The organism is Nonomuraea sp. NPDC004354, from assembly GCF_053602555.1.
Window position 1 is genome coordinate 1 of sequence record NZ_JBSGDV010000029.1, and the last position, 56,580, is coordinate 56,580.

General features: G+C 72.1%; 48 protein-coding genes (1 of these 48 only partly in view). 26 read left to right on the forward strand and 22 right to left on the reverse strand.

The features are described 5' to 3' along the window. Window positions 1-308 precede the first annotated feature (308 nt). The gene (locus ACWENQ_RS42440; RefSeq protein WP_452419350.1) at window positions 309-2,342 is read right to left on the reverse strand and encodes a spermidine synthase; all 2,034 of its coding nucleotides are present in this window, start codon (window positions 2,340-2,342) and stop codon (window positions 309-311) included. A 175-nt stretch (window positions 2,343-2,517) separates the two neighbouring features. Between ACWENQ_RS42440 and ACWENQ_RS42445 the strand changes: the two genes are divergently transcribed. Together ACWENQ_RS42445 and ACWENQ_RS42450 are read left to right on the forward strand one after the other, a co-directional pair. Further along, window positions 2,518-3,876 carry a S8 family peptidase gene (locus ACWENQ_RS42445; protein ID WP_449930833.1) on the forward strand — a complete coding sequence of 453 codons (1,359 nt, stop codon included), beginning with the start codon at window positions 2,518-2,520 and terminating at the stop codon, window positions 3,874-3,876. 4 nt (window positions 3,877-3,880) lie between these two features. Then, the gene (locus ACWENQ_RS42450) at window positions 3,881-4,135 is read left to right on the forward strand and encodes a hypothetical protein (RefSeq protein WP_449930835.1); all 255 of its coding nucleotides are present in this window, start codon (window positions 3,881-3,883) and stop codon (window positions 4,133-4,135) included. A 97-nt stretch (window positions 4,136-4,232) separates the two neighbouring features. On the opposite strand, the gene ACWENQ_RS42455 is transcribed toward ACWENQ_RS42450, so the two are convergent. Together ACWENQ_RS42455 and ACWENQ_RS42460 are read right to left on the reverse strand one after the other, a co-directional pair. After that, window positions 4,233-4,955: an ABC transporter permease gene (locus ACWENQ_RS42455; protein WP_449930837.1), complete on the reverse strand. Its 723-nt coding sequence runs from the start codon at window positions 4,953-4,955 to the stop codon at window positions 4,233-4,235. Beyond that, the gene (locus ACWENQ_RS42460; RefSeq protein ID WP_354920571.1) at window positions 4,952-5,650 is read right to left on the reverse strand and encodes an ABC transporter ATP-binding protein; all 699 of its coding nucleotides are present in this window, start codon (window positions 5,648-5,650) and stop codon (window positions 4,952-4,954) included. Before ACWENQ_RS42460 ends, ACWENQ_RS42455 begins: the two co-directional genes overlap by 4 nt. A 53-nt stretch (window positions 5,651-5,703) precedes the next feature. Here ACWENQ_RS42460 and ACWENQ_RS42465 point away from each other — a divergent pair, with 53 nt between their 5' ends. The 3 genes from ACWENQ_RS42465 to ACWENQ_RS42475 are packed head-to-tail and all read left to right on the forward strand — an operon-like array spanning window position 5,704 to window position 7,669. Beyond that, the gene (locus tag ACWENQ_RS42465) at window positions 5,704-6,339 is read left to right on the forward strand and encodes a TetR/AcrR family transcriptional regulator (protein WP_449930839.1); all 636 of its coding nucleotides are present in this window, start codon (window positions 5,704-5,706) and stop codon (window positions 6,337-6,339) included. Further along, complete coding sequence (locus ACWENQ_RS42470) at window positions 6,336-6,815, forward strand: nitroreductase family deazaflavin-dependent oxidoreductase (protein WP_354920577.1); 480 nt, start codon at window positions 6,336-6,338, stop codon at window positions 6,813-6,815. Before ACWENQ_RS42465 ends, ACWENQ_RS42470 begins: the two co-directional genes overlap by 4 nt. Window positions 6,816-6,856: 41 nt before the next feature. Then, on the forward strand, window positions 6,857-7,669 hold the full coding sequence (locus ACWENQ_RS42475) for an ion transporter (RefSeq protein WP_449930843.1): 813 nt from the start codon (window positions 6,857-6,859) through the stop codon (window positions 7,667-7,669). On the opposite strand, the gene rpsD is transcribed toward ACWENQ_RS42475, so the two are convergent. Next, window positions 7,666-8,280 (reverse strand): 30S ribosomal protein S4, encoded by a 615-nt coding sequence (rpsD, locus tag ACWENQ_RS42480; protein ID WP_354920757.1) that lies wholly within the window; start codon window positions 8,278-8,280, stop codon window positions 7,666-7,668. The genes ACWENQ_RS42475 and rpsD overlap by 4 nt on opposite strands. A 48-nt stretch (window positions 8,281-8,328) precedes the next feature. Between rpsD and ACWENQ_RS42485 the strand changes: the two genes are divergently transcribed. Beyond that, a complete protein-coding gene (locus ACWENQ_RS42485; RefSeq protein WP_452419351.1) occupies window positions 8,329-9,081 on the forward strand; it encodes a DUF2470 domain-containing protein in 753 nt (250 codons plus the stop codon). 59 nt (window positions 9,082-9,140) lie between these two features. Continuing rightward, window positions 9,141-9,668 carry a hypothetical protein gene (locus ACWENQ_RS42490; RefSeq protein ID WP_449930847.1) on the forward strand — a complete coding sequence of 176 codons (528 nt, stop codon included), beginning with the start codon at window positions 9,141-9,143 and terminating at the stop codon, window positions 9,666-9,668. A gap of 33 nt (window positions 9,669-9,701) precedes the next feature. Here ACWENQ_RS42490 and ACWENQ_RS42495 read toward each other — a convergent pair whose 3' ends face one another. Continuing rightward, window positions 9,702-10,889, reverse strand: coding sequence for an ROK family transcriptional regulator (locus ACWENQ_RS42495; protein ID WP_354920588.1), 1,188 nt, complete (start codon window positions 10,887-10,889; stop codon window positions 9,702-9,704). 120 nt (window positions 10,890-11,009) lie between these two features. Here ACWENQ_RS42495 and zwf point away from each other — a divergent pair, with 120 nt between their 5' ends. The 5 genes from zwf to lepB all read left to right on the forward strand — a co-directional run bounded on the left by zwf (window position 11,010) and on the right by lepB (window position 17,142). Then, entirely contained in the window at window positions 11,010-12,491 is a 1,482-nt protein-coding gene (zwf, locus tag ACWENQ_RS42500; RefSeq protein ID WP_449930850.1) for a glucose-6-phosphate dehydrogenase, read from the forward strand. Window positions 12,492-12,493: 2 nt separating this feature from the next. Continuing rightward, a complete protein-coding gene (edd, locus tag ACWENQ_RS42505; protein ID WP_449930852.1) occupies window positions 12,494-14,395 on the forward strand; it encodes a phosphogluconate dehydratase in 1,902 nt (633 codons plus the stop codon). Between the two features lie 79 nt (window positions 14,396-14,474). After that, a complete protein-coding gene (glk, locus tag ACWENQ_RS42510) occupies window positions 14,475-15,440 on the forward strand; it encodes a glucokinase (RefSeq protein WP_354920597.1) in 966 nt (321 codons plus the stop codon). Continuing rightward, window positions 15,437-16,048 carry a bifunctional 4-hydroxy-2-oxoglutarate aldolase/2-dehydro-3-deoxy-phosphogluconate aldolase gene (gene eda / locus ACWENQ_RS42515; RefSeq protein ID WP_452419352.1) on the forward strand — a complete coding sequence of 204 codons (612 nt, stop codon included), beginning with the start codon at window positions 15,437-15,439 and terminating at the stop codon, window positions 16,046-16,048. The genes glk and eda overlap by 4 nt, the downstream gene beginning before the upstream one ends. A 380-nt stretch (window positions 16,049-16,428) precedes the next feature. Further along, window positions 16,429-17,142, forward strand: a complete 714-nt coding sequence (gene lepB / locus ACWENQ_RS42520; RefSeq protein ID WP_452419353.1) for a signal peptidase I — start codon at window positions 16,429-16,431, stop codon at window positions 17,140-17,142. A gap of 4 nt (window positions 17,143-17,146) precedes the next feature. On the opposite strand, the gene ACWENQ_RS42525 is transcribed toward lepB, so the two are convergent. After that, window positions 17,147-17,815, reverse strand: a complete 669-nt coding sequence (locus tag ACWENQ_RS42525; RefSeq protein ID WP_354920606.1) for a response regulator transcription factor — start codon at window positions 17,813-17,815, stop codon at window positions 17,147-17,149. Beyond that, window positions 17,808-19,532 carry an ATP-binding protein gene (locus tag ACWENQ_RS42530; protein WP_449930858.1) on the reverse strand — a complete coding sequence of 575 codons (1,725 nt, stop codon included), beginning with the start codon at window positions 19,530-19,532 and terminating at the stop codon, window positions 17,808-17,810. The genes ACWENQ_RS42525 and ACWENQ_RS42530 overlap by 8 nt, the downstream gene beginning before the upstream one ends. Window positions 19,533-19,643: 111 nt before the next feature. Here ACWENQ_RS42530 and ACWENQ_RS42535 point away from each other — a divergent pair, with 111 nt between their 5' ends. Beyond that, window positions 19,644-20,972, forward strand: a complete 1,329-nt coding sequence (locus tag ACWENQ_RS42535) for a serine hydrolase (RefSeq protein ID WP_452419354.1) — start codon at window positions 19,644-19,646, stop codon at window positions 20,970-20,972. 85 nt (window positions 20,973-21,057) lie between these two features. Here ACWENQ_RS42535 and ACWENQ_RS42540 read toward each other — a convergent pair whose 3' ends face one another. Further along, window positions 21,058-22,080 (reverse strand): hypothetical protein, encoded by a 1,023-nt coding sequence (locus ACWENQ_RS42540; protein WP_452419355.1) that lies wholly within the window; start codon window positions 22,078-22,080, stop codon window positions 21,058-21,060. Between the two features lie 115 nt (window positions 22,081-22,195). On the opposite strand from ACWENQ_RS42540, the gene ACWENQ_RS42545 reads away from it, so the two are divergent. Beyond that, window positions 22,196-22,699 (forward strand): winged helix-turn-helix transcriptional regulator, encoded by a 504-nt coding sequence (locus ACWENQ_RS42545; protein WP_449930864.1) that lies wholly within the window; start codon window positions 22,196-22,198, stop codon window positions 22,697-22,699. Between the two features lie 78 nt (window positions 22,700-22,777). Further along, complete coding sequence (locus ACWENQ_RS42550) at window positions 22,778-24,697, forward strand: protein kinase domain-containing protein (protein ID WP_452419356.1); 1,920 nt, start codon at window positions 22,778-22,780, stop codon at window positions 24,695-24,697. Window positions 24,698-24,824: 127 nt separating this feature from the next. Here ACWENQ_RS42550 and ACWENQ_RS42555 read toward each other — a convergent pair whose 3' ends face one another. From ACWENQ_RS42555 to ACWENQ_RS42565, 3 genes are read right to left on the reverse strand one after another with little or no spacing between them, the layout of a single operon-like run. Next, complete coding sequence (locus ACWENQ_RS42555) at window positions 24,825-27,113, reverse strand: bifunctional polysaccharide deacetylase/glycosyltransferase family 2 protein (RefSeq protein WP_452419357.1); 2,289 nt, start codon at window positions 27,111-27,113, stop codon at window positions 24,825-24,827. Then, window positions 27,110-27,649, reverse strand: coding sequence for a hypothetical protein (locus ACWENQ_RS42560; RefSeq protein WP_452419358.1), 540 nt, complete (start codon window positions 27,647-27,649; stop codon window positions 27,110-27,112). Before ACWENQ_RS42560 ends, ACWENQ_RS42555 begins: the two co-directional genes overlap by 4 nt. Window positions 27,650-27,698: 49 nt before the next feature. Then, entirely contained in the window at window positions 27,699-28,151 is a 453-nt protein-coding gene (locus ACWENQ_RS42565) for a MarR family winged helix-turn-helix transcriptional regulator (RefSeq protein ID WP_452419359.1), read from the reverse strand. A 54-nt stretch (window positions 28,152-28,205) separates the two neighbouring features. Between ACWENQ_RS42565 and ACWENQ_RS42570 the strand changes: the two genes are divergently transcribed. After that, window positions 28,206-28,595, forward strand: coding sequence for a PPOX class F420-dependent oxidoreductase (locus ACWENQ_RS42570; protein ID WP_449930874.1), 390 nt, complete (start codon window positions 28,206-28,208; stop codon window positions 28,593-28,595). Here the strand turns inward: ACWENQ_RS42570 and ACWENQ_RS42575 are convergent. From ACWENQ_RS42575 to ACWENQ_RS42585, 3 genes are read right to left on the reverse strand one after another with little or no spacing between them, the layout of a single operon-like run. Next, window positions 28,585-29,460, reverse strand: a complete 876-nt coding sequence (locus ACWENQ_RS42575) for a carbohydrate kinase family protein (RefSeq protein ID WP_452419360.1) — start codon at window positions 29,458-29,460, stop codon at window positions 28,585-28,587. The genes ACWENQ_RS42570 and ACWENQ_RS42575 overlap by 11 nt on opposite strands. A gap of 56 nt (window positions 29,461-29,516) precedes the next feature. Next, a complete protein-coding gene (locus ACWENQ_RS42580) occupies window positions 29,517-30,542 on the reverse strand; it encodes a LacI family DNA-binding transcriptional regulator (RefSeq protein ID WP_354920639.1) in 1,026 nt (341 codons plus the stop codon). A 10-nt stretch (window positions 30,543-30,552) separates the two neighbouring features. Next, window positions 30,553-32,058, reverse strand: a complete 1,506-nt coding sequence (locus ACWENQ_RS42585) for a glycoside hydrolase family 13 protein (protein WP_452419361.1) — start codon at window positions 32,056-32,058, stop codon at window positions 30,553-30,555. Window positions 32,059-32,443: 385 nt separating this feature from the next. Here ACWENQ_RS42585 and ACWENQ_RS42590 point away from each other — a divergent pair, with 385 nt between their 5' ends. Then, window positions 32,444-33,727 (forward strand): ABC transporter ATP-binding protein, encoded by a 1,284-nt coding sequence (locus ACWENQ_RS42590; RefSeq protein WP_452419362.1) that lies wholly within the window; start codon window positions 32,444-32,446, stop codon window positions 33,725-33,727. A 225-nt stretch (window positions 33,728-33,952) separates the two neighbouring features. Here the strand turns inward: ACWENQ_RS42590 and ACWENQ_RS42595 are convergent, their stop codons facing one another. Continuing rightward, on the reverse strand, window positions 33,953-34,570 hold the full coding sequence (locus ACWENQ_RS42595) for an ACT domain-containing protein (RefSeq protein WP_354920648.1): 618 nt from the start codon (window positions 34,568-34,570) through the stop codon (window positions 33,953-33,955). A gap of 188 nt (window positions 34,571-34,758) precedes the next feature. Between ACWENQ_RS42595 and ACWENQ_RS42600 the strand changes: the two genes are divergently transcribed. Then, entirely contained in the window at window positions 34,759-35,919 is a 1,161-nt protein-coding gene (locus tag ACWENQ_RS42600) for a thiolase family protein (protein WP_452419363.1), read from the forward strand. Window positions 35,920-36,019: 100 nt separating this feature from the next. Here ACWENQ_RS42600 and ACWENQ_RS42605 read toward each other — a convergent pair whose 3' ends face one another. Genes ACWENQ_RS42605 through ACWENQ_RS42625 form a run of 5 tightly spaced genes read right to left on the reverse strand, consistent with a single transcriptional unit; the run spans window position 36,020 to window position 42,813 of the window. Then, complete coding sequence (locus ACWENQ_RS42605) at window positions 36,020-37,261, reverse strand: hypothetical protein (protein ID WP_449930882.1); 1,242 nt, start codon at window positions 37,259-37,261, stop codon at window positions 36,020-36,022. A 56-nt stretch (window positions 37,262-37,317) separates the two neighbouring features. Further along, on the reverse strand, window positions 37,318-39,105 hold the full coding sequence (locus tag ACWENQ_RS42610; protein ID WP_452419364.1) for a glycoside hydrolase family 13 protein: 1,788 nt from the start codon (window positions 39,103-39,105) through the stop codon (window positions 37,318-37,320). A gap of 16 nt (window positions 39,106-39,121) precedes the next feature. Further along, a complete protein-coding gene (locus tag ACWENQ_RS42615) occupies window positions 39,122-39,961 on the reverse strand; it encodes a sugar ABC transporter permease (RefSeq protein WP_449930886.1) in 840 nt (279 codons plus the stop codon). Beyond that, a complete protein-coding gene (locus ACWENQ_RS42620) occupies window positions 39,958-41,526 on the reverse strand; it encodes an ABC transporter permease subunit (RefSeq protein ID WP_449930888.1) in 1,569 nt (522 codons plus the stop codon). The genes ACWENQ_RS42615 and ACWENQ_RS42620 overlap by 4 nt, the downstream gene beginning before the upstream one ends. 3 nt (window positions 41,527-41,529) lie before the next feature. Next, window positions 41,530-42,813 (reverse strand): sugar ABC transporter substrate-binding protein, encoded by a 1,284-nt coding sequence (locus tag ACWENQ_RS42625; RefSeq protein WP_452419365.1) that lies wholly within the window; start codon window positions 42,811-42,813, stop codon window positions 41,530-41,532. Between the two features lie 277 nt (window positions 42,814-43,090). Between ACWENQ_RS42625 and ACWENQ_RS42630 the strand changes: the two genes are divergently transcribed. The 3 genes from ACWENQ_RS42630 to ACWENQ_RS42640 all read left to right on the forward strand — a co-directional run bounded on the left by ACWENQ_RS42630 (window position 43,091) and on the right by ACWENQ_RS42640 (window position 47,256). Continuing rightward, the gene (locus ACWENQ_RS42630) at window positions 43,091-44,587 is read left to right on the forward strand and encodes a glycoside hydrolase family 13 protein (RefSeq protein ID WP_452419366.1); all 1,497 of its coding nucleotides are present in this window, start codon (window positions 43,091-43,093) and stop codon (window positions 44,585-44,587) included. Between the two features lie 84 nt (window positions 44,588-44,671). Further along, window positions 44,672-45,808, forward strand: coding sequence for an FAD-dependent oxidoreductase (locus ACWENQ_RS42635; RefSeq protein ID WP_452419367.1), 1,137 nt, complete (start codon window positions 44,672-44,674; stop codon window positions 45,806-45,808). 119 nt (window positions 45,809-45,927) lie between these two features. Then, complete coding sequence (locus tag ACWENQ_RS42640) at window positions 45,928-47,256, forward strand: sensor histidine kinase (protein ID WP_449930952.1); 1,329 nt, start codon at window positions 45,928-45,930, stop codon at window positions 47,254-47,256. A gap of 16 nt (window positions 47,257-47,272) precedes the next feature. Here ACWENQ_RS42640 and ACWENQ_RS42645 read toward each other — a convergent pair whose 3' ends face one another. Beyond that, window positions 47,273-48,607, reverse strand: coding sequence for a cation:dicarboxylate symporter family transporter (locus ACWENQ_RS42645; RefSeq protein ID WP_452419368.1), 1,335 nt, complete (start codon window positions 48,605-48,607; stop codon window positions 47,273-47,275). A gap of 105 nt (window positions 48,608-48,712) precedes the next feature. Here ACWENQ_RS42645 and ACWENQ_RS42650 point away from each other — a divergent pair, with 105 nt between their 5' ends. The 5 genes from ACWENQ_RS42650 (at window position 48,713) to ACWENQ_RS42670 (ending at window position 55,365) form a co-directional block, all read left to right on the forward strand. After that, window positions 48,713-50,323: an ATP-binding protein gene (locus tag ACWENQ_RS42650; RefSeq protein ID WP_452419369.1), complete on the forward strand. Its 1,611-nt coding sequence runs from the start codon at window positions 48,713-48,715 to the stop codon at window positions 50,321-50,323. Then, the gene (locus ACWENQ_RS42655; protein ID WP_452419370.1) at window positions 50,320-50,985 is read left to right on the forward strand and encodes a response regulator; all 666 of its coding nucleotides are present in this window, start codon (window positions 50,320-50,322) and stop codon (window positions 50,983-50,985) included. The genes ACWENQ_RS42650 and ACWENQ_RS42655 overlap by 4 nt, the downstream gene beginning before the upstream one ends. Before the next feature lie 82 nt (window positions 50,986-51,067). Next, on the forward strand, window positions 51,068-53,131 hold the full coding sequence (locus ACWENQ_RS42660) for an N-acetylneuraminate synthase family protein (protein ID WP_449930901.1): 2,064 nt from the start codon (window positions 51,068-51,070) through the stop codon (window positions 53,129-53,131). A 6-nt stretch (window positions 53,132-53,137) separates the two neighbouring features. Further along, entirely contained in the window at window positions 53,138-54,100 is a 963-nt protein-coding gene (locus ACWENQ_RS42665; protein WP_354920686.1) for a glycosyltransferase family 2 protein, read from the forward strand. After that, complete coding sequence (locus ACWENQ_RS42670; RefSeq protein ID WP_452419371.1) at window positions 54,097-55,365, forward strand: alpha-2,8-polysialyltransferase family protein; 1,269 nt, start codon at window positions 54,097-54,099, stop codon at window positions 55,363-55,365. The genes ACWENQ_RS42665 and ACWENQ_RS42670 overlap by 4 nt, the downstream gene beginning before the upstream one ends. 82 nt (window positions 55,366-55,447) lie before the next feature. Here the strand turns inward: ACWENQ_RS42670 and ACWENQ_RS42675 are convergent, their stop codons facing one another. Next, window positions 55,448-56,580, reverse strand: the 3' portion of a protein-coding gene (locus ACWENQ_RS42675) for a DUF6716 putative glycosyltransferase (RefSeq protein ID WP_354920692.1). The gene runs 37 nt beyond the window's last position; only the last 1,133 of its 1,170 coding nucleotides appear in the window; the start codon falls outside the window, past its right edge; its stop codon occupies window positions 55,448-55,450.

Here is a 56,580-nt window from a genome sequence, read left to right on the forward strand (position 1 = left end):
TCGAGGGGCTCCTGGATGCGCGAAAAGGAAACGCGACGGGGACCGGCGGGTACGGCGGAGGCGTTGCGCGAGGCTGCCAACAGATGTCCTTCCGAAGGCGGACTGACCAGAGGCACGCCGGACGACCTCGCCACGTGAAGGTCGTCAGAAAGGCAGCGTGGAAGCACGAGCGTACTCGCCCTGCCTGAATTTGTCCACGCTAACGCAGACCCATGTTCCCGGTCGCATCTTCAGAATGCCGTACGCGAGGCCGCTTGTCAACCCCCAATCCGGTGTGTCACGGGTTCCGCGCTCTCCAGGTCATCCCGTCATGCCGCGGCCCGGCGGGGCAGCAGGGCGAAGGCGCCCAGGTACAGGACGGCGGCCACCAGCAGCAGCCCCTTGTAGCCGGTGACCAGGGCGAGGTACTCCAGGCAGCCGCCCACCATCGCCCCGAGCAGGTTCGCGCCGAAGGAGGTGGTCGCGTCGGCGGTGTCGGCGAAGCGCTTGGCGAAGACGACGTTCGCCGCGAAGATCGGCAGGAACGCCACCGTCACCGCGGCCACCGCGCGCAGCGGCACCGGCAGGCTCAGCAGCCACGAGTTCGGCACCAGCCAGGACAGCGCGAGCCCCGCGAACAGCACGCCGTACATGACGGGAAGCGGAGGGGTGCGGAAGCGGCGGGTGACCTCGACGGCGGCGAGCACGGCCACCAGCACCCCGGCGAACACGATGGCGTTGACCACCCAGGTGGTGCCGAACAGCAGGGCGAAGCCGGTGACGCTCTTGGTCTCCAGCAGCATGAAGCCCACGCCCAGCAGGAACAGGTCGGCGTAGGGGCGCATCCTGGCGAAGGGGCCCGCCACCACCCGCACCGCCAGCAAGGAGACGATGAGGATGAGGCTGAGCGTGATGACGTACAGCGACGGGATCGTGGAGTCCTTCAGGTACAGGAAGGGCCGGTCGTCGCCGGTCGGCGGGGGCGTGCCGGCCGCCGCGCCCGCCCACTGGCCGCCGCAGCGCTGGTCGGCGAGGGTGAGCCCCGCGGTGATGACGGCCTGCTGGCCCGCCTGGCTGACCACGTCGACGCACGGCTTGTGGCCGAAGGCCTCACCCATGGTGGCCGCCAGCCGGTCGACCAGCCAGCTCTCGCGGTAGTAGTTGTACATCGAGAACGCCCCGCCGGGCTTGAGGTGGTCGCGGGCGGCCCGCATGGCCTCCTCGGTGAACAGGTAGCTCTCCAGGCGCAGCGACGAGGCCCCCGACACCAGCGTCAGCGAGTCGGGCAGGGCGAACAGGATGAGGTCGTACTTCTTGTCGGTCTGCTCCAGGTAGGCGCGGCCGTCGGTGATGGTGGTGGTGACGCGCGGGTCGCTGTAGGGATGGTCGGGGTGGTAGGTGCCGCCCAGCTCGCGCAGCTTGGGGTCGATCTCGACCGCGTCGACCCGCTGGGCCCCCTTGGACAGGGCGATGGCGACGTCGGTGCCGCTGCCCGCGCCGACGATCAGCACGTCCTTGGGGGTGCTCACCGCCCTCTCGTACGGCAGGCCGTACTGCGCCTCCCACTGCAGGCGGGCGGCTGCGGGCACGGCCTCCTGGTGCGGGATACCGTTGACCTGGATGTTCATCACCTTCTCGCCCGCCCGTTCGAGCTGCCGGTAGGTGACCTTGTAGTAGGGCGACCACAGCGCGCCCGCGGTGAGCGTCTCGGCCAGCAGCAGCCCGACGACCACGAGGGAGGGCGTCACGACCAGCAGCAGATACGGCACCGGCGGCCGCGGCACCAGCAGCAGCGCGTAGGCGACGGCCACCAGCACGCCCCAGAAGACCGGCGGGGCGCTCAGGAACGACAGCGCCGTGAACAGCGCGATCCCGCTGAGCGAGCCGATGAGGTCGTAGCGGTAGGCCTCCAGGCGCGGCAGCTCGGGAAAGCAGCGCCCGACGAGCTCGGCGGGGCCCATGAGCACGGTCGCGGCCGCCGCGAAGACGATCGGCAGGATCACCCAGGCGGGCGGTCCCGTGGTCTCCAGGCTCGTCCAGTACAGGACGCCGTCGGCCTGCTGGTCGACGGTCACCGGGAACATCAGCACGACCAGCACCAGCGCGGCCAGCACGATGGGCGAGTAGTACGGCTGCCGCCGGCTCCGGCCGACCCGCAGGAACCCGAGACCGATCCCGAGGAAGGAGCCGAGCAGGACGAAGTTGGTGAAGTAGCTCAGGTGCACGATGTTCGAGCCGGTCCAGCGGATCAGCGCGAGCTCCAGGAAGAGCATGAATCCGCTCGCCAGGATCAGCCGGGGCCGCACGGCCATCCAGTGATCACTTTCACGGTCTGGAGAGGTGGCCTGCACCTGTGCGGTCATGCCGTCACACGCTAGTGAACCGGCGGTCGGCAGGGAAGCCCCCACCCAGCGTCCCGGTACGGGCGATTTGCCGTGTTATTGCAGGTCACAACCCTCAAGAGTCGCTGGACGCGGCGGTGATGTTGAAGGAATGTGGGGGTGGTCCATTCCCTCCGGCAGAATCGGTGATGCCCCCATGCGAGTCCTGATCCAGCTTCGCCCCTCCCCTGACCTCGTCGCGGCGGTCGCCGACCCCGGACGGCAGGCCACCACCGCCGACGTGGCCGACGGCCTGCCGGGCGTGGCGCTGGACCCGTCGTTCGTTCCCGTCGCCGTTCCGCGTCCGGTGCCCGGGCCCGGCGGCGACCCGCTCTCGCTCGACCAGCCGCTCGACTTCTCGCTGGCCGCCGACGACGCCACGGTGCTCGTGCGCGGGGAGATCGCCGACGACGAGCTGGCCGCCAGGGTGGCGCTGCTGCCCACGCTGCGCTCCGACGTGGTCGGGGTCTACGCCGACCCGGTCATCGAGTCGAGCCTGACCTGCGGCGGCGACGCGCCGGTCGGCGACTGGCACGACGTCGAGCGGCTGCTGAGCACCGCGGCGCTGCACGCCGAGGGGCTCGACGGCACGGGGGTGGCGCTGGCCGTCCTCGACACCGGCATCAACGCCGCCCACGTGGCCAGGCATCTGGGCCGGGGCGTCAACCTCGACGCCGAGCGCAGCTGGAACCCCGCCGGCGTGTCCGGCCGTCCCGGCGAGTTCGAGGTGGACCACGGGACGATGTGCGCGTTCGACACGCTCATCGGCGCGCCGCAGGCGTCGCTGATCGACATCCCCGTGCTGCTGTCCACCCGTCCTGGCGGGTCGGCGCTGGACGGGCTGCTGTCGGACGCGGTGGCCGCCTTCGCGCACCTGCGGACGGTCCTGGAGGCGCAGCCCGCCGAGACCAGGGCGCTGGTGATCAGCAACTCGTGGGGCTCGTTCTCCCCGCGGTGGGACTTCCCGCCGGGCCATCCGGGCAACTACTCCGACAACGCCGCCCACCCGTTCAACCTGATCGTCGCCTCCCTCGAGCGGGCGGGGGCGGACGTGCTGTTCGCGGCGGGCAACTGCGGGCGCGAGTGCAAGGACGGCAGGTGCGCCTACCCCGACCGGCCGATCGTGGGCGCCAACTCCCATCCGAAGGTGCTGTCGATCGGCGGCGTCGACGTCAGCGGCGAGCGCGTCGGCTACTCCTCCCAGGGCCCCGGCCGGCTGACCGCGCGCAAGCCCGACCTGTGCGCCTACACCCACTTCTCCGGGTCGAAGGCGTTCGGCGACGAAGAGCCGGACTCGGGCACCTCGGCGGCCTGCCCGGTGGCGGCCGGCCTGGTGGCGGCGATCCGCACCCACTGGCCGGCCGCGCGCCTGTCTCCGAGCCAGCTGCGCTCGCTGCTGCGCCGTACCGCCGAGGACCGCAGCGAGGTCGGCTACGACTTCGACTACGGCTACGGCGTCGTGGACGCCGCGGGCATCCTGGCCGCGCTGCGCCGCAGGGCCAAGCGCGTAGCCTGACCCCATGGAGGAGCGTGGATCCGCCGGCCAGGGCCGCCGCCTCGTGCTGGTGACGGTACGGCTGCCGCGAGGCGCGACGCTCGCCGACGCGACGGCGCGGCTCGGCCTGTCGGAGGAGGACGTGGACACCGCCTACGGCCTGGTCCTCATCGACCCCGACGAGGGGTTGTACGGGCTGCGGGTGACGGAGGAGGCGGGCCGCAGGGCCGGTCCGCCCTTCGCCGACCCCCGGATCGAGCCCTACGGCCCACCGACGTAGGAGGGTGGGGAGGGCCGATCCGCCCTCCGCCTCGCCCGGGCGGGCAGGGCCGATCCGCCCTCCGCCGCGCCCGGGCGGGCCGGTGGAGCCGGTCCGTCTAGGCGTTCGCGCGGCTGAAGACCCGGTTGCCGATCGTCAGGCTGATCGCCGCGAAGAGCGCCACGACCAGCACGCCGATCCCGACCGTGCCGGTCGCGTAATGTCCGGCGAACAGCTCGCGCATCGCCTCGAGCACGTAGCGGAACGGGCTGGCGTACGACAGCGTGTTGAGCCAGGCCGGCGCCATCGACATCGGCAGGAAGGTGCCGGACAGCAGCATCAGCGGCCACACCGCGGTCATCATGACGGGCGCGAACAGGTGCTCGTTCAGCCGCATCGCCGCCGCGTAGGACAGCGCGGCCAGGCTGACGCCGAGCACGATCACCAGGAGCAGCCCGGCGACCACCCCGGCGACGGGGGCGCGCAGGCCGATGGCGTAGGCGACGGCGACCAGCAGCACGGTCTGGATCACCAGGGTGAACGCGTTGGTGAGCACCCGTCCGAGCAGCAGCGACAGCCGGCCCGCGGGGGTGACCCTGAGGCGTTCGAGCACGCCCGAGCGCCAGTCGAAGACGACGCCGAACCCGGCCAGGCCCGCGCTGAGCAGCCCGAGCTGGATGATCAGGCCGGGGACCAGGGTCTCCCACGTGCCGATGGTCGCGAAGATCGGGCCGAACAGCACCAGGAAGAACAGCGGCTGGGCGGCCGAGATGAGGATGCCGAACTTGTGGCGCAGCATGATGCGCGCGTCGTGCCGGAAGATCAGCCAGGTGTCCCTCATGACGCGATCTCCATGAACGCCTCCGTCAGCGTGCGCTCGCCCTTGATCTCGGCGGGCGTGCCCTGGGCGGCGATCCGGCCGCTGTCGATGACCAGCAGCCGGTCGCAGAGCGCCTCGGCCTCCTCCAGGTAGTGGGTGGACAGGAACACCGTCAGGCCGAGGGAGCGGATGTGCTCCCACAGCTCCGCCCTGCTCTGCGGGTCGAGACCGGTGGTCGGCTCGTCGAGGAAGAGCACCGGAGGGCGGTGCAGCAGGCTGAAGGCGATGTCGAAGCGGCGCCGTTGCCCGCCGGACAGCGCGCCGCCGGGCAGGTTCTCCATGCCGGTCAGCCGCAGCGTCTCCAGCGTCTCGGTGATGCGCGCGCGGGCCTCGCGGCGGCGCATTCCGTACAGCATGGCCTGCAGTTCGAGTTCGTCGCCGAGGGGGTTGACCGGGTTGATCCCGCCGCTCTGCGAGACGTAGCCGATGCTGCGCCGTACGCCGCGGGGGTCGGACAGCAGGTCGTGCCCGGCGATGGCGGCCGTGCCCGAGGTCGGGGTGAGCAGGGTGGTCAGCATGCGCATGGTGGTGGTCTTGCCGGCGCCGTTGGCGCCGAGGAAGCCGACGATCTCGCCGGGCGCGACGGAGAAGTCAACGCCGTTCACGGCGTGCACGCCGTTGCCGAAGGTCTTGGTCAGACCGTGTACATCGATCACATTTTTAGAGTAGCCACAATTTTGGAGTGACTGCAAGCTTGTAGCATGTCCACATGGAAGAGGGGCTGCGGGAGCGCAAGAAGCGGGAGACCAGGACGCGGATCGCCGACATGGCGATGGGCCTGTTCATGGCGCGCGGGTTCGAGCAGGTGACGGTCGCCGACGTGGCACGGGCGGCCGACGTGTCCGTCAACACCGTCTTCAACTACTTCGGCACCAAGGAGGACCTGTTCCTCGACCGCCGCGAGGAGGTCGAGGACCTGCAGAGCAGGGTGGTCAGGGAGCGGCGACCGGGCGAGAGCGTCGTGGCCGCCTTCCGCCGCGACTTCCTCGACGCGATCGAGACGCGCGACTGGCGCTACGGCCTCAACGACGGCGCCGACCTGTTCGAGGCCATCGTGGTCGCGAGCCCCTCGCTGACGGCGCGTTTCAGGGAGCTGGAATACGAGCAGATCCAGCACCTGGCCGCCACCCTGGCGGAGGAGACGGACGCCGACCCCGACGACCTGACGCCCCGCATGGTGGCGGCGCAGATCCTCGAGACCACCAGGTTGCTGTCGCGGCACGCGGTCGCGCGCAAGCTCGCGGGCGAGAGCTGGGCGGAGATCCTGCCTCAGCTCCAGAGGCAGACCGAACAGGCCTTCGATCTTCTGGAAAGCGGGATCTCGGGATACTGTGTGCGAATGTGACGATCATCGAGCGCTTAAAGCCGTTCTTCCAGTGGCTGGCGGGCACTGACGCGTTCATGAAGGTCGGCCCGAAGATCGTTCCCGCGATGGACCGTCTCGTCCACAAGGTCACCGGAGGGCGGCCGATCAGCGACAAGATGATCCCCACGCTGGTGCTCACCACGACCGGGGCCAAGACCGGGCAGGCACGGGAGACGCCGCTGGCCTGCCTGCCGGAGCCGGACGGCGCCTTCCTGATCGTGGGCAGCAACTTCGGAAGGGACCACCACCCTGCCTGGAGCGGCAACCTGCTCAAGACCCCCGAGGCCGCGGTCAGCTTCCGGGGCAGGCGGATCGCCGTCGTCGCCAGGCTGCTGGAGGGCGAGGAGCGCGAGCGAGCCTGGCCCGGCCTGGTAGCGCAGTGGCCCGTCTACGACCGCTACACCGTCAAGTCAGGCAGGCACCTGCGCGTCTTCCGACTGACACCCGTCGGCTGACCGTCCACGGGATCTTGTACCACCCCGCAAGGAGTTCCTCTGTGCGCGAGCGCGCTCGTCTGATCATCGAGAGCCCCCGCTTCCAGCGATTCGTCGTCGCCGTCATCCTGATCAACGCCGCCACCCTGGGCCTGGAGACCTTCCCGTGGGTGATGGAACGCGCCGGGCCGGTCCTGAACCTGGTGGACCACGTGGCGCTGTACATCTTCGTCGCCGAACTGCTCGCCAAGGTCTACGTCCACCGCTCGGGCTTCGTCCGCGACCCGTGGAACATCTTCGACACCCTCATCGTCGCCGTCGCCGTCCTGCCGGCCACCGGAGGGCTGTCGGTCCTGAGGGCGCTGCGCATCCTGCGGGTGCTGCGGCTGGTGTCGGTCGTGCCGAGCCTGCGCCGGGTGGTCAACGCGCTCCTGGCCGCGATGCCGGGGATGAGCTCGATCGTGGTGCTGCTCACGCTGGTGCTGTACGTCGGCGGCGTGATGGCGACCAAGCTCTACGGGGGCACCGCGCCGGAGCACTTCGGGTCGCTGCCGGTCTCGCTGTTCACGCTGTTCCAGACCATGACGGGCGAGGCGTGGCCGGACATCGCCCGCGAGGTCATGGTCACGCACCCCTCGGCGTGGATCTTCTTCGTCGTCTTCATCCTCCTCTGCAGCTTCGTGGTGCTGAACCTGTTCATGGCGGTCGTGGTGAGCGCCATGGACGACGAGAAGCACGCCGAGGAGGAGACGCTGGCCGAGGTCGTGGAGACGACCTCGGCCCAGGCGACCGGCGCGATCATGGCCGAGCTCGCCGCCCTGCGGGCGGAGGTCAGGCAGCTGCGCGAGGAGATGAGCGTCGGCTCGCCCCGCTAGCGCGAGTAGAACTCGACCACGAGCTGCTCGTCGACGGGCACCACGATCTGCTCGCGCTCGGGCCTGGCGGTGAGCGTGAAGGTCAGGCCGGCGTGGTCGACGCTCAGGTAGCCCGCGGTCCGCTCGTCGGCGTACAGGCCCTCGGCCGCCGCCACGAACGGCTGCATCTTCCGCGACCGCTCGCGGACCGCGACGACCTGCCCCGGCTTGACCAGGTAGCTGGGGATGTCGACCTTGCGGCCGTCGACGGTGATGTGGCCGTGGGCGACGTACTGCCTGGCGGCGTAGATGGACGGGGCCAGGCCGGCCCGCAGCACGAGGGAGGCCAGGCGGCTCTCCAGCAGCACGACCAGCTCGGCGCCCGAGGCGCCGGACCTGCGCACGGCCAGGTCCCAGTAGCGGCGCAGCTGGCGCTCGGACACGTCGTAGTACCAGCGCAGCTTCTGCTTCTCCATCAACCGCAGCCCGTAGTCGCCGGTGGTACGGCGGTTGGTCTTGCGGCCGTGCTCGCCCGGCGGGTAGGGGCGCTGCTCGAAGTAGCGGACGGCTTTCCTGGTCAGCGGGACGCCCGCGCGTCGGGACAGTCGCACCTTGGGGCCGGTGTAGCGCACGTTCACCTCAATGTGATTAGGTAATCCTTACTAAGGGAAGCCTAACCTATGTTCGTTGTCGACCTCAAGGAGACGCCAATGCCCCTGGCCGCCCCTCCGCTGCCCGAGCTCGTCCGCACCCTGGCCGCCTCATCGCGCGCGGCGCAACTGATCGTCGACGGCACGCGGTGCCCGGTGAGCGGGGCCGTCGACTCGCGCGGCCGTCCCGTCCTGCTCGTCCGCCCGGGTGAGCCGCTGCACGGGCTGCGGGGCGACGCGGTCGTCTCGGTGAACCTGTCGGCGACGCGGCTGCTGGGCGAGGTGGAGCACCCCCGCGGGCTGATCGAGGTGCAGGGCTGGGCCGAGGCCGTGCCCGAGGGCGAGGCCAGGGAGGCGGCGGTGGCGATCTCGGCGCACGCGGCCGACGAGGGGCTGTTCGAGGCGCTGGAGCGGTACGGCGCGCCGGACGCGCCCCGCCTGCTGCGGCTCGACGTCGGCCAGGTGGTCTACCTGACGGGCGAGCAGTCCGGGGTGCTGGACGCCGACGAGTACCTGGACGCGGCGCCCGACCCGCTGGCCGAGGTGGCCGAACGGGTGCTCGCGCACGTCAACGGCTCGCACCGGTCACAGCTGGCCGCGGGCGTCGAGCGCCTGCTCGGGCTGCCCGCCGAGCAGGCCTGGCTGTGGGAGCTCGACAGGTACGGCGCGACGGTCAGGATCGGCGACGACGACCCCGCGTTGGTGCGCTTCCCCTGGCCGGTGCCCGCCGGATCGGGGCTGTGCCTGGAGACGGCGCTCCGGGCCATTCTCTGCACCTGCTGAGCCGGGACCGGCGGGCGTGCTTGATCCATCCGCTCGACGCCTCACCTACCATGCATCAGGTGAGCGATACCGGGCGGCGCGAGCGCGCCATGATGACCATCGCGGCTCTGGCCGGCACGGCGATGCTGGCGTTCTCGGCGATCCTCATCGGCGGGTCCCTGCCGTCGCCGGGGCCGTGGGGAGCCAGGGGGGAGGTCGAGCCGCCCACCCCCGCCGAGCGCACGACGCAGACGCACGCGGCGAGCAGCACCCCGCGCGCGAGCGAACGTCCCTTCGCCCGCCAGGAGGCGCCCGAGCCGATCGCGACCCACCCGAGCCGCTCCTCCGCCTCCGCCGAGCCGACGCCCGTCAGGGCCGAGCCGCGGCGCAGCCCCGGCCTGGTCGCTCCCGACACGCCCAGCGAGGATCCCGAGATGCCGGCGGCGGCCAGGCCGCCCGCGCCGGGGCTGATCGAGGCCACCTCGACCACGCCCGAGCCGCCGCGCCGTACCAGGAAGCCGCCAAAGAAGCCGAAGAAGCGCCTGCAGCAGGGCACGGAGCTCAAGGACGTCGCCGAGCCAGGCGGTGAGCGGAGCGACGGTTCCTGAGCCCCTGAGCCCCTGCGCCTCCCGTGCGCCCGGTCAGCGCTGGTGGCGCTGGGTCAGGGTCTCGTCCACGGCGTCGGGTGACAGGACGTGGTCGAGCACCATCACCGCGCACCCGGTGATGCCGGCGGCCGCGCCCATCCGGCTGGTCTCGATCCGCAGCCTGCGGGTGGCCAGCGCGGTCGAACGCCGGTAGACCACCTCGCGGATGCTCGAGACGAGCGGCCCGAACGCCTCGGCCACGTCCCCGCCGAGGACGACCACGGCGGGGTTGAGGATGTTGACCGCCCCGGCGATCACCTCGCCGATCCGGCGGCCCGCCGCGCGCACGATCGCCATCGTCTCGGCGTCGCCCGCGCGCACCAGCGCGGTCACGTCCGCGATGGTCTTCACGTCGCGGCCGGCCGCGCGCAGCTCGCGCAGCAGCGCGGTGCCGCTGGCCACCGAGTCGACGCAGTCGACGTTGCCGCACCTGCACAGCACGCCGCCGCCGTCGCGCACGGGGATGTGCCCGATCTCGCCGGCCGCGCCGAGCGCGCCGCGCAGGATCTCGCCGCCCGCGATCACGCCCGCGCCGATCCTGGTGGAGATCTTCACGAACACCAGGTCACCGGTCTCCTCGGCGTAGGCGCCGCGGTGCTCGCCGATGGCCAGGACGTTGACGTCGTTGTCGACGAAGACCGGGACGGGGAAGCGCTCGTGGATCAACGGCGGGATCACCACGCCCGTCCAACTGGCCATCACCCTGGCCGACTCCGTCCGGCCCGCGGCGAACTCGACGGTCGCGGGCACGCCCATCCCCACGCCCTTGACCCGGTCGCGGGCGGTGCCGTCGAGCAGTTCGTCCCAGGTGTCCATGAGCAGCGGCAGCACCACGTCCGGCCCCTGCTCCACGTCGATGACGAACTCGCGGCCCGCCAGCTCGCGGCCCGCCAGGTCGCACACGGCCACCCTGGTACGGCTCGCGCCGAGCGCGGCGACCAGCACCACACCGCCCGAGGCGTTGAACTCCAGCCGCACCGGAGGGCGTCCGCCCGTCGACGGCGCGTCGGTCCGCTCGACGACCAGGCCGCGTTCCAGCAGCTCGCCGACCCGCAGCGACACCGCCGGCCGGGACAGGCCGGTCACCCGTCCGAGGTCCGCGCGCGTGACGGCCTCACCCGTGCGGATGAGGTCGAGGACCTCCCCGCTGGTGGCGAGCGAGGCTGCGGTACGTCTGGGCATCGGCTAAGTGAATCACAGCCGGTTACGTAATGAAAACTCCAGACTTTCTCATCTCAAATAGCAAAAGCCCGCTTGTGTCCTCCCCGAACTCTGGCTAGTGTCCGTTCTGTCCTTGCTTGGTTGATCACCGGAGTCCCAGCCGTGCTCTCCCCCACCTGTCACATCGCCGATCTGGTCGTCTTCGGCGGCACCGGCGACCTGTCGATGCGCAAGCTGCTGCCCGCGTTGTTCCACTCCGACCTGGAAGGCAGGCTCGCCCCCGAGACGCGCGTCATCGCGATGTCGCGCGGCGGGCTGACGGACGCCGACTTCCGCGGCAAGGTCGACGCCGAGGTGCGCTCGGCCGTACCGGACGACGCGGAGGCGTGGCAGCGTTTCCTCGGCCGCCTGTACCACGTGTCGGTCGACGTGGGCGGTGACGACGGCAGCGGCTGGTCCGACCTGGTGAAGATGCTGGCCGGGCACGAGGACAGGGACCGGGTCTTCTACCTGGCCAGCCCGCCCATGACGTTCGGCCCCTTCTGTCGCGAGCTGCAGCAGGCGGGGCTGGTCACGCCCCGCTCGCGCGTGGTGCTGGAGAAGCCGCTCGGACGCGACCTGGTGAGCGCCCAGCGCATCAACGACGAGGTCGGCGAGATCTTCGACGAGCAGCAGGTCTTCCGCATCGACCACTACCTCGGCAAGGAGACGGTGCAGAACCTGCTGGTCCTGCGCTTCGCCAACGCCTTCCTCGAGCCGATCTGGAACTCCCTCTGGATCGACCACGTGCAGATCACCGCCGCCGAGACCGTCGGCACCCCGGGCCGCCGGGGCTACTACGACCACGCGGGCGCGCTGCGCGACATGGTGCAGAACCACCTGCTGCAGCTGCTCACCCTGGTCGCCATGGAGCCGCCGGCCCGCAACGACCGCGAGGCGATCCGCGACGAGAAGGTCAAGGTGCTGCAGTCGCTGCGGCCCATCGTCGGCACCGAGGTGGACCGTTTCACCGTGCGCGGCCAGTACACCGGCACCGGCGACATGCCGTCCTACCTCGACGAGCCCGCCTCCACGCCGCCGACCGAGGCCTCGCGCAGGGTCGAGACGTTCACCGCGATCCGGGCCGAGGTCAAGAACTGGCGGTGGGCGGGCGTGCCGTTCTACCTGCGCACCGGCAAGCGCATGCCGTACCGGCGCTCGGAGATCGTCATCCAGTTCAAGGACGTGCCGCACTCCATCTTCCCCGGCGGCACGCCCAACCGCCTGGTGCTGCGGCTGCAGCCCGAGGAGGGCATCGAGCTGCACATCATGGCCAAGGAGCCGGGCGCGGGCGAGACCCTGCTGAAGCCGGTGCCGCTGTCGCTCAGCTTCGGCAAGACGTTCACCGCCCGGGTGCCCGAGGCCTACGAGCGGCTGCTGTCCGACGTGCTCGCCGGCAACCCGACGCTGTTCATGCGGCGCGACGAGGTCGAGGCCGCCTGGCGCTGGATCGACCCGATCCTCGCGGCGTGGGAGTCGTCGGCCGAGCTGCCCGAGCCCTACCCCGCGGGGACGACCGGCCCGGCCGGCGCGCACGAACTGCTCGGCCGCAGCGGCCGGGCCTGGCACGAAGAGGAGGCGTAGTAGTGAATCCGATCATCCAGCAGGTGACCGAGCGGGTGGCCGCGCGCTCCCTCGCCAGCCGTACCGTCTATCTGGAGCGCGTCAGGCGCGAGGGCGAGCTGGCCCGCTCGCGCGGTCCGGCCCGCGCCCACCTCGGGTGCGCGAACCTGGCCCACGGCTTCGCCGCCGCGGGTCCGGAGGACAAGCCCCTGCTGAGGGGGACGGCCAAGCCCGGCGTGGCGATCGTGACCAGCTACAACGACATGCTGAGCGCGCACCAGCCGTACGAGACCTACCCCGGTGAGCTGAAGACCGCCGTGCGCAGGGCAGGCGGCGTCGCGCAGGTGGCCGGCGGCGTGCCGGCCATGTGCGACGGCATCACCCAGGGCCGCGCCGGCATGGAGCTGTCCCTCTACAGCCGCGACGTGATCGCGATGGCGACGGCGATCGCGCTGTCGCACGACATGTTCGACGCCTCCCTCATGCTGGGCGTCTGCGACAAGATCGTGCCCGGCCTGCTGATCGGCGCCCTGCACTTCGGCCACCTGCCCGCCGTCTTCGTGCCCGCCGGGCCGATGACCTCGGGGCTGCCGAACAAGGTCAAGGCGCGCACCCGCCAGCTGTTCGCCGAGGGCAAGGTCGGCAGGGACGAGCTGCTGGACGCGGAGTCGAAGTCCTACCACTCCCCCGGCACCTGCACCTTCTACGGCACCGCGAACTCCAACCAGGTGATGGTCGAGGTCATGGGCCTGCACCTGCCTGGCTCGACCTTCGTCAACCCGCACACCCCGCTGCGGCACGCCCTCACCGAGGCGGCCGGCGCGCGGGCGGTCGAGATCACCGCCCACGGCCCCGAGTACACCCCCGTGGGCGAGGTCGTCGACGAGAAGGCGATCGTCAACGCCTGCGTCGCGCTGCTGGCCACCGGCGGCTCGACCAACCACACGCTGCACCTGGTCGCCATCGCGGCCGCCGCGGGCATCGTGCTGACCTGGGACGACCTGGCCGCGCTGTCCAAGGTCGTGCCCTCGCTGACCAAGATGTACCCCAACGGCCAGGCCGACGTGAACCACTTCCGCGACGCGGGCGGCATGCAGGTCCTGATCGGCGACCTGCTGGACAACGGCCTGCTGCACGGTGACGTGCTGACCATCGCGGGCAGGGGCCTGGACCACTACCGGTCGGCTCCCGCCCTCAAGGAGGACGCGCTGGTCTGGGAGGAGGTCACCGCCGGCAGCGCCGACCTCGACGTGCTGCGGCCCGTCTCCGCGCCGTTCTCGGCCGACGGCGGCATCCACATGCTCGACGGCAACCTGGGCTGCGCGGTCAGCAAGGTCTCCTCGGTCAAGCCCGAGCACCTGGTGATCGAGGCGCCCGCGCGCGTCTTCGACGACCAGTTGCAGCTGCTGCGCGCCTTCGAGGCGGGCGAACTGGACGGGCAGGACTTCGTGGCGGTCATCCGCTACCAGGGGCCGAGCGCGAACGGCATGCCCGAGCTGCACAAGCTGACCCCGCCGCTGGCCGTGCTGCTCGACCGCGGGCAGCGGGTGGCGATCGTGACCGACGGCCGGATGTCGGGCGCGTCGGGCAAGGTGCCGGCGGCGATCCACCTGTCGCCCGAGGCGGCCGACGGCGGGCCCATCGCGCTGGTCCGCGACGGTGACCTGATCAGGCTCGACTCGGCGGCCGGGACCCTCGACGTGCTGGCCGACCTGTCGGGGCGCACGCCGGAGGGGCGGGCGCTCAGCGACGCCGAGTGGGTCGGCACGGGGCGCGAGCTGTTCTCGGCGTTCCGCCGGATGACGGGGCACGCCGAGCACGGGGCCGGCCTCTTCGGCGTCAACGGGGCCGAGTCGGCCACGCACGGGCCCGGCATCGGCTTCGCGGCGCCCGCCGGGTTCGCCCACACGGAGGTCGCCCAGTGATCGGCGCCACCGCGCACCGGCCGCCCGGCGCCCGACCGGCGTGCTCGCCGCCGGGCCCGGCCGTGCCCGGGAGCGCCGGGTGAGCACGTTCGAGCTGCCCTGGCTGGTCGCCGACATCGGCGGGACCAACGCCAGGTTCGGCCTGGTCACCGAGCACGGCGGCGCGCCCACCGAGGTCGCCGTGCTGGCCGGGGCCGACCATGCCACGCTTCCCGACGCCGTAGCCGCATACCTCGCCGACCACGCGGGCGGAGTGCGGCCGGGAGCCGCGTGCCTGGCGGTGGCGGGCCCGATCGACGGTGACACCTACCGCCTGACCAACCTGCCATGGGCGGGCTCGGTGCGCGACCTCGGCCTGCCGTACGCCACGCTGCTGAACGACTTCGAGGCGCTGGCGGTGTCGCTGCCGCATCTGGCCGGCGACGACCTGGCCTCGCTGGGCGGCCCGGCGCCGGCGGACGGCGTCAAGGCCGTCCTCGGCCCCGGCACCGGGCTCGGCGTGGCCGGGCTGGTGCCCGCCGATCGCGGCTGGGTGCCGGTCCCCGGCGAGGGCGGCCACGTCACCGTGCCCATCCTCGACGACCGCGAGCTGGAGATCGTCCGCGTGCTGCGCGCGAGCGGCATGGCGCACGTGGTGGCCGAGCACCTGCTGTCGGGCCCCGGCCTGACCCGCCTGCACGGCGCGCTCGCCGTGGTGAACGGCGTGCGGGCCCCCCGCCTGGGCGCCTCCGACATCGTCGCCCGCCTCGACGACTCGCTGTGCGCGGAGACCGTCGAGGTGTTCTGCGGGATGCTGGGCAGCTTCGCCGGCAACGTCGCTCTCACGCTCGGCGCGAGGGGCGGGGTCTACCTCGGCGGCGGCGTGCTCCCCCGTATCGTGGACAGGGTTCGCGCCAGCGACTTCCGCCGCCGGTTCGAGGCCACGCCGCACCTGGTCGACTACCTGTCCGCCATCGCCACCACCCTGATCGTCGCGCCGCAGCCGGCGCTCGTCGGCGCCGCCGCCTGGCTGGCGCAGCAATCGCTGAAGGAGCTCGTCCCATGAGTCTGCTCGACCTGGCCCCCGTGATCCCCGTCGTCGTCGTCGACGACGCGGAGACCGCCGTGCCGATGGCGCGTGCCCTGGTGGCGGGCGGGCTGCCGGTCATCGAGGTGACGCTGCGCACGGCCGCCGCCCTCGAGGCCATCGCGCGCATCGCGGCCGAGGTCCCCGACGCGGTGATCGGCGCCGGCACGGTCAGGACGCCCGCCGACGTCACGGCCTCGGTGGAGGCAGGCGCGAAGTTCCTGGTCTCGCCCGGCACGACGCCGGCGCTGGTGGACGCCCTCGGCGCCGCCGGGATACCCTTCCTGCCGGGCGCGGCGACCGCTTCGGAGGCGATGGCGCTGGCCGAGCGCGGGATCCGGGAGCTCAAGTTCTTCCCCGCCGAGGCCGCGGGCGGCCTGCCGTACCTGAAGTCGCTGGCCGGGCCGCTGCCCGACGTCAGGTTCTGCCCGACGGGCGGGATCAGGCCGCAGACCGCCCGCGACTACCTGGCGCTGCCGAACGTCGGCTGCGTCGGGGGCACCTGGCTCACCCCGGCCGACGCGCTGGCCGCCGGCGACTGGGGGCGCGTGGAGAAGCTCGCCGCCGAGGCGGCGGCGCTGCGCTGAACGGCGCGGCCGAGCGCGGACCCGTCAGCCTCCCAGCCGACGGCCACCGAGCCGACAACCGCAGAGCGGACAACCGCAGACTCGCCGGCGGGACAACCTCCCTCGCCCGCCGCGGCCATGGGTGAGCCGTGACCCGGCGCCGAGCTCATGGAACGGGCCCGTGGGGGCGAACCCGCGCCCACGGGCCTTTCCCATGCCTTTTCCCCGGTCCCTGAGCATTGGCTCATGATTCAGCGGCCTGTATGTCCGCTTGACGCGGGACGCGAGAGGATACGAATTGACTGTTGGGCGAGAGATCAGGAAGCTGAGCTGTCCCATCAGTGAGGATGGAGCCAGCAACCGCGGCGCCGAGGGCGCCTTTCGGGGGGGACGAGGTGGACGTGACGGCCAAAGACGCGCAGCGCCGCGCCGATGACGGCAAGAGCAAGAAGAAGGGCTCCTCATGGAAGGAGTTGCCGATCCTCATCATTGTGGCGCTCGGCCTCGCCTTGCTCATCAAGACCTTCATCGTGCAGCCGTTCTACATCCCCTCGGAGTCGATGGAGAACACCCTGCTGATCAACGACAGAGTGCTGGTGAACAAGCTCGTCTACCACACGCGCGAGATCGAACGCGGAGACGTCATCGTCTTCAACGGCGAGGACTCCTGGGATCCCGAGGTGGTGACCGAGGAGCCGAGCAACCCGGTGACCGGCGCGCTGCACTGGGTGGGCGAGCTGTTCGGGCTGGTGCCGGGCGAGAAGGACTACATCAAGCGCGTCATCGGCGTCGAGGGCGACACGGTCGAGTGCTGCGACTCCAAGGGACGCGTCACGGTCAACGGGGTGCCGCTCGACGAGTCGAGCTACCTGTATCCGGGTGACGCGCCGTCGGAGAAGGAGTTCAAGGTCACGGTGCCGGAGGGCAGGCTCTGGGTCATGGGCGACCACAGGTCCGTCTCCTACGACTCGCGGGGCCACATCGGCGACCCCGGCGGCGGCACGATCTCGGTGGACAACGTGCTGGGCAGAGCCTTCGTGATCATGTGGCCGGTGGCGCGGTGGAGCTCGCTCGACATCCCCGAGACCTTCTCCCAACCGGCGCTGAAGAAGTAGCAGGTCAGGGGCCGAGGTAGGCGAGAACGGCGGCGACACGGCGGTGGACGTCGGCGCTGTTCTCCAGCCCCAGCTTGGTGAAGATGGCGTTGACGTTCTTCTCCACCGACGAGATCGACAGGTGCAGTGCGCGCGCGATGCCGCCGTTCGACCGCCCGCGGGCCATCTCGCGCAGCACGTCGCGCTCGCGCGGCGTCAGCTCCTCCTGCCCCTGCCGCACGTCCCTGCGGGCCAGCAGCCCCTCCACCACCTTGGGGTCGATGACCGAGCCGCCCGCGGCCACGGCCCTGATCGCGCCGAGCAGCTCCTCCAGGTCGCCCACCCGGTCCTTCAGCAGGTAGGCGAACCCCTCGGTGCCGTGCTTGAACAGCTCGAAGGCGAACAGCGCGTCGGAGTACTGCGACAGCACCACCACGCCGAGGCCCGGGTGGTCGGCGTGGACACGGTGGGCGGCGTCGATGCCCTCCAGGCCCTCCCGCCAGTCACCGCCCGGCATCCTGATGTCGGTCACGACCACGTCGGGGCCGAGCCGGCGGACCGCGTCGACCAGCTCGCCGGCGGTGCCGACGGCGCCCACGACGACGACCTCGCCCGACAGCTCCAGCAGCCGCCTGGTGCCCTCCCGCACCAGGTAGTGGTCGTCGGCCACGACCGTCCTGATCGGGTCAGCCATCGACCGGCACCCACGCCGCCATGCGCGTTCCCTTCCCCTTCTCGCTGGTGACCTCGAGCCTGCCGCCGAGGGCGTCGAGCCGGTCCGACAGGGTGGCCAGGCCCCTCCTGGCCGTCGCCTCCGGGTCGAAACCGCCGCCGTCGTCGGCGACGGTGGCGTGCAGGCGGCCGTCCTCGCGGGCCAGCCGCACCTCTATCCTCGTGGCACGGGCGTGCTTGAGCGCGTTGGCCACCGCCTCGCTGACGGTGAAGTACATCGCGCCCTCGACCTCGTCGGGGAAGCGGGCCGCGCGCATGCCCTCACCGGCGCTCACCTTGGTGGGCACGGGCAGCCTGGCGCAGCGCTCCTCGACGGCCTCGACGAGACCGCCCTGGCCGAGCGCGGACGGGTGGATGCCGGCGGCCAGCTCGCGCAGGTCGGCGAGCGTCTGGCGGGCCTGCTCGCGCAGCTCGGCGAGCAGCTGCGGACCGCCGCCGGTGGCCCTGGCCAGCTCCAGGCCCGCGATGAGGGCGACGAGCTGCTGCTGGACACCGTCGTGGATGTTGCGCTCGATGCGCCGCCGTTCGGCCTCCTGGGCGTTGACCAGGCGCGCGGCCAGCCGTTCGCTCTGGATGGCGAGGCCCGCCGGGACGGCGAGCGCCTCGACGAGGCGGCGGTCCTCCGCGGTGAGCCCGCCGTGGTCGCGCGGGCCGCACTCCAGCTGCCCGAGCCCGCCCCTGACGGGGACGACCAGGGCCGCCGGGCCTTCCTCGTTCCCGGCCACGACGCGGGTGCCGTCGGCCAGCCGTACCGCCGCCCAGGTGGTGTTCAGCGCCGTGCGCACGGCCGCGGCCAGCCTGCCGAGCAGCTCCACCGGTTCGGGGCTGTCGTCGAGGGCGGAGCCGAGGCTGGACAGCACCTCGCCGACCGTGGGCCGCATGTCGAAGACCAGGAGCAGCCGGGAGCCGCGGATGCCGATCCTGATGTCGAGAAGCCGGTGCCGGGCGATGGCGACGGCCACCGCCGCGGGCAGCGAGCCGATGCCGACGGCCAGCCCTGCGACGCCCCATCCGATGTGCCCGCCGATCAGGAAGACGGTGAGCGCGACGAAGGCCGCCAGATTGGCCGAGGCACCGGCGACCATCCAGGCGTACTGCCCGCGTTCGGCCTGCCCGCTGCGCCGCCAGCGCACGACCAGCCCCACCAGCACGATCAGGGCGACCAGCCACGCGACCGACTGCCCGAGTGCCGTCATGGCCGCGGCGACAGGGGGCGGCGCGTCCTCCCGCCACGGCAGGGGGCCGAGGAGCGCGAGGCCGCCCGCGTGGACGGCGATCGCGGCGGCCCCCAGCCAGGCGACCGGCCGCCAGCGCCTGGACGGCGGCCGCCCCTCGGGGAACAGCAGCGGAATGAAGATCGAGTTGAGCCCGTAGTAGACGGCGAACAGCATCGCGCCCGGCACGGCGGCCCAGCCCATCGCGGGCGCCAGTCCGAACGCGGCGCCGGCGGCGAGGGCGCCGAGGCCCAGGCACACCGCCGTGGTCAGCAGCAGCCAGCCGTACGGGACGAGGGGCCGCCGGACGGCCAGCAGCCAGCCCAGCGCCGGGAAGGGCAGGGCGATGGCGATGAAGAGCCATTGGGAGAGCGGAACCGGCAACCCCGTCTCCACCAAGCTGCCCGTGATGATCCCCGCGGCCGCGATCGCCGCGAGGAGCCCGGCAGTCAGCCTCGAACGCATAGGCACCCATCGTCACCAGCCGGCCCGGCGGCGTCTATGAGGTTGTCCGCACACCTGATGGTGAGGCGGGCCTGGTGGGTTTCCACCGCCCCGATCGGTTGGCTGGACGGCATGAGAACCGTCGCCGTCGCACTGACCACCTCGTCACTCCTCCTGGCTGCAGGCGCCGCCACCGCCGTGCCGGCCGCCGCCGTCCCCGCTCCGGTGTTCGCTTCCGGGGCTGTGGCCGGGCTCGACGTCCCCATCCCCGACACCCCGGCGGGCAGGCAGCTGCGCTGGCTGCTCGCGGCCGTGCCGGACGCGCCGATCCCGGAAGACCAGCTCACCGAGCACTTCACCGAGGAGATGCTGCGCCTGCTGCCGCCCGCCCAGCTCAACGAGTACTTCGCCACCATCGGGGACCTGCGTCTGGACAGGATTCTCCAGGCCGAGCCGGCCGCGATCCTCGCGGAGGTGACGGCGGGAGGCAGGAAGCAGTGGATGGAGCTGTCGGTCGACGCGTCCGGCAGGATCGCCATGGCGCGCCTGATGAACCCCATCACGCCGAAACCGACCCCGGCGAGCTGGAAGGAGATCGACCGGCGCGCCCGCAAGGCGGCGGCCAGGATGGGGTTCATGGCCGCCGAGATCACCAGGGACGGCTCCTGCCGCCCGGTGCGCGGCCTCGCCCCCCGTACGGCCCGGCCGCTCGGCTCGATGTTCAAGCTGTACGTCCTCCAGGCCGTCGCCAGGAAGATCCCCGACTGGAACAGCACGCTCGTCATCCGGCCCGAGCTGAAGAGCCTGCCGAGCGGCGAGCTGCAGACCCGGCCGGACAACAGCGAGGTCTCGGTGCTGGAGGCGGCCAAGCTGATGATCGCCATCAGCGACAACACCGCCGCCGACCTGCTCATCCACCGGGTGGGCAGGAAGGCGGTCGAGACCACCCGGTCGCGCGACGTCCCCTTCCTCACCACGCGCGAGATGTTCGTGCTGAAGGGCGCCGACTATCCCGCCCATGCCAGGCGGTACCTGTCGCTAGGGACGAAGCAGCGCGAGAAGTACCTGGCCGAGGTGGTCGCCAAGGTGCCGCTCAGCGCCGTCAAGGCCTGGCTCCAGCCGCGCGAGCTGGACACCATCGAGTGGTTCGGCTCGCCGGCCGACGTCTGCGCCGCCCACGCCAGGCTGCGCGGGTTGAAGGACCGGCGGGTCGAGGAGGTCATGACCCAGAACGACGCCGGGCTCGGCCTCGACCCGAAGACGTGGCGGTCGGTGTGGTTCAAGGGTGGATCGGAGTCGGGACTCCTCGACCTCGGCTTCTCGGCCAGGACCAGGGACGGGCGGACGTTCTTCGTCACGGCCATGGCCTCCGACCCCGCCGCGCCGCTCGACGAGGGCAACGTGGGGTCCGAGCTGGTCGCGCTGGCCAGGGGGGCGTTCACGCTCATGGAGAAGGGGTGACGGCCGCGTCGCTCCGGCTCACCTCGGTGAGCGGGAGGCCGTCCCCGGGGCGGCGGCGGTGTCCGGCGGTGTCCGGCGTACCCGATCAGATCTCGGCCGGCACGCAGAACGGGCGTGAGCGGCTCTGGTAGGACAGGGCGGCCACGACGAGGCCGATGCCGAGGCCGGCGAAGGCCAGACCGCCGAACAGCGTCATCCAGGTGATGCCCGCGACGCTGAAGGGCGGGGTGGCCCGCATCCCGGGCACGACGCCGGCCACGGCGAGCGCGGTGTAGGCCAGGAGCAGCACGCCGTACACCGTCAGGGTGCCGGCGGTCAGCCACGCGGGGATCAGCGGCAGCAGGCGCGGCACCCGCCGTCCGGCCAGCGGCAGCGTCCAGCGCGGGAACACCTGGCCCCACCGGTACATCAGGCCGGTCAGCAGCAGGACGCCGAGCAGCGCGGCCACCACGGTGAGGTCGACGCCCACCGACGCCAGAGCCGCCGCCAGGCCCTCGCCCTGCACCGCCATCAGCCGCTGCCAGGCCGCGCCGGACACGCCGAGCGCGTCGCCGCCCAGCAGCCAGATCGTCTTGACCCCCGCCCACGGCAGCAGCCCGCACGTCAGCGCGTAGACCGCCACGCGCGTCCGCGTGGACGCGCGTGTCGGCTCGGGGCGGGTCGGCCGCCCCTCGCCCGCGTGGCGGCCGCCGCACCTCGGGCAGCGCCCGCGCAGCCGCCTCGTGGCCGGCACCGCCGCCCCGAGCAGCAGGACGACGCCCACCGCGTGCAGCGCCACCTGCACCAGGCCGGGCACGCTGTCCACCCCGGCGAACGACATCAACGTGACGAAGATCATCGGCGCGCCCGCCGTGCCCGCCGCGAAGACGGCGACGGCCACCCACAGCGTCGCCGCCACCACCACGCCGCCGCGCCCGGCCACCCCCGCTATCCCGGCCACCCGTGCCACTCGTCCCGCCCAGGCCGCGGCGACGGCCAGACCCGCCGCCGCCAGCTGGAGCGCGGGCGAAGAGCTCAGCGGCCCCACCCACCCCACCGATGTTCCCGTCACGACCCAGCCCACCTGGACGGCCGCGTACACGCAGGCCCACACCATCAACACGTTCATGCGCCCAGGGTGTCGAGGGAGAGGCCCGCCCCGCCTCCCTCCCCAGAGGCGGCGCGCTCCCCCTGCGGAGGGAAAGCCAGGTCGGTCCGGATATCCAACGCAGTAGGCTGAGGTCATGGCCGAAGCCCGCCCCTGCTCGATCGCGGACGCACTCGCCGTCGTGGGCGAGAAGTACTCCCTGCTGGTGCTGCGAGAGGTGTTCTTCGGGGTGCGCCGCTTCGAGGCGATGGTGCGCAACATCGGGGCGCCCCGCGACATCCTGGCGGCCAGGCTGCGCAGGCTGGTCGAGGCCGGCGTGCTGGAGAAGGTCGCCTACAGCCGGCGGCCGCTCAGGCACGAGTACCGGCCCACGGCCGCGGGCCTCGAACTGCAGGGCGTGCTGCACCTGCTGCGCCAGTGGGGCGACAGGCACCTCACCGGCACGCCGCCGGTGGTCTTCGACCACGCGTGCGGCGCGCCGCTCGAGGCGGTGGTGACGTGCGCGTCCTGCGGCCAGGCGGTCGAGCCCGGGTCGCAGACCGCGCACTTCCAGGTGGAGGGCTGGGGGATGGGCGGCCGGCGGCCCGCCGACGAGACGGCTGAGGCGCAGTCGAGCCCCTCGCAGGCCGTTCTCGGTTAGAGTTCCGGGTGAATACGGTCATGCCGGGCGAAGGACGGTCGGTTGGGACGGGAGCACGAAGGCGAGGGGGCAGCGACGGTGGGATCGCCGCTGACCTCTGACGACCCGGTCTCGATCGGGCCCTACCGGCTCGAGAGCCGCCTGGGATCGGGCGGCATGGGCACGGTCTACTTCGCGCAGGCCCCCGACGGGGCCAAGGTCGCGGTCAAGGCGATCAGGCGCGACTTCGCCGCCGACCCCGTCTACCGGGCGCGCTTCCACGAAGAGGTGTCCAACGCCAGGCGCGTGGCCTCCTTCTGCACGGCGCGCGTGCTCGACCACGGCGACGACGACGGGCTGCTCTATCTCGTCACCGAGTACATCGACGGCGTCTCGCTGGAGGACCATCTCATCCAGCACGGGGCGCTGTCGCCGTCGGTGCTGCACTCGGCGGCGGTCGGCGTCGCCGCGGCGCTCACCGCGATCCACGCCGCCGGTCTCGTCCACCGCGATCTCAAGCCCGCCAACGTGATGCTGACGCTCGCCGGTCCCCGGGTGATCGACTTCGGTCTGGCGCGTTCCACCCAGATGGGTTCCCGGCACACCAACGTCGGCCTGGTCATGGGCACACCCGGGTGGATCGCCCCCGAGCAGGTCTTCGAGGGCCGCACCAGCCCGGCGGCCGACGTGTTCGCCTGGGGCTCGCTGATCGCCTACGCGGGTCTGGGCGGGCACCCGTTCGGCTCGGGCGACGCCTACGTGATGGCGGCGCGCGCCCGCACCGCTCCCCCCGACCTGCGGGGGCTGCCCGCGCCGCTCGACCGGCTGGTGGCCGCCGCCATCCACCCCGATCCGGCGCGCCGTCCGCAGGCCAGGGACCTGCTGCTGGAGCTGGTGGGGGCGCCCGACGTGGCGGGGGCGCAACTGGCCGCCACCCGGCACCTGACGAACTCGTGGAACCCGGCCGATGTCGGCGTGCACCAGCCGCCGCCCGGCTGGGCGCCCCCGCCCGGGGCGGGCGCGCCACCGGGCGGCAGGTCTCCGCAAGGCCCGCACGCCCGCGCTCCGCACCCGGCCGGTCCGGAACGGCAGCCGCGGCCGCCCGCGCCGCAGGGCGACGATCCGCGGCTCCGTCCGCCGGGGCCGCCCGTCGACGACCGGCGACCCGGAGCACCGGTGCCGCCCGGTCCGCCTGGTCCGTCCGGGCCACCTCTCGATGACCGCCGGCCCGGGCCGCCCGGGCCACCTGGGCCGCCCGTCGATGACCGCCGGTCCGGGCCACCTGGTCCGCCCGGGCCGCCTGGGCCACCTGTCGATGACCGCCGGTCCGGGCCGCCCGTCGACCATCGGCGAGCCGGGTCGCCGGTGCCGCCGGTGCCGCCGGCGGAGACGACCATCCCGCCGACGCGGCGCGGCCCGATCCCGCACGGCGCCAATCCCGCCGAGACGACCGGGCCCGGCTCCCTGGCGGCCTACCACGGCACGGGACAGGGGCCGCGCCCGCCGTACCACACGACGGGGCAGGGGCCGCTGCCGCGCCCGCAGGCGCGCAGGGGCGGAGTGCTCACCGGTTGCCTGGTGGCGGCGGCCGTCGTCGTGGGGCTGGCGCTGCTGCTGATCGCGCTCATCGCGTGGATCTTCAAGCCGCCCGCCATCGGGGCGGAGGGGCCGGTGCAGGACGGCAAGCTGCGCTTCACCGTGGCCGGCCACACGTGCGTGAAGGCGGCCAGGTCGGCGGCGGTTCGGCGGTGCAAGGTCACGCTGAAGGTGAGCAACATCGGCCAGGAGGGCCGGGTGCTCTACCCCGGCCAGCAGAAGCTGCTCGACGACGACGCCGTCTCGCACGGCGCGACCACGCTGCTGGACAAGGCGGGCGAGCAGATCCAGCCGATCAGGATCGGGCCTGGCGAGTCGTTCACCGGCGGGCTGGTGTTCGAGCTGCCGAAGGCGGCCGACCCGGCCGAGGTCGAGCTGCACGACTCGGGGCTGAGCCGCGGCGTCAGAGTGCCGCTCGACTGACCTGCGGCGTCAAACTGCCGCTCAGCCGAGCCGCGCGACAGCTCAAGGCGGAGCAGGGGCGCCCCCGGTGAGCCGCGCGACGGCTCAAGGCGGGGCCGGGGTGCCGCTCGGCCGGGGCGCCGGTCAGTCAGCCGGCCTGTTGCGGAAGCGTCTCGCCGAAGGTGCCCTGCCGGCGCACCGTGTGCCAGCGCAGCCGTACCCCGAGGATCGCGGTGGCCACCGACTGGATCACCACGAGGTACATCAGCTGCCGGTAGACGAACTGCTGCAGGGGCAGCACCCACAGGGCGGAGGCCCGCTCGCCGTCCAGCCGCAACGCGTACCAGCCGGTGAGCGCCTGCACGACGACGAACGCGGCCCACACCGCGACGACGGGCAGCGGATCGCCGACGGCGGTGTTGTAGAGGGCCATGAGGTCGACGACCGGCGCCAGCAACGGGAGCACCACCTGGAACAGGGTCAGGTAGCCCAGGCAGCGGCGCCCGAACGGGCCTGGTTCGATCACCGCGCGCCGGTGTTTCCACATCGCCTGGAGGGTGCCGTAGCACCACCGGTAGCGCTGCTTCCAGAGCTGGCCCAGCGAGGTCGGCGCCTCGGTCCATGCCAGCGCCTTCTCCTCGTAGACCACCCGCCAGCCCGCCCTGCACAGCGCCATCGTCAGGTCGGTGTCCTCGGCGAGGGTGTCGACGCTGACGCCGCCGAGCGCGACCAGGGCGGACCGGCGGAAGGCCCCGATCGCGCCGGGCACCGTCGCCATGCAGTCGAGCAGCTCGAAGGCGCGTCGGTCGAGGTTGAAGCCGATGACGTACTCGATGTGCTGCCAGCGCCCGATCATGCCCCGCCGGTTGCCGACCTTGGTGTTGCCGCTGACGGCGCCGACCTCGGGATCGGCGAGCTGGCGCACCAGATGGCCGATGGTGTCGGGCTCGAAGACCGTGTCACCGTCGACCATGACCAGCACCTCGTGGGCGGCGTGCGCGATGCCGGTGTTGAGCGCGGCGGGCTTGCCGCCGTTGGACTGGCGCAGCACCCTGACGTTGGGCAGGCCGAGCGACATGGCCAGGTCGGCGGTGGCGTCGGTGGAGCCGTCGTCGACCACGATCACCTCGAGCGGACCCTCGTAGGAGGTGCGGACGAGCGACATGATGGTCGCCCTGATGCCGGCCTCCTCGTTGTAGGCGGGCACGATCACGGTCACCGGCGGCGGCGTGTCCCAGCGCGCCCGGCCTCTGCGGCGCCTGCCGCCCCGGTTGCGGCGCGCGTGCACCCAGGCCAGCACCGCGAAGAGGAGGAGCCTGGCCAGGGTGAGCACGCCCGCCGCGACCAGGACCCACGCCAGCGCGCCGGTGAAGGCGCCGGAGGCGCGCTGCGCCAGGGCGAGCGCCCAGCCGGTGAAGCGCTCGACCGGTCCGGCCGGTTGGTGCGCGGACGGCATGCCGAGGGCGGCGGTCACGGTGACCGCTCGGTATCCCCGGCGGTCGAGCTCCTTCAGCGCCGTCTCCAGGCCCTGGACCGTCCGGCTCCGGTCACCGCCGGAGTCGTGCATCATGACGATCGCGCCGCGTCCTCTGGCGGGCAGCGCGCTCTTGGCGATGCTGTCCGCCGTCACCCGGCTCCAGTCCTTGGTGTCCAGGTCGGTCAGCGCGATCAGGTAGCCCTCGGCGGCGACGGCGCGCAGGCTCCGCCACTGCGGCAGGGTGACTGCGGCGGGGGTCGACGAGTACGGCGGGCGGGCCAGCGTGGTGTGCTGCCCCGTCGCCCCGGCCAGCGCCTTCTGCGTCAGGGACAGTTCGAGCCGCAGCCGCCATTCCGGCACGTTCGTCAGGTCGGCGTGGGCGTAGGTGTGGTTGCCGATCTCGTGTCCCTCGGCGACGATCCGCCGCGCCAGCTCCGGGTACTGGGCGACCTTCGAGCCGACGGTGAAGAAGGTCGCCTTGGCGCCGTGCCGGCGCAGCACGTCGAGCACGAGCGGCGTCCACCGGGGATCGGGTCCGTCGTCGAAGGTCAGCGCCACCTTCCTGGCGGCCGGCGCGGCGCTGGCGACCGTTCCGGCCGTGAGGTTGAGCACGGGTCCGCCCCCGCGCAGCTTGTCGAGCTCCGGGGTGGACTCGTCGGTCGCCGGCGCGGGCGCCTGGGTCTCCCCCGCGACGTTGGTCACGTAGCCGTTCAGCGCCAGCGCGCAGGCGAGCAGCAGCATGCCGACGGCCAGCATGAACCAGTGGCCGCGAGGGTCGGCCGCCTTCGTCCGCGGGAGCGGCGCGGTGATCGGACCGGCAGCGGGCGGTTGCGGCACGGCGGGCGGCCGGTGTCCGTCGAGCGACTGCCAGGCGGCGAGCGGCCGGCGTCCGGCGGGCGGCTGCCCCTGGGCGGACGGGTGGCCGTCGGCGGGCGGGTGCCGGTCGGTGGGAAGCGTCATCCCTTCGGCCCCTTCGGCCTGTCGGGGTCGTGGCCCGGCGGCGTCTTGCCGTCCAGACCCGGCGGCAGCTCGCCGGTCGGCTCGGCGGTGGCGGGAGGGTCGGTGACCGGGTCCGGCTCGGCGCTCGGGGCCCGGGTGGGCGCCTCGGGGGTTTCGGCGCTGTCCGCGGGTGGAATCGCCCGGGCGCTCGGCGTGGCGCGGGGTGCGCGTGACGGCGGGGCCTGCCGCGTGGCGCTGGAGGCGGGTGTGGGCCTGAACACGGGCAGGGTGCGTGACGCGGTCGGCGTTGCCGACGGCGACGCGCTCCTGGACCGCGTGGGCGAAGCCGTGCCCTTCGCCGGTGAGCCGTCACCCGGCCAGCCGCTCACCGACAGCGTCGTGCGCGTGAACATGCCGCCGAGGACGACGGCGAGCAGCACGAACGCCAGCGTGCTCGCGGCGATGGACCCTGCCATGACCAGCCGCCTGCGGCGGCCGCTCTGGTCGACGAACACGGCCTGCGGCGGGGAGTCGGGACGACGGCGCTGAGAGGACACGCCGAGCGATCGTAGCGACCTTGCATCACAGGGAGGAAATCGTGCGACGTCATTGCGGACCTGACGGGGCGTCGGGCCGCGACAGCGCCTGCCCGAAGCGGGCGAGCAGGTCGCGGAGCTGGTCGCGCTCCCGCGGCGTGAAGGCGTCGGCGATCTTCCGCTCGATCGCCACGGCGGCGGCGTCCGCCGTCTCGAGCGCGCGCCTGCCCTCCTCGGTGAGGTGGGTCTCGAGCATCTGCCGGTGCCAGGGGTGCGGGCGGCGCTCGACGAGCCCGCGCTCCATGAGGTTCCTGACCACGACGCTGGAGGCCTGCGGGGTCACCAGGCACTGCCTGGCCAGGGCCGCGTTGGAGATGCCCGGCGCGTCGGCCAGCACGAGCAGGGCCGCGTACTGCGGCACCGTCAGGCCGGCCTGCTTCACGACGGCGTGCTTGGCCGCCATCAGCAGGTGCTCGGCCCGCTTCACGTCGAGACCGAGTCGCTCCTCCGCGGGCATGCGCATGGCCAAACTATACAAGCATGGACATCTATCAAAGCTTTGATAGTGTGCCGGGCCATGAGCGTTATTCCAGGCAGCCATCTCGATCTGCTGACCCGGCCGCTGTTCGCCCACCTGGCGACGTTGATGCCGGACGGGACACCCCAGGTGACGCCGGTGTGGACGATCTGGGACGGGGAGTTCCTCCGCTTCACCACCACCACGGACCGGCGCAAGGGCAGGAACGCGGCCGAGCGCCCCTCTGTCGCCCTGTCGATCAACGACCCCGACGCGCCGTACCGCTACCTGGAGGTGCGCGGCGTGGTGGAGCGCATCGACCCCGATCCGGAAGGGGCGTTCTTCGACGTGCTGGCCAGGCGCTACGGGCTGGACTACGAGGCGCCCGTGGGCGACGCCGAGCGGCGGGTCGTGCTGGTCGTGCGGCCCACCAGATGCACTAGGCAGTAGCCGCGCGGGCCAGCAGCGCGGCCTCGGTGATCGGGTCCTCGTGCGTGCCCTCGGAGACGCACGCGTGGGCGCCCGCGATGGTACCCAGGCGCGCGCACGTGGCCACCGGCTCGCCGCGCAGCAGGCCGTACAGGAAGCCGGAGACGAACGCGTCGCCCGCGCCGTTGGAGTCGGCGATCGGCGCGGGCAGGGGCACGGCAGGGAAGGCCGTCACCTCGCCGTCGCCGCTCAGCACGAGGCAGCCCCGCGCGCCGTCGGTGCAGACGACGGTGTGGGCGCGGCCGTGCCGCCTGATGTGGCGCATGGTCGCGGGCGGGTCGGCGAGCGCGGTGGCCGACAGGAAGACCAGGTCGGAGCGGTAGGCGAAGTCCTTGTGGTAGTCGGAGGCGCCGTCCCAGTCGTGCAGGTCGGTGGAGGTGGGCACGTCGGGGAAGTCGGCGTAGACGTGGCGGGAGAAGTCGGTGATCGAGACGTGCACGTGGCGGGCCGGGTGCAGGTACAGCTCGCGCGGCAGCCGCTCGCCCGGCACCCCGCGCGGATCGAACAGCGAGGTCCTGCGGCCGTCCGGGCCGACGAGCAGGATGCTGCGCCTGGTGCCCGCGGCCGACGGCGCCCACGCGAAGTCGACGCCCCTGGCGGCCAGGTGCTCCCTGATCAGCCTGCCCTGGGGGTCGTCGCCGATCAGGTCGGCGAACCTGGTCCGCAGTCCCAGCGCGGCGCAACCGAGCGCGACGCCCGAGCCGGTGTTGCCGATGCGGTCGACGACCGGCGGCACCGCGTAGGTGTCGGCGTACGGCAGGGGCAGCTCGGGCACGTAGGCGGTGGTGTCGACCCCCGCGCCGCCGATGACCAGCACGTCGTACATCTCGCACCCCTCCAGGGACTGGCCGGCCTCGCCTCAGGGCCGGCCGATGACGAGGATCAGCGGTTGACGAGCGGCCCCGAGCCCGTCGAGCCGCGCACCACCAGCTCGGGCTGGAAGATCAGCTCGAGGTGCCGCCCGGGGGTCCCGTTGACCTCTTCCAGCAGCGTCTGCACCGCCGCCGAGGCCATCGCCCCGATCGGCTTGCGGACGGTGGTCAGCGGCGGGTCGGTGAAGGCGATCAGCGGCGAGTCGTCGAAGCCGACCACGGAGACCTCGCCCGGCACCGACCTGCCCCGCTCCCTGCAGGCCCTGATCGCGCCCAGCGCCATCAGGTCGCTGGCGCACACGATGCCGGTGCAGCCCTTGGCCAGCAGCTGGGCCGCGGCGGCCTGCCCGCCCTCGACCGAGAACAGCGAGTGGGCGATCAGGTCGTCGACGTCGTCGGCGCCCAGCAGCTGCGCCATCGCCTGCCGGTAGCCCTCGATCTTCCTGATCACCGGGACGAACCTGCGCGGCCCCAGCGCCAGGCCGATGCGCTCGTGGCCGAGGTCGACCAGGTGCTGGACGGCCAGGCGCGAGGCCAGCCGGTCGTCGGGTGAGATGAAGGGCGCGTCGATGTTCTCGTTGTAGCCGTCGACCAGCACGATCGGCAGCCCGCGGTCGGTCAGCCTGGTGTAGCGGTCCATGCGGGCGGTGGTGTCGGCGTGCAACCCCGAGACGAAGACGATGCCGCTGACCCCTCTGTCGACCAGCAGCTCGGTGAACTCGTCCTCGGGCGCGCCGCCGGGCAGCTGGGTGCACAGCACGGGCGTGTAGCCGTGGTGGGTGAGCGCCTTCTCGATGGCCTGCGCGAAAGCCGGGAAGATCGGGTTGTCCAGCTCGGGCGTGACCAGCCCGATGAGCCCGTTGCTGCGCTGGCGCAGCCGCGGCGGGCGCTCGTACCCCATGAGGTCGAGCGCGGTCATGACGGCCTGGCGGGTCGCCGAGGAGACGCCTGGCTTGCCGTTGAGCACCCGGCTGACCGTGGCTTCGCTCACCCCTGCCTGGGCGGCGATGTCGGCGAGACGGGCGTGACCGTTCATGATGGACACTTTACGCAACCTTTGCCCGCCACCACGTGGTGGAATCGGGAGCCAGACGTCCCTGCTCGACGGGGCCGCTGGACAGGATCGGCGTGCCGTCGACCGCGTAGCCGATCTCCTGTCCGGTCAGGTTGACCGTGCAGACGAAGCCGTCGTCCCGGCTGAAGACGAGCGTGCCGGCGGGCGAGTCGTGCCAGCGCAGCTCCCCCGCCACGGTACGGCGCAGCCGCAGCGCCTGCCGGTACAGCGACAGCATCGAGCCGGGATCGTCGGCCTGGGCCTCGACCGACATGTGCGCCCAGTCGGCGGGGATCGGCAGCCACGGGTCGCGCCAGCCGAAGCCGTCGGCGGCGGTCCACGGCAGCGGCACCCGGCAGCCGTCGCGGCCGCTGTCGGGGTCGCGCAGCCGCTGGGGGTCCAGGCACACCTCGGGGGGCAGGTCGAGCACCTCGGGCAGGCCGAGCTCCTCGCCGTTGTAGACGTAGGCCGAGCCGGGCAGCGCGAGCATGAGGAGCGCGGCGGCGCGCGCCCTGCCGAGGCCGCCGAAGCGGGTGACGTGCCGCTTGACGTCGTGGTTGGACAGCACCCACGTGGACGGGGCGCCGACGGAGTCGGCGGTCTGCAGCGACTCGGTGATGACCTCGCGCAGCGCGTCGGCGTCCCACCGGGCGTTGAGGTAGTGGAAGTTGAAGGCCTGGTGCAGCTCGTCCTCGCGGACGTAGCGGGCGAGCCTGGCCGGCGTGGGCGCCCACGCCTCGGCCACGCCGATGCGCTCGCCGGGGTAGGAGTCGAGGATCCTGCGCCAGGCGCGGTGGATGTCGTGCACGGCGTCGTTGTCGAAGTACGGCACGACGTCGTTGCCGATGAGGCGGACCTGGTCGGCGTGGCCGATGTCGGGCAGCCCCTCGGGCTTGACCATGCCGTGGGCGACGTCGACGCGGAAGCCGTCGACGCCCAGGTCGAGCCAGAAGCGCAGGATCGACTCGAACTCCGCGCGGACCTCGGGGTGGTCCCAGTTGAGGTCCGGCTGCGAGGAGTCGAACAGGTGCAGGTACCACTGGCCGTCCTCGACCTGGGTCCACGCGGGGCCGCCGAAGATCGACTCCCAGTCGTTGGGCTGGTCGCGGAAGATGTAGCGGTCGCGGTTGACGCCGCGCAGCGCCTCCTGGAACCAGGGGTGGGCGGAGGAGGTGTGGTTGGGCACGATGTCGACGATCACCCTGATGCCCAGGCCGTGCGCCTCGTCGATGAGCGCCTTGGCGTCGGCCAGCGTGCCGAACAGCGGGTCGACGTCGCGGTAGTCGGCCACGTCGTAGCCGAAGTCGGCCATCGGCGACGAGTAGAAGGGCGTCAGCCAGACGGCGTCGACGCCGAGGTCGGCGAGGTAGCCGAGGCGGTCGCGCACGCCCATCAGGTCGCCGACGCCGTCACCGTCGCCGTCGGCGAAGCTGCGCACGTACACCTGGTAGATCACCGCGTCCCGCCACCAGCGGGCCGGTGCCGACGAGTGGGTCATGTGATGTCCCCCGCGAACCGACAACAAGCAGGTCCCGCCAACGCGACGGGACCACTTCATATGAAAGGGCTTGCCGCAAGTTTACGCAAGCCTTTCCAAAGTGGGATTTTTCGCAATAAGTCGAGGCAGAGGATGGTTGCCGGCATACCGAAGCCGACCGGATACGTGGGCGGGAGCGGGGATTCGGGCGCTTCGCGGGCCGCCGTCTTGAATCAGCCACGCACGGTTACAGATTTTTCATGTCAAGTCTGGACACCGGGGTGAACACGCGATGTACTACCTCATCAATCAGCCCCGTCACAGGTGACGTCTCATGCCCGCCAAGCAGCGATGACTCCCTCGCGCTCGGGAGTCTGATGCGCGTCGACGAGGGTGGAGCAGACCCATGAGCACGGTCGTCCTGGACAAGGTAACCAAGGTCTACCCCGGGGGATACCTGGCGGTCGACCGGCTGAGCCTGCGCGCCGCCGACGGGGAGTTCCTCGTCCTGCTCGGACCGTCGGGATGCGGCAAGTCGACGCTGCTGCGGATGATCGCCGGGCTGGAAGAGGTCACCTCCGGCGACCTGTGGCTCGACGGCAAGCTCGCCAACCACGTGGCCCCGCGCGACCGCGACGTCGCGATGGTCTTCCAGAACGGCGCCCTCTACCCGCACCGCACGGTGCGCGGCAACATGGCCTTCCCCCTGGAGATCGCCAAGGCCGACCCCGCCGTGGTCAGGGAACGCGTGACCGAGCTGTCCAAGGCGTTACACATCGACGAGACCCTCGACCGCAGGCCCGGCACCCTGTCGGGCGGCCAGCGCCAGCGCGTGGCCATGGGCCGCGCCATCGTCCGCCAGCCGAAGATCTTCCTGATGGACGAGCCGCTGTCCAACCTCGACGCCGGCATGCGCACCGAGCTGCGCATGGAGATCTCCTCCCTGGTCCGCTCGCTCGGCGTCACCACCGTCTACGTCACCCACGACCAGGTCGAGGCGCTCACGCTGGCCGACCGCATCGCCATCATGAACAGGGGCGTGCTGCAGGACGTCGGAACCCCCGCCCAGATCTACAACGACCCGGCGACCGCCTTCGTGGCGGCCTTCCTGAGCTCCCAGCAGCTCAACCTGCTGGCCGCGACCGTGCGGACGCCGCAGAACCAGTACGTGCTGCTCGACTTCGGCCCCCACCAGCTGGTGATCCCGTGGAGCGACCCCCGGGCGTACGCCATCTCCCAGCACACCGGCGGCCAGATCATCGTGGGGCTGCGCCCCGACGGGCTCGCGCCGGTCCCGGAGTCGTACGAGGGGCCGAGCTTCTACGGCAGGGTCAGGGCGCTGGAGTACCACGGCCACGAGTGGCTGGCCTACGTCGAGTGCGGGGTGCCGGGGGTGGCCGTCCCGGAGCCGCCCGATCCCCGGCGCAACACCAACGGCCGCGACCAGGGGGGCGGCGGGCTGCGCGGGATGATGCGGCGGCTCCTCGGGCCGGTCGAGGAGGACCACGCCGACCAGGAACAGGTCGGCCACACCATGCGCGACGGCAGCCACCGCAGGGCGGACCTGATCGTCCGGCTGGGCGTGCGGCCGGCGTGGCGGACCGGGGACGCCGCCAAGATCGGCGTGGATGTCAGCCGCCTGATGCTGTTTACGATGGACGGCGCGCGGATCGACCCGCCGCGCCGCTGACTCCCCGCGACGGGATGACGGGACGTTCGACGGGGCCACGCTGAGACCGGACAGTCGATAGGGACGCGCGAGACGGGCCACGCTGAGACGGGACGCGCGAGAGGGACGGTCGATGGGGCCCGCGCGAGACGGGCCACGCTGAGACGGGACGCGCGAGACGGGACGGTCGATGGGGCCCGCGCGGGTGGTGGCCGCTGCCCTGGGACCCGCGCGGGCGGCTGACGGTCAGTCGGCGACCGGCTCGAAGCGGGTGGCCATGCGGGAGACGATCTCGACGATGCGGGCCGCGCGCTCCAGCTCGGCCCGGTGGAAGGGCGGGCCCTCGGCGCGGGCGACGATGACGTGCACGGCCGGGCTGGTCACGGGGAGCACCATCAGGCGGTGTTCGCCGGCCTCGTGGGACAGCGCCCTGGGCGGCAGCTCGAGCAGCTGGAAGGTGGGTGGGGCGGCGGGGCTGGCGTGCCGTACGACGCCCTCGCCCAGGGCGAGCGCCCACTCTCCCCCGCACAGCGAGGGCAGCGCGTCGACCAGTGTGGCGAGGCCGCGTGCGGGGTCGGCGGCGACGTGCAGGAGGAGATCGTAGTCGGGCGCGGACCCTGGGACCTCACGGGTGGGCCAGACGCCTTCGACCTTGACGCCCGGGACGGCCGACAGCCTGTCGCGGACCGAGGCGGGAGTGGTGGCGCCCGGCCACGAGATGACGAAGTCGTCCACGGCCCTGCCCGCCTCGCGTTCGAGCACGGTGACCTGCAAGATGTCGGCCCCGAGCACACCCAGCACCCGGGCGACCTGACCCAGACCGCCGGGGCGGTCCGGCAACGAGACCCTGAGTCTCAGCAACATCGCATCTCCCCCTTCCGAAGGCTCCAAACAGTGCCGCAGGGAGATTTCGCGCGCGTTTCCGGGCTATGTCCAGAATGATGCCCGATAGGGCATTTGTCGATGACCCCTACCCCCCACCCGTAGCGCGTTGGAAAACCGGACGTTGTAGCGTGAAGACAGTCCAGTTTTCCAACGAACCAGGAGGCGCGATGCGCGACGCCGTGATCGTGCAGGCCGTACGAACCCCCATCGGCAAGGGCAAGCCCAGCGGCGCGCTGGCCCAGGTCCACCCGGTGGAACTGCTCGCGCACACGCTGCGCGCGCTGATCGAGCGCAGCGGCGTGGACCCCGCGCTCGTGGACGACGTGATCGGCGGCTGCGTCGACCAGGTCGGCGAGCAGGCGATGAACACCACCCGTTACGCGTGGCTGTCGGCGGGCTTCCCCGACGAGGTGCCGGCCGTGACCGTGGACCGGCAGTGCGGCTCCTCCCAGCAGGCGGTGCACTTCGCGGCCCAGGGCGTCATGTCGGGCGCCTACGACCTGGTCGTGGCCTGCGGGGTCGAGTCGATGAGCAGGGTGCCCATGTGGTCGAACGTGCCGCCCGGCGCCGACCCCTTCGGTCCCGGCGTCGCCGCCCGCTTCCCCGAGGGCCTGGTCCCGCAGGGAGTCAGCGCGGAGCTGATCGCCGCCAAGTGGAGCCTGAGCCGTGAGGAGATGGACGCTTTCGCGATGGGCTCGCACCGCAAGGCGGCCGCCGCCGACTTCTCCGCCGAACTCGCCCCGATCGCCGGGCTCGACAGGGACGAGTCCGTACGGCCCGGCACGACGATGGAGGTGCTCGCGGGGCTGAAGCCCGCCTTCGCCGACCCCGGCTACGCCGAGCGCTTCCCGCAGATCGACTGGTCGGTCACGGCGGGCAACGCGAGCCCCACCAACGACGGCGCCGCGGCCGTGCTGATCGCCGGCGCCGACACGGCGGCCAGGCTCGGCCTGCGCCCGCTGGCCAGGCTGCACTCCTTCGCCGTGACGGGCTCCGACCCGCTGCTCATGCTGACGGGCGTCATCCCCGCCACGGAGAAGGTACTGAGGAGGGCGGGGCTGAGCCTGGCCGACATCGACCTGTTCGAGGTCAACGAGGCCTTCGCCAGCGTGGTGCTGGCCTGGCTGCGGGAGACCGGGGCCGACCCGGCGAAGGTCAACGTCAACGGCGGCGCCGTCGCGCTCGGCCATCCGCTCGGCGCCAGCGGTGTCCGCATCATGACCACCCTGGTCAACGCCATGCGGCAGCGGGGTGCCCGCTACGCGCTGCAGACGATGTGCGAGGCGGGCGGCTTGGCCAACGCGACCGTGCTGGAGCGGATCCCGTAAGGCGCCACCGTGCCGGGGCCCAGCTCGTCGGGGCTCAGCTCGTCGGGGCCCAGCTCGTCAGGGCCCCGGTCACCGGCGCCGTGGTCGAGGCCGCTCCCGCTCAGCGCTGGTAGGCCCCGGCGTCGCGCGCGGCGCCGAGGGGCTTACCCGTGAAGTCCTTGGTGACGGCCGAGCCGCCGAACCACACGGGGCTCAGCACGGCGCCGCGCCCCAGCGCCGGCGAGCCGGGCCGCAGGCGCAGGTCGGTCCTGGAGACGAAGCGCGGGTCGGCGATCACCGATCCGGGACCGAGCGTGAAGCGCTTCTTGCGGCCCATGTAGACGCTGCCGGCCTCGTCGGCGCCCTTGCCGTCCTCCCAGCCCATCTCGCCGCCGACCGCGATCACGTTGTTGCGCAGCTTGAGGATGTCGGGAGCGCACCCGTCGTGGCAGGACCAGCCGATGGTCTTGGCGGCGGGCAGGTACACCGAGTTGTGCACGGCGACTGTCCCCTTCACCGGCCCGACGACGTGCCGGGGCCCGCGGGTGACGAGGAACGAGGCGAGCTTGCGGCCGGAGGTCACGACGTTGAAGGCGAAGACGTTGCCGGTCGCCGTCTTGCCCTTCTGCGCGCCCAGTTCGGTGAAGGTGACGTTGTCGTGGGAGCGGTTGTGCGTGATCCTGTTGCGGTCGCCGTTGAAGATCTCGACGGCCGCGCCGTCGAAACCGTAGTCCTTGCTGGTGGCGAAGCTGCCGGTGATCGTGTTGCCGGTGACGAGGTTGTCGTCGCCGTTGAGCAGGACGCCGAAGGCACCGGAGTCGTTGTCGCCGCCGTCGTCGTTGACGCTCATCCGGTTGTTGCCGGTCAGCGTGCTGTTCCTGATGGTGTTGCGGCTGCCGTCGGTGCCGACGTGGACGCCGGCGATGTTGCCGTCGGCCGTCACGCCGGTCAGCTCGTTGCCGTCACCGCTGATCTCGAAGCCCGACCACTGGCAGTTGCTCGCCCTGATGCCCGAGACGCGCCAGTGGTTGCCGGTGATCACGACGCAGGGCTGGTCCTGGCCGCTCAGCTTGGGCGCGGCGCCCGTGCCGTACGGCTGGACCACGATCGGCCTGGCGGCGCTGCCCTTGGCGGCGAGGGTCAGCGTCTCGCTCCAGCTGCTGCCACGCTTGAGGTTGACCGTGTCGCCGGGCCGCAGCGTGGCGGCGTTGACCGTCGCCAGGCTCTTCCACGCGGTGGCGGCGCTGGTGCCGGCCGCCGCGTCGTCGCCCGCCTTGGAGTCGACGTAGTACGTCGTCCCCGCCACGTTGCTCTCCAGATGGCCGGCGGGCAACAGCAGAACGGCCACGACCAGCGACTTCATCGGCGCACCACTCATCTAGTTGAAGAACGAATCGTCAGGTGCATACCGTAGCGTGATCAGCCGCGTGCGGCGAGACGCCAAACCTTGAACGACGGCCCTTCTCCCGGTAGGACCGGCGAGTCAAGATCGTCGGAGTCGTGGACGCCGGTCAGCGTGCCGTCCAGGGGCAGCGCCAGCGGCTCGCCCGGCGCCCTGCGCGCGCACACCAGCAGCGACTCGCTCGCGCTCTCCCGCAGGAACACCAGGCAGTCAGCCGAGGCGTGCACCCAGCGCAGGCCGCCCCTGCGCAGCGCCGGCTCGGCCCTGCGCAGGCCCAGCAGCCGCCGGTAGGCGGCGTGGGTCTCCTCGTCGCGGTCCTCGGGCCGGTTCCACGGCATCGGGGTGCGGGAGTACTCGCCGTTGTCGCCGGTCAGCCCGAACTCGCTGCCGGCGAACACCATCGGCGTGCCGGGCAGCGTGGCCTGCAGGCCGAGCGCGACCAGGTGCCGCTCGCGCGAGCCCGTGACGGTGCGGATGCGCGGCGAGTCGTGGGAGTCGAGCAGCTGCCAGGAGTGGACCAGCGAGCGCCACGACATGTGCGCGGCGAACTCCTTGAAGGTGGCGACCGTGGCCGCGCCGTCGCGGGAGGGCACGCCGCCCGGCACGCCGAGGAAGTGGGCGAGCTCGAGCGACTCGCCGCGCAGCCACGCCCACACGGGCCGGGTGAAGCCGCCGTAGTTCATGGTGCCGTGCCAGCCGCCGGCGTCGAGGTCGGCGGAGGCGTCGTGGTTGTGCTCGGCGATGAAGGCGGCGCCCCGCGGCCTGAGCAGCCTGGCCACCTCGTGGTTGTGGTCGTCGCCGCCGCGCCTGCCGGTCATGTTGGCCACGTCGACGCGCCAGCCGTCCAGCCGGCCGAGCCACCTGGTGATGGCCTCCCCCATCCTGGCGCGGACCAGCGGGCTGCCCCAGTTGAGCTTGGGCAGCGTCTTCACGCCCCACCACGACTCGTAGTCGCCGGTGTCGTCGTCGAAGTAGTACATCTCCCGCTCCGGCGCGTGGACGTCGGAGACGGCGGCGGTGAACCACTCGTGCGAGTCGCCGGTGTGGTTGGTGGTGATGTCGCCGAGCAGCCGCATCCCGCGCGCGTGCACCGCCGCCGACAGCCGCTCCAGCGCCTCGTCACCGCCCAGCAGCGGGTCGACGGCGTCGAACCGGGCGGCGTCGTAGCGGTGGTTGGACCGGCCGGGGAAGATCGGCGTCAGGTAGACGGTGTCGGCGCCGAGCTCCTGGATGTGGTCGAGATGCTCGACGATGCCGTCGAGGTCGCCGCCGTAGAACTGCTCGGGCGTGCCCGGCCCCTCGCCGATGACCTCGTCGGTGTCCCACTCGGCGGGCAGCGCCCACGCGGGCGGCTCGCCGCCGGCGCCCGAGCGGGCGAACCGGTCGGGGAAGATCTGGTAGACGATCGCGTCGGCCATCCAGTCCGGCGGCGGCTCGTGGGCGACGAGCCGGAAGTCGGTGGCGTCGGTCACGTCGTGCCCGACCAGGCCCCGGGCGGTCAGCCATTGCTGCCCGCCCGGCGTCAGCAGCAGGAAACGGTACGGCACGACCGGGTTGACCGCCGTGACCGTCGCCTTCCACCAGGTGTCGGCGGCGCCGTACCCGCCCGCGCCCCGCCTCGACGGGTCCTGCGCGGCCGGCATGTAGCGCGGCTCGCCGTCGTGGACGGCGCGCACATGGACCGCGTCCAGCGCGAAGGCGGGCGGGACGCGCAGCCACACGGTCACCTCCTCCCCCAGCGCGGGAGCGGGGGTGGAGATGTAGAGGGACGAGCCGTCGTGGTGCGGCTGGTCGAGGTGGTGCACGTGCCGTCTGCCTTCCTCAGCCCTTGACCGCGCCCGCGGTCAGACCGGAAACGATGAACTTCTGCAGCCAGAGGAACACGCTGACCGTGGGGATCGCGGTGAGGAGCGTGGCCGCGGCGAACATGCCGAAGTTGGCGTTGCGGCCGTCGCCGGCGATCATGCCGTACATGCCCACGGCGAGCGTCTTGCTCTCCGGGTCGCGAAGGAAAATGTTGGCCATGAGGAACTCGCTCATCGTGCCGATGAAGGCCAGCAGCGCGGTGACCGCGAGGATCGGCGTGACCAGCGGCAGGATGATCTTCCAGAAGATCTGCGCGTGGGTGGCGCCGTCGACGGTGGCCGACTCGTCGAGCTCCTTCGGGATGGTGTCGAGGAAACCCTTCATCAGCCAGGTGTTCACGCCGAGCGCGCCGCCCAGGTAGAGCAGCAGGATGCCCCACGTGGTGTTGAAGCCGAAGGCGGGGTAGAGCTCGGTGACCCTGGTGAAGATCATGAAGATCGTCACGATGGCCAGGAACTGCGGGAACATCTGGATCAGCAGCAGCGACAGCAGGCCGACCCGGCGGCCGGCGAAGCGCATGCGGCTGAAGGCGTAGGCGGCGAACATCGACAGCAGCAGGCTCGCCGACGAGGAGGCCAGCGCGATGAACACCGAGTTGAAGAACCAGCGGCCGAACGGGTAGACGTCCGAGCTGAACAACTTGGCGAAGTTGTCGAGGCTCGCGCCGGTGGGCAGCAGGTCGGAGGAGGCCAGCGTGCCCAGCGGGTTGATCGCCGCCGAGACCACGAACAGGATCGGGAACAGCGCGAACGCGCACACCAGCAGCACGTAGGCGTGCCGCAGCATCAGCTTCATGCGTAGACGTCCTCCAGCTTGCGGGTCCGCCTGAACGTGATCGCCGAGATGGTCGCCACGATCGCGAAGATGAACACCGACATGGTGGCCGCCAGGCCGAACTGCGCCGCCCCCTGGCCGAAGGCGAGCCTGACCGTGTAGCTGATCAGCAGGTCGGTGGCGCCGACCGTCGGGCTGTCGGCGGGGAACGGCCCGCCGTCGGTGGTCAGCGCGATCGCGTTGTAGTTGTTGAAGTTGAAGGCGAACGAGGAGATCAGCAGCGGGCTGAGCGACACCAGCAGCAGCGGCAGCGTGACCTTGCGGAAGGCGTAGGACGGCGGCGCGCCGTCGATCGAGGCCGCCTCGTTCAGCTCGCGCGGGATCGCCTGCAGCGCGCCGGTGGTGACCAGGAACATGTAGGGGAAGCCCAGCCACAGGTTGACCAGGAGCACGGCGGCCTTGGCCGACACCGCCCCGCCCAGCCAGTCGACGTCGAGCCCGAACAGGTTGTTGATCAGGCCGAAGTCGCGGTTGAACATGTCGCGCCAGACCAGCAGCATCGCGAACGCGGGCATGGCGTACGGCAGGATCAGCGCGATCCGGTAGATCCTGGTGCCGCGCATCTTCGGGTGGTGCAGGGCCAGCGCCACGGACATGCCGAGCGCGAACGTGCCCAGCACCGACAGCAGCGCGAAGGCGACGTTCCAGCTGAACATGCCGAGGAAGTGGGCCGAGAGCGTGGGGTCGGTGACGACGCGGGCGAAGTTGGCCAGGCCCACGTTGACCTGCCAGCCCTGCGCGAGGTGCTCGCCCCTGGCGTTGACGAAGTAGCCCTGCGACTCGTCGGCCGTCCAGGTGTCGCCTTCGCCGCGCACGCAGTCGCAGCCGGCGTCGTAGGCGAGGGCCGCCCTGCCCTCCACCGCGCGGCTCAGGCCGTTGGCCTTGATCAGGCCGCCCCGCGTGGGGACCGCCAGCCCGGCGATCTGGCCGGCGCGGGCGGCCGCCTCCGGCGCCTTGAGCACGGTGTAGCCGGGCGCCTCGATGACCTTGCCGGTCACGCCCAGCCGGGCGCCCTGGACGGGGGCGAGCCCCGCGGCCGTGCCCTCCTGGACCTGCTTGGTCTTGGGGTCGACCAGCAGGAACACCAGCGTGTCCCCCTTGAGGGCGGCGCTCAGGCCGTACTCGGGCGAGCCCGGCGCCTGCCGTACCGACCCGGTCTCGATCGCGGTGATCGCGGCAGCCTTGTCACCGCGGTGGCCGTCACCGAAGTTGGTGAAGGCGGTGCTCACGGTGTAGAGGACCGGGAACACCTGGAAGGCGATGAGGAAGACGGTGCCGGGGACGAGATACTTCGCGGGCACGAAGCGGCGGGTCAGGTAGAGGTATCCGATGATCGCGCTGGCCAGGCCGAGCACGGTCAGCGAGACCCATGACTCGGCGGCGACCAGCGGCGGCACGGCGTAGAGCAGGATCGCGGCGGCCACGGCCAGCACGGCGATCCTGCTCACCACGAACGCGGTGGTCAGTTCGCGACGGGGCCGCGGAGTGGACCTGACCTCCGCGGCCTCACGCACGTCCAGGGACATCGGCTAGTTCTTCAGCGAGCCGTCGATGGTCTTCTGCGCCGACTCGGCGGCCTTCACCGGGTCGCTGCCCTTGACGACGGCGGCCTCGGCGATGCCGAACGGCTCCCAGATGGCCGACATCTCGGGGATGGCGGGCATGGGGATGCCGCCGGCGCCCGCCTCGAGGAACTTGCCTGCGTCGGGGTCGCTCGCCTTGACGGCCTCCAGGGCGGAGGTCAGGGCCGGCGGGCGCGGGTCGGCGTCGTAGAGGGCCTTGGCGACGTCGGCGTTGGTCACGTAGTTGGTGACGAACTCCTGGGCGAGGGTCTTGCTGGCGCCCTTGGCGGCGACGAAGAAGCTCTGCACGCCCACGAACGGCGTGGCGGGCTTGCCGTCCTTGAAGCCGGGGACGGGGCTGATGTCGTAGGACAGGCCGCTCTTCTTCACGTCGGCCATCGCCCACGGACCGGAGACGAGGAAGGCGCACTTGCCGCCGGCGAAGGTCGGGATGCTGTTCTCGTTGGTGAGCGAGGTCTTCAGCGCCGCGTCGCCCTTCTCGCCGAGCTCGGCCAGCTTCTTGAAGGCGGCCTGCGAGTCCTTGGAGCCGACCAGCACCTGCTTGGGGTCGGGGTCGCCGCTGGAGGTGGTGCCGAAGATGGCGCCGCCGGCGGAGGAGAAGAGCGGGTAGACGTGGTAGGCGTCGCCCTTGGCGGTGACGGGCAGGCAGAGCACCTCGTCGACCTTGCCGGCCTTCTTGAGCTCCTTGCCCTTGGCGAGCACGTCGTCGAAGGTGGCGGGGGCGTCGGGGGCGAGCTTGGTGTTGCGGATGAGCGCGACGTTCTCCACGGCGTACGGCGCGCCGTACACCTGGCCGTTGAAGGTGACGGCCTTGAGCGCGATCGGCGAGAAGCTCGCCTTCTGCTCCTCGGTCAGGTTGACCGGGTCGATGGCGCCGTTCTGCACGAGGTTGCCGATCCAGTCGTGCGCGCCGATCATCACGTCGGGGCCGCTGCCCTGCTGGGAGGCGGTGAGGAAGGTCTGCTGGTTGTCCTTGCTGATCTCCTTCACCTCCACCGTGACACCGTTCTCGGTGCCGAACTGGTCGGCGAAGGGCTTGAGCGCCTTGGTGCGGTTGGGGTCGGCCCAGATCACGAGCTTGCCGCTGCCCTTGTCGGCGGAAGCCGACGCCGTGGCGGACGGCGCGGCCGAGCTCGGCGCCGCTGACGGCGCCGGCTCCGAACCACCGCATGCCGTGGCGCCGAACGCCACGGTCGTCAGGGCGGCCACACCCAGTGCCCGGATGCGCATGGGACCCTCCTGAGGTCAAGCGGCGCATGTGGGGGAGCGCCGCTGAAAGATCCTGAAACAGCCGCCTTTGCGGCTTATGTTTCGGGGACGTTAGCGAGTCTTTGCAAGAATTGGAAGAACTTGCGCAGGAGAGTTACCTCACCGCTACCTGCCATGAAGCGTCTTTGAACAACCGTGCGGACGATCGACATGACTGCAACTTTCCGAAACTTGCGCTTGACCATCTTCACACGGGATCCTCTTGCCGACATCGTGGACATCGGGGAAGGACGGCTTCATGCACGGCAACGACGACTGGTGGCGGGACGCCGTCGTGTACCAGGTGTACCCCCGCAGCTTCGCCGACGGCAACGGAGACGGGACCGGCGATCTGATCGGGCTTCGCGAGCGCCTGGGCTACCTGGCGGACCTGGGCGTGGACGCCGTCTGGCTGAGCCCCTTCTACACCTCCCCGCTCAACGACGGCGGCTACGACGTGGCCGACTACCGCGACGTCGACCCCCGCTTCGGCACGCTCGCCGACTTCGACGCGATGATCGCCGACGCCCACGCGCTGGGCCTCAGGGTGATCGTCGACATCGTGCCCAACCACACCTCCTCCGAGCACCCGTGGTTCAAGGCCGGGCTGCGTGAGCGCTACATCTTCCGCGACGAGCCCAACGACTGGGAGTCGATCTTCGGCGGCCCGGCCTGGACGCAGGTCGAGGACGGCCAGTGGTACCTGCACCTGTTCGACCCCACCCAGCCCGACCTCAACTGGGAGCACCCCGCCGTCCGCGAGGAGTTCCGCTCGATCCTGCGCTTCTGGCTCGACCGCGGCGTCGACGGGTTCCGGATCGACGTGGCGCACGGCATGGTCAAGGCGCCCGGGCTGCCGTCCGTGGGGCCCAAGGAGGGGCGCCAGGCCGAGATGCTCGGCGACGAGAGCGTGCCGTACTTCGACCAGGACGGCGTGCACGAGATCTACCGGGAGTGGCGGCCCATCCTCGACTCCTACCCCGGCGGCCGGATGGCGGTCGCCGAGGCGTGGGTGTCCTCGCCCGCCCGGCTGGCCCGCTACGTCGGGCCGGACGAGCTGCACCAGGCGTTCAACTTCGAGTTCATGATGGCCGCCTACGGGGCCAAGTCCTTCCGCGAGGTCATCGACAAGGCGCTGGCGGAGGCCGAGCTGGTGGGCGCGCCGACGACGTGGGTGCTGTCCAACCACGACAAGCCGCGCCACGTCACCAGGCACGGCGGCCTGGCCCGCGCCCGCGCCGCCACCCAGCTCATGCTGTCGCTGCCCGGCTCGGCCTACCTCTACAACGGCGAGGAGCTCGGCCTGCCCGAGGTGCTCGACCTGCCCGACGAGCTCAAGCAGGATCCCGCCTTCCTGCGCACCGGCGAGAGCCGCGACGGGTGCCGGGTGCCGCTGCCGTGGACCGCCGCCGACGGCTTCGGCTGGCGCGACCCGTGGCTGCCGATCCCCTCGACGTGGGGTCCGCTCAGCCATGCGGCGCAGGAGGGCGCCCCTGACTCGACGCTGGCCTTCTACCGGGCCGCGCTGCGGCTGCGCAAGGAGCATCCGGCGCTCGGCGGCGGCGAGCTGACCTGGCTCGACTCGGCCGAGGACGTGCTGTCGTTCCGGCGCGAGCCCGGCCTGCTGGTGCTGGTCAACTTCGGCGAGGAGCCCGTCCAGGTCACCGGCCGGGTGCTGCTGTCGAGCGGGCCGCTGACGGCCGACGGGTCGGTGCCCGCCGACACCGCCGTGTGGGTGGCCACCGGCGAGAACTGAGCGCCGCGCCCCCGCGAGCGCCCCGTCCGCCCGCTGCGCGATACTGCCCGTCGGGCGGGTACGCGAGCGAAGGGGGCCGGGACCATGCGGACGCATGAGGTCGTCGTGATCGGCGCGGGCGCCATGGGGTCGGCGGCGAGCCGGGCCCTGGCCGCCGCCGGTCGCGAGGTCGTGACACTCGAGAAGTACGGGCTCGGCCATGACCGGGGCGGCTCGCACGGCGGGACCAGGCTGTTCAGGGCGGCCGTCGACGACGAGCACTACCTGCTCGAGGTGCGGCGGGCGGGCCGGATGTGGGCCGAGCTCGAGGAGGAGTCGGGCGAGCGGCTGCTGGAGCTCACCGGCGGCCTCGACCACGGCGTCGGCGAGCGGGCGGTCGAGAGGTTCCGCTCCCTGTTCACCCGCCACGGCGTCGCGCACGAGGTCCTCGACCCCCGCGAGGCCGCCGAGCGCTGGCCGGGCATGCGTTTCGAGACCCCCGTGCTGTACCAGCCGGGGTCGGGCAGGCTGCTGGCCGACCGCGCCGTCGCCGTGCTCCAGCGGCTGGCTCGCCTGCGGGGCGCCGAGTTCAGGCCCGGATGCCCGGCGACGGCGCTGCGCGTCCTGACCCACGGCGACGGCCCGGACGGCGGGCTGGTGGAGGTGGACACGCCCGACGGGGCGCTGCGCGCCCGCCAGGTCGTGGTGACCGCGGGGGCGTGGGCGCCCCGGCTGCTGGGCGGCCACCTCGGCCTGCCGGCCATCGTGGCGACCCAGGAACAGCCCAGGTTCTTCGTGCCGCGGGACCCGGCGCACGGCTGGCCGAGCTTCGTGCACTGGCGGGAGGGCGACGACCGGTTCACGACCGCCGGGGCGTACGGGGTGTTCGAGCAGGGGTCCGGCGTCAAGGTCGGGCTGCACGGGACGGGTCCCGTGGTGGACCCGGACCTGCGCGACTTCACGCTCGAGGCGCGGGCCGACCGGGAGCTGCTCGAGTACGTCAGGACCTGGCTCCCCGGCCTCGACCCCGCCGGCTCGACGCCGATCAGCTGCCTGTACGACAACACCCCGCGCGACACCTTCGTGATCGACAGGAAGGGCCCCATCAGCGTGGCGACGGGTTTCTGCGGGCAGGGCTTCAAGTTCGTCCCGCTGGTCGGCCACTACCTCACGGCCCTCGTCACGGGGCGGGGCACGGCTCCGGCCGGCTACGGGCTGGCGGCCCACGCGCCGCGGTCCTGACATCAGCCGCATCGCGGGCCCCGCAAGGTATGGCCAGCCACGCGGAAGGATGACCTAATTTTTCCCTCTTTAGGGCTTTTGTGAAAGTTGTGGCTCAGTAACCTCGTGGCGTGTCACGCATGTGGGCGAGCTCCCTCCGCGGACGGATCACGCTCATCGCCGTGGCCGTCGCGACCTTCGTGCTGATTCCAGCCGGAGCCGGCGGTGTGCTGGTGACACGATCGCTGGTGAACGCCGGCGCGTGGAAGAACACCAAGGACGCCGCCGCCACCGTCGCCGCCTCGCTACGCGAAGGGCATCTGGTCACCGGCACGATCCCCGTCACGACCGACGAGGTGAACCTGCTGCAGGTCGTCACCAGCGGCGGCCGGGTGGTGGCCTCCAGCAGCGCCGCCGCGGGCATGCCCCCGCTCACCAACCTCATGCCCTCGCCCGACAGGCGTGTCGTCAACCTCACCACCTGCGGCGCGACCAGCTGCCTCCACATGACCGCGGTCAGGCTGTCGACGGCCCCCGACTCCATGGTGGTCTACGCGGCACGGCCGACGCCCGGCCTGCTGGCCACCCGCACCCTCGAGATCGCCATCGCCGCCCAGGTGGCCCTCGTCGTCGCGCTCGTGGGATGGGTGACGTGGATGGTGACCGGCCGCACGCTGCGCCCGGTGACCACGATGCTCACCGAGCTGGACATGGTCAACGCCACCGACCTCAGCAGGCGCGTGAGCGTGCCGTCCGGGGAGCACGAGGTGGCGCAGCTGGCCAGGTCGATCAACAGCACCCTCGACCGGCTCGAACGCTCGGCCGAGCAGCAACGGCAGTTCGCCTCCGACGCCTCCCACGAGCTGCGCACCCCGATCGCGGGGCTGCGGGCGCAGCTGGAGAGCGCCCAGCTCTACCCCGAGGACACCGACATGGACGCGCTGGTGGACAGCGCCCTGCACGACACCGACCGGCTCGAAGCGATCATGTCGGATCTGCTGCTGCTGGCCAGGATCGGGTCGCGGGTGGACGTGGTCAAGGAGCGGATCGACCTGTCGGAACTGGTGCGGGAGGAGCTGGCCTGCCGCCTGGACAAGATCCCCGTCCGGCTGGAGACGACCGAGGACGTCGTGGTCGAGGGCGTGCTGATGCAGCTGCGCCGCGCGCTGACCAACCTGCTGGACAACGCCCAGCGCCACGCCGACAGCTCGGTGACGGTGTCGGTGCGCAAGGAGGACGGGTTCGCCGTGCTGGCCGTCCAGGACGACGGGGCGGGGATCTCGCCCGAGGAGCGGGAGCGCGTCTTCGAGCGCTTCACCCGGCTGGACGCCGCCCGCAGCAGGGACGCCGGGGGCACCGGGCTCGGCCTGGCGATCGTGCGGGACGTGGCGATCGCGCACCGCGGGGACATCAAGGTGGACGACAGTCCCCGCGGCGCGCTCTTCGTGCTGAGGCTGCCCCTGGCGTGAGGGGCCCGGCATGAGGTCAGACCGCCGTCATCTCCCGCTCGGCGGCGGGCGGCTGCTCCGGCTCCGGCTCGTGCTCGTCGAGCAGCGTCGCCTCGTCGAAGGGGGCGCGACCGGCCAGGACCTCGGCGGCCCGCTCCCTGTCGAACTCGCCCGTCCACGTGCCGACCAGCACCGTCGCGACCGCGTTGCCGGCGAAGTTGGTCAGCGCCCTGGCCTCCGACATGAAGCGGTCGATGCCCACGATGAGGCCGACGCCGTCCACCAGGTCGGGCCGGTGGGACTGCAGGCCGCCGGCGAGCGTGGCCAGTCCCGCGCCGGTGACCCCCGCCGCGCCCTTGGACGCGATGATCATGAAGAGCAGCAGCGAGACCTGCTCGCCGAGCATCAGCGGCGACCCGGTGGCCGAGGCGACGAAGAGCGTGGCCATGGTCAGGTAGATGGCGGTGCCGTCCAGGTTGAAGGAGTAGCCGGTGGGCACCGTGATGCCCACCACCGGACGGGAGACGCCGAGGTGCTCCATCTTGGCGATGAGCCTGGGCAGCGCCGACTCCGACGACGACGTCGACAGGATGAGCAGGAACTCCCTGCCCAGGTAGCGCAGCAGCGACCAGAGGTTGACCCGGGCCACCACCCACAGCAGCGGGCCCAGCACGAGGGCGACGAACAGCAGGCAGGTGGCGTAGAAGCCGACCATGATGGCCGCCAGCGACTGCAGCGCCTTGATGCCGGTGGAGCCGACGACCGCGGCGATCGCGCCGAAGGCGCCCACCGGCGCCGCCCACATGATCATGGCGAGGACGCGGAAGACGAGCCGCTGGATGTGCTCGATGCCCTTGAGGATCGGCGCGCCCCTGCTCCCCATGGCCTGCAGGGCGAAGCCGACCAGGAGGGCGACGAGCAGCGTCTGGAGCACCTGGCCCTCGGTGAAGGCCGACACCAGCGTGGTGGGGATGACGCCGAGCAGGAAGTCGACGGTGCTCGACTCGCCGCCCTTGGCCGCCTCCGCCTCCGCGGCCTGCTTGGCGGCGTCGGTCAGCTGCAACCCGGCACCCGGGTCGAGCAGGTTGCCCACGACCAGGCCGATGGCGAGCGCGACCGTCGACATGAGCAGGAAGTAGCCGAGCGCGAGCCCGCCCACCTTGCCGACCTTGGCCGCCCGGCTGACCGAGCCGACACCGAGCACGATCGTGCAGAAGATGATGGGGCTGATCATCATCTTGATCAGCGCGACGAAGGCGGTGCCGAGTGGCTTGAGCTCCTTGCCGACCTCGGGTGCGACGAACCCGACGACGACTCCGGCCACCACGGCGAGGATCACCGCAAGGTACAGGTACCGTGTGCGGTCACGCATGGGGACACTCCTTGAACGCTTGGCTGCTGGTTGTGCGAATATGCGCCCAGGAGTGACGCAGGTCACTATTACGTAAGTTTCGTTCACCGACGAGAGGAGGCGTCTGTGAAGAACTGGAGTCTGGCCAGGCAGATGCTGGTCCTCCAGCTGGCGGTGGTGGTGGTGACCCTGACAGGGGCGGCGGCGCTGGCGCTGGTCCAGACCCGCGAGCTGCTCGACGAGGAGGCCGAGGGCAGGGCGCGGGCCGTCGCCGTGAGCGTGGCCACCTCACCCGACGTGCTGTCGGCGCTGCGGGACGCCTCCCCTTCCGTACGGCTGCAGCCGTACGCCGAACGCGTGCGGACCGCCACCGGCGTCGACTTCGTCACGATCATGGACACGAGGGGCAGGCGGTACACTCACCCGAACCCCGCCCAGATCGGCGGACTGTTCCTCGGCCACATCGACCGCGCGCTGCGCGGCGAGACGTTCACCGAGACCTACACCGGCACGCTCGGCCCTTCGGTGCGCGCGGTCGTGCCGGTGCGGGATGCGGCAGGCGCGGTCAAGGCGCTGGTCAGCGCGGGGATCACGGTCGAGCGGATCGACGCGCGGCTGCGCGAGCAGCTCTCGTGGGCCGGCCTGGTCGGCGCGCTGGGGCTGGGTGTGGGCGCGGGCGGCACGTGGCTGGTGGGTGACCGGCTGCGCCGCCAGACGCACGGGCTCGGCCCGGTCGAGCTGGGCCGCATCCACGAGCACCACGACGCGATCCTGCACGCGGTGCGGGAGGGTCTGCTGCTGGTGGCCAGGGACGGCACGCTGACGCTGTGCAACGACGGCGCCCGCACGCTGCTGGACCTGCCGCCCGACGCCGAGGGCCGCCACGTCGCCGACCTGGGGATCGCCGACATCGTCGCCCCCCTCCCCCACGCCCCGCGCCCCGTTCCCGCGGGTTCCGGCCCTCTCCAGGGAACGGGGGCGGCCTGCCCGCCCGCGCTCCCCCACCCCGAGGAGCCGCGACCCGCACCCGAGGCGGGCGTCCCGGACCCCATGGAGGACCGGGTGCACCTGGTCGGCGAGCGGGTGCTCGTCGTCAACGTCGCCCCCAGCAGGCTCGGCACCGTCGTGACCCTCCGCGACCACACCGAGCTGCAGGCCCTGGCCGGCCAGCTCGACGCCGAGCGCGGCTTCGCCGACTCCCTCAGGGCCGCCGCGCACGAGTCGGCCAACCGGCTGCACACCGTCATCACCCTGGTGGAGCTGGGCAGGACCGAGCAGGCCGTCGCGTTCGGCACCGCCGAGCTGAAGGCCGCCCAGGAGCTGACCGACAGGGTGGTCGGCGCGGTGCGCGAGCCCGTGCTGGCCGCCCTCCTGCTCGGCAAGTCGGCCGAAGCCGCCGAGCGCGGCGCGGAGCTGGTCATCACCCCCGACAGCGAACTGGACGACCTGGGCCTCGACCCCCGGCAGGTGGTGACGATCGTGGGCAACCTCATCGACAACGCGATCGACGCGGCGGGCAGGGTGGAGGTGCACCTGCACGCCGACGCGGAGAGCTTCGTCATCAGGGTGGCCGACGACGGCCCCGGCCTGGCCGACACGGCGGCCTTCAGCAAGGGCTGGACGTCCAAGGGCGACGGCCGCGGCCTCGGCCTGGCCCTGGTCGGCCAGGCGGTGCGGCAGCTCGGCGGCACCATCGAGGTGGCCGGTTCGGTGTTCACGGTGCGGGTGCCGCGATGACGATCACGGTGCTGGTCGTCGAGGACGAGGAGATCACCGCCGAGGCCAACCGCGTCTACGTGGAGCGGGTGCCCGGCTTCACCGTGGCGGGCGTGGCCAGGTCGGGACGGGACGCGCTGCGCTTCCTCGGGTCCACGCCCGTCGACCTGATCCTGCTCGACCTCTACCTGCCCGACATGCACGGGCTGGAGGTGTGCCGGGCGGTCAGGGCCGCGGGCCTGTCGTGCGACGTGATCGCGGTGACCTCGGCCCGCGACCTGCAGGTGGTGCGCAACGCGGTGTCGCTGGGCGTCGCGCAGTACCTGCTCAAGCCGTTCGCCTTCGCCACCCTCAGGGAGAAGCTGACGCGCTACGCCGCGTTCAGGGCCAGCGAGGGCGAGGTGACGGGACAGGGTGACGTCGACCGGGCCCTGGCGACCCTGCGCGGCGGCGCCTCGGCCCTGCCCAAGGGGATGACGCAGGACACGCTGGACGCGGTGGCCGCCGAGCTGCGCAAGGCGGCCAGGACCGCGCAGGCGGTGGGCGCCGCGATCGGCGTGTCACGGGTGACCGCGCGACGGTATCTGGAACACCTGGTGGAGACCGGGGCGGCCGACAGGGTGCCGCAGTACGGCGGGGTGGGCAGGCCCGAACTCCTCTACCGGATCCGCACGCAACGTTAACAGGGAGTTCAGCTGCGATCCCCGGCGCGGTCGGATGGCCTGACTAGCTTCCTTGGCACCTCAAGCAATCCAAGGAGCCACGTTGCGAGTCCTCGCCGTCATTCCCGCCCGCGGAGGTTCGGCGGGCATTCCCCTGAAGAACCTCGCCCAGGTGGGCGGCGTCCCGCTGGTGACCCGCGCCGTCAAGGCCGCGCTGGGCGCCGAGCTGGTCGACCAGGTGGTGGTCAGCACCGACCATGAGGGGATCGCGGCAGCGGCCCGCGAGGCGGGGGCCACGGTCGTCGAGCGGCCCGCCGAGCTGAGCGGCGGCGCGGCCTCGAGCGAGTCGGCGGTGCTCCACGCGCTCGACGCGCTCGGCGGCGACCCCGAGGTCGTCGTGCTCGTGCAGTGCACCAGCGCCTTCATCGACCCCGCCGACCTGTCGCAGGCGGTGCGCAGGGTGCTGGACGGCGAGGCCGACGCGGTCCTGTCGGGCGCGCCGAGCCACGCCTTCCTGTGGACGCCGGACGGCGCGGGCATCAACCACGACCGCTCCACCCGGCAGATGCGCCAGGACCGGCCCGCGGAGTTCCGCGAGACCGGCGCCTTCTACGTCATGCGGACGGCGGGCCTGCGCGAGCACGGCCACCGCTTCTTCGGCGAGGTCACCGTGCAGCCGGTGCCCACCCGCCACGCCATCGAGATCGACGAGCCCGAGGACCTGGAGACGGCCAGGGCGCTCGCGCCGCTGGTCGACCTGCCCGGGCCGATCGACGTCGACGCGGTCATCACCGACTTCGACGGCGTGCACACCGACGACCGCGCCTACGTCGACTCCGAGGGCCGCGAGATGGTCCTGGTGAGCCGCTCCGACGGCATGGGCATCTCGCTGCTGCGCCGTTCGGGGGTGAAGCTGCTGGTGATGTCCACCGAGCAGAACCCGGTCGTGGCCGCCCGCGCCCGCAAGCTGGGTGTGCCGGTCCTGCAGGGCCTGGCCGAGAAGCGGACCGTGCTGCGCGACTGGCTGACGATCGAGGGCCTCGACCCCGCGCGCGTCGCCTACGTGGGCAACGACGTCAACGACCTGGGCCCGATGTCGCTGGTCGGCTGGCCGGTCACGGTGCCCGACGCGCACCCGAGCGTCAAGGCCGCCGCGCGGGTCGTGCTGACCAGGTCCGGCGGCGACGGCGCGGTCAGGGAGCTGTGCGAGCGCGTGCTCGCCGCCCGGCCCGCCGTCCAGGATCCGGCGCCGGCCCCCGTGCCCCTCAGCAGGGCCTCGCTGCGGATCGGCCAGCCGAAGCCGGTGGCCATCGGCGACCTGCTGGTCGGCGACGGCGAGCCGGTCTACGTGATCGGCGAGATCGGCATCAACCACAACGGCGACATCGACATCGCCCGCCGGCTCATCGACGTGGCGGCCGACGCCGGCTGCCAGGCGGTGAAGTTCCAGAAGCGCACGCCCGAGATCTGCGTGCCGGTCGAGCAGCGCTCCCAGATGAGGCAGACGCCGTGGGGCGAGATGACCTACCTGGAGTACAAGGAGCGCACCGAGTTCGGCCGCGAGGAGTACACCCAGATCGCCAAGTACTGCGACGAGCGTGGCCTGCACTGGTTCGCCTCGCCGTGGGACGTGCCGTCGGTGGAGTTCCTCGAGGAGATGGACGTCCTGGTCCACAAGATCGCCTCGGCCAGCGTCGCCGACCACGAGCTGCTGCGCGCCCTGGCCGCGACCGGCAAGCCGCTGATCCTGTCGACCGGCATGTCCACGCTGCAGGAGATCGACCAGGCGGTCGACATCCTCGGCACCGACAAACTGATCATGATGCACGCCACGTCCACCTACCCGCTGCCTCCCGAGGAGGCCAACCTGCGCACGATCACCACGCTCAAGGAGCGGTACGGCGTGCCGGTCGGCTACTCGGGGCACGAGCGCGGCCTGCAGATCTCGCTGGCCGCGGTCACGCTGGGCGCGGTCACCGTCGAGCGCCACATCACGCTGGACCGCACGATGTGGGGCTCCGACCACGCCGCCTCGCTGGAGCCGGCCGGCCTCGAGCACCTGGTGCGCGACATCAGGATCATCGAGCAGGCCATGGGCGACGGCGTCAAGCGCGTCTTCCCCGGCGAGGAGGCGCCGAAGGCCAGGCTCCGCAGGGTCACGGTGTGACGGCGAGTGATCACCCTCTCCGTCGTCGTACCGGTCCGCGACGGCGAGCGCTTCATCCCCGACGCGCTCGCCTCGCTGGCCCGCAACACCCGGCGTGACTTCGAGTTCATCGTCGTGGACGACGGCTCGGTGGACGACACGGCCGCCATCGTCGCCGAGTCGGAGGTGCCGGGCCTGTCGCTGGTGCGCAACCCGGCGCCCGTCGGGCTGGCCGACGCGCGCAACACGGGGTTGAAGCTCGCCTCGGGCACCTATGTGACGTTCATGGACGGCGACGACTGGCTCGCCCCCGGCTACCTGTCCGACCTCGTCGCCGCGATCGACGGGCTCGGCTGCGACTTCGTCCGCGTCGACCACGTGCAGGCCGAGGGACGCAAGCGGGTGGTGCACCGGGCTCCGGAGGCGCGCCGGGGCCTGGTGCTCGACCCGCGCGACGCGATCCTGCCGGCCGATGTCAGGACGATGGTCGACTATCCCTACGCCTGGGCCGGGATCTACCGGCGCACGCTGGGCGACCTGCTGCGCTTCCCTGGATCGCTGCACACGGCCGAGGACCGGCCGTGGATCTGGCGCCTGCACCGGCAGGCCGCCTCGTTCGCGGTGGCGTCGCTGGCCGGGCTGTTCTACCGCAGGGGCGTGACCGGCTCGCTGACCCAGATCGGCGACGAGCGGCAGCTGCACTTCTTCGACGCCTTCGAGCTCGTCTTCGAGGACCTGGAGCCGGAGTTCCTGCCGAAGGCGGTGCGCAACTTCTGCGCGCTGTTGGCCCACCACCTGGAGCTGGCCGACAGGTTCACGCCCGAGCTGCGCCGGCGGTTCGAGGCGCGGGGCGTGGCGATGGTGCGGTCGCTGCCGGCCGAGCTGGTCGCCGACGCCGTGCCGCGCATGTCCGTCGAGCGCGAGCAGACGCTGCGCGCGCTGCTGCCTGAGATCCCCGCCGGCGTGCGGGTGCGGAGGGAGGAGCTGTGACGCGGGTCTTCTACGCCTCGACCCTGTTCGGGGCGATGTCACTGGCCGCGGCGATCGACGCGGGCCACTTCGGCGAGGGCGGGCGCCGGCTGTTGATCGTCTCCACGAACACGGCCGTCCCGGAGGTGTCCACGCCGCTGGACCAGATGCCGGGGTTCGCCGCGCTGCGCTCCCGCTTCGACGAGGTGCGCTCGTGGAACGAGCTCATCGCGCCGCTGCACCCGTCCGACTGGAAGGCGCGCGTCATCGAGGTGCCGATGATGAGCAGGCTGATCGGGGCGTCGCTGGGCCTCGACACGGTCGAGGAGCTGGTGCTCGAGTCGATCGCGGTGCCGCCGGCGCGCACGATCGCCGGGCTGGTGCGCGACTGCCCCATCACCGTCTACTCCGACGGTCTCATGAGCTACGGCCCGACCCGCGACCCGCTGCCGGCCGAGATCTTCCGGCGCGTCACCCGGCTCCTGCATCTGGACCTGGTCCCGGGGCTGCGGCCGCTGCTGCTGTCGGAGTACGGCGTGCCGGCCGCCACCCTGTCGCAGGAGGCGTTCCTCTCGGTGGTCGGTCAGGTGGCGGGCACCGCGCCCGACATGATGGCCGGCGAGGCGATGATCCTGGGGCAGTACCTGTCGTCGCTCGACATCGTCACGCCCGAGGAGGAGCACGAGCTGCACATGGCGATGCTGCGCGGGCTCGTCGCGCGCGGGCACGACAGCGTGGTGTTCAAGCCGCATCCCGCCGCGGGCCGGCGGCACACGCAGCTGCTGCGGGCCGGCGCCGACGAGCTGGGCGTGCGGCTGGTCGTGGCGGGCGAGAGCGTGCCGGCCGAGGTGTGCTTCGCGGCGCTGCGGCCCGCGCTGGTCGTCGGATGCTTCTCGACCGGCCTGGTCACGGCCGCCCGCTTCTTCGGGCTCGATGCGGCCTCGTACGGGACGTCGACGGTGCTGGAGCGGCTGTCGCCGTTCGAGAACAGCAACAGGATCCCGGTGACGATCATCGACGCGCTGCTGCCCCGGCTGGCCGCGGACGGGAGGCTCACCGCGGCGCCGCCGGTGGAGATCTCGCGCCTGGTGGGCGCGGTCGGGTACTGCATGCAGAGCGAAGCCCATCCCGAGCTGCGCGCCGGCACCGAGACGTTCGTCGCCGAGCACGGCGCCGGCCGGTATTTCAAGAGGCAGCGGCTGAAGGCGCTGGGGCTGCTGCCGGAGGGGGAACGGCCCGGCACGCTGAGCCGCATCCGCCGCCGTCTGTCCCGCACGCTCGGCTGAGGCCGCCTGCGAGGCCTCAAGCCCACTGGGCCACCGGTGTTCCGTGCCCCGAGGGAGCCGCCTCCCTCGGGGCACGTGGCGTTCAGGTGAACGACTTGATGTACCTGCGGACCCTGCGCTTGGCGCGGTAGCCAGCCCGCAGCACCTGCGGCGGCACCTCCACGCGCAGGCGGGCGCGGCGGCGCGCGGCCACGTGCTCCGGCCCGTCCAGCAACGACCTGGCCGGTGTGCGCGGCCCGATGACCAGCGCGGTGAGCAGCGCCACCCAGTCGCTGCGGTTGGCGGGGTGGAAGTAGTTCTCCGCGCACCAGGCGGGCGACGGCGAGCGGAAGGCGCCCTCCGCGACCTCGTCGAGCGTGCCGAGGACGTCGCTGCCCTCGAACACCAGGTTGATCATCTCGGCGCTCACCCCGAAGTCCGACAGCACCAGCAGCGGCACCCGCTGGGCGATCGCCTCCAGCGCCGCGGTCGAGCTGACGGTGACGAACCCGGCGGCGTGCGCGAGGTGCTCGTGCATCGGGCCGGCCGCGAAGCGGACGTCGCCGTCGAGGCCGAGCTCCCGCCACAGCCGCTGGTAGTGGTAGCGCTCGTTGTGGGTCTGCCGCTCGTCCTCCAGCGCCCGCAGCTTGACCACGACATCGAGGTCAGGCCGGGCGGCGGCGAGCGTGGCCAGCGCGCGCAGGATCGTCTCGCGGTCCTCGCGCCGCCGCGGCACCTTGGCCTGGGTGGCGAACACCACCCGGTTGCCGCCCTCGACGGGGGGCACGTCACGCAGGAACGGCAACCTGGCCAGCCCCACCGCGCCGCCCCCGCCGAGCCGGGCGGCCAGCGCGCCGAACTCGGCGACCTCCCTGCCGCTGTGCACGACGAACAGGTCGCAGCCACTGCGGAAGAGCCAGGCCTTCTCGGTGGCGGGGACCGAGATGCCGGGCAGTCCCGTGACGAAGACGGGTCGCGGCCGCAGGCCGTCGAGGACCTCGGCGACCAGCACGTCGACGACCGGTCCCGTGCACGCCACGAGGATCGCGTCGGGCCGCAGCCGTTCGGCCGCGCGCCTGAGCGCCCGCGCCGACAGCACGGGGACGGCCGAGGACCGCGTCCCGGCGACCGCGGCGGCGATCTGCTCCGGTGAGGGGGTGATCGGGGTGCGCACGACCGCGAGCTCCGTCACGCAGTCGGCGGGCAGGTCGTCCAGGAGACTGGCCGCCCACTTCA

Excerpts from the sequence above, each read along its gene's own strand:
- ACWENQ_RS42450 (WP_449930835.1), top strand. The coding sequence starts at position 3,881 with ATGGAGGAGCGTGGATCCGCCGGCCAGGGCCGCCGCCTCGTGCTGGTG.
- ACWENQ_RS42625 (WP_452419365.1), bottom strand. The coding sequence starts at position 42,813 with ATGCGCATCCGGGCACTGGGTGTGGCCGCCCTGACGACCGTGGCGTTC.
- ACWENQ_RS42445 (WP_449930833.1), top strand. The coding sequence starts at position 2,518 with ATGCGAGTCCTGATCCAGCTTCGCCCCTCCCCTGACCTCGTCGCGGCG.
- ACWENQ_RS42580 (WP_354920639.1), bottom strand. The coding sequence starts at position 30,542 with ATGAACGGTCACGCCCGTCTCGCCGACATCGCCGCCCAGGCAGGGGTG.
- ACWENQ_RS42565 (WP_452419359.1), bottom strand. The coding sequence starts at position 28,151 with ATGCGCATGCCCGCGGAGGAGCGACTCGGTCTCGACGTGAAGCGGGCC.
- ACWENQ_RS42635 (WP_452419367.1), top strand. The coding sequence starts at position 44,672 with ATGCGGACGCATGAGGTCGTCGTGATCGGCGCGGGCGCCATGGGGTCG.
- eda (WP_452419352.1), top strand. The coding sequence starts at position 15,437 with ATGAGTCTGCTCGACCTGGCCCCCGTGATCCCCGTCGTCGTCGTCGAC.
- ACWENQ_RS42575 (WP_452419360.1), bottom strand. The coding sequence starts at position 29,460 with ATGTACGACGTGCTGGTCATCGGCGGCGCGGGGGTCGACACCACCGCC.
- ACWENQ_RS42535 (WP_452419354.1), top strand. The coding sequence starts at position 19,644 with ATGAGAACCGTCGCCGTCGCACTGACCACCTCGTCACTCCTCCTGGCT.
- ACWENQ_RS42630 (WP_452419366.1), top strand. The coding sequence starts at position 43,091 with ATGCACGGCAACGACGACTGGTGGCGGGACGCCGTCGTGTACCAGGTG.
- ACWENQ_RS42540 (WP_452419355.1), bottom strand. The coding sequence starts at position 22,080 with ATGAACGTGTTGATGGTGTGGGCCTGCGTGTACGCGGCCGTCCAGGTG.
- ACWENQ_RS42620 (WP_449930888.1), bottom strand. The coding sequence starts at position 41,526 with ATGTCCCTGGACGTGCGTGAGGCCGCGGAGGTCAGGTCCACTCCGCGG.
- ACWENQ_RS42570 (WP_449930874.1), top strand. The coding sequence starts at position 28,206 with ATGAGCGTTATTCCAGGCAGCCATCTCGATCTGCTGACCCGGCCGCTG.
- ACWENQ_RS42590 (WP_452419362.1), top strand. The coding sequence starts at position 32,444 with ATGAGCACGGTCGTCCTGGACAAGGTAACCAAGGTCTACCCCGGGGGA.
- ACWENQ_RS42600 (WP_452419363.1), top strand. The coding sequence starts at position 34,759 with ATGCGCGACGCCGTGATCGTGCAGGCCGTACGAACCCCCATCGGCAAG.
- ACWENQ_RS42640 (WP_449930952.1), top strand. The coding sequence starts at position 45,928 with ATGTGGGCGAGCTCCCTCCGCGGACGGATCACGCTCATCGCCGTGGCC.
- ACWENQ_RS42440 (WP_452419350.1), bottom strand. The coding sequence starts at position 2,342 with ATGACCGCACAGGTGCAGGCCACCTCTCCAGACCGTGAAAGTGATCAC.
- ACWENQ_RS42615 (WP_449930886.1), bottom strand. The coding sequence starts at position 39,961 with ATGAAGCTGATGCTGCGGCACGCCTACGTGCTGCTGGTGTGCGCGTTC.
- ACWENQ_RS42595 (WP_354920648.1), bottom strand. The coding sequence starts at position 34,570 with ATGTTGCTGAGACTCAGGGTCTCGTTGCCGGACCGCCCCGGCGGTCTG.
- ACWENQ_RS42495 (WP_354920588.1), bottom strand. The coding sequence starts at position 10,889 with ATGCCCAGACGTACCGCAGCCTCGCTCGCCACCAGCGGGGAGGTCCTC.
- ACWENQ_RS42555 (WP_452419357.1), bottom strand. The coding sequence starts at position 27,113 with ATGACGCTTCCCACCGACCGGCACCCGCCCGCCGACGGCCACCCGTCC.
- ACWENQ_RS42485 (WP_452419351.1), top strand. The coding sequence starts at position 8,329 with ATGTTCGTTGTCGACCTCAAGGAGACGCCAATGCCCCTGGCCGCCCCT.
- ACWENQ_RS42455 (WP_449930837.1), bottom strand. The coding sequence starts at position 4,955 with ATGAGGGACACCTGGCTGATCTTCCGGCACGACGCGCGCATCATGCTG.
- ACWENQ_RS42585 (WP_452419361.1), bottom strand. The coding sequence starts at position 32,058 with ATGACCCACTCGTCGGCACCGGCCCGCTGGTGGCGGGACGCGGTGATC.
- ACWENQ_RS42465 (WP_449930839.1), top strand. The coding sequence starts at position 5,704 with ATGGAAGAGGGGCTGCGGGAGCGCAAGAAGCGGGAGACCAGGACGCGG.
- ACWENQ_RS42545 (WP_449930864.1), top strand. The coding sequence starts at position 22,196 with ATGGCCGAAGCCCGCCCCTGCTCGATCGCGGACGCACTCGCCGTCGTG.
- ACWENQ_RS42530 (WP_449930858.1), bottom strand. The coding sequence starts at position 19,532 with ATGCGTTCGAGGCTGACTGCCGGGCTCCTCGCGGCGATCGCGGCCGCG.
- ACWENQ_RS42645 (WP_452419368.1), bottom strand. The coding sequence starts at position 48,607 with ATGCGTGACCGCACACGGTACCTGTACCTTGCGGTGATCCTCGCCGTG.
- ACWENQ_RS42525 (WP_354920606.1), bottom strand. The coding sequence starts at position 17,815 with ATGGCTGACCCGATCAGGACGGTCGTGGCCGACGACCACTACCTGGTG.
- ACWENQ_RS42655 (WP_452419370.1), top strand. The coding sequence starts at position 50,320 with ATGACGATCACGGTGCTGGTCGTCGAGGACGAGGAGATCACCGCCGAG.
- ACWENQ_RS42605 (WP_449930882.1), bottom strand. The coding sequence starts at position 37,261 with ATGAAGTCGCTGGTCGTGGCCGTTCTGCTGTTGCCCGCCGGCCATCTG.